General features: G+C 68.6%; 56 protein-coding genes. 43 read left to right on the top strand and 13 right to left on the bottom strand.

Annotated elements, in window-relative coordinates:
• Positions 1–13 precede the first annotated feature (13 nt).
• Together rsgA and JW876_07510 are read left to right on the top strand one after the other, a co-directional pair.
• On the top strand, positions 14–943 hold the full coding sequence (rsgA, locus tag JW876_07515) for a ribosome small subunit-dependent GTPase A (GenBank protein ID MBN1885352.1): 930 nt from the start codon (positions 14–16) through the stop codon (positions 941–943).
• 137 nt (positions 944–1,080) lie between these two features.
• A complete protein-coding gene (locus JW876_07510) occupies positions 1,081–2,178 on the top strand; it encodes a glycosyltransferase family 9 protein (GenBank protein ID MBN1885351.1) in 1,098 nt (365 codons plus the stop codon).
• On the opposite strand, the gene JW876_07505 is transcribed toward JW876_07510, so the two are convergent.
• Genes JW876_07505 through JW876_07495 form a run of 3 tightly spaced genes read right to left on the bottom strand, consistent with a single transcriptional unit; the run spans position 2,175 to position 5,585 of the window.
• Complete coding sequence (locus JW876_07505) at positions 2,175–3,947, bottom strand: serine/threonine protein kinase (protein ID MBN1885350.1); 1,773 nt, start codon at positions 3,945–3,947, stop codon at positions 2,175–2,177. The genes JW876_07510 and JW876_07505 overlap by 4 nt on opposite strands.
• Positions 3,944–4,672, bottom strand: a complete 729-nt coding sequence (locus JW876_07500) for a metallophosphoesterase family protein (GenBank protein ID MBN1885349.1) — start codon at positions 4,670–4,672, stop codon at positions 3,944–3,946. The genes JW876_07505 and JW876_07500 overlap by 4 nt, the downstream gene beginning before the upstream one ends.
• A gap of 4 nt (positions 4,673–4,676) precedes the next feature.
• Complete coding sequence (locus JW876_07495; protein MBN1885348.1) at positions 4,677–5,585, bottom strand: FHA domain-containing protein; 909 nt, start codon at positions 5,583–5,585, stop codon at positions 4,677–4,679.
• A gap of 730 nt (positions 5,586–6,315) precedes the next feature.
• Here JW876_07495 and JW876_07490 point away from each other — a divergent pair.
• The gene (locus JW876_07490; protein ID MBN1885347.1) at positions 6,316–6,522 is read left to right on the top strand and encodes a cold shock domain-containing protein; all 207 of its coding nucleotides are present in this window, start codon (positions 6,316–6,318) and stop codon (positions 6,520–6,522) included.
• Between the two features lie 100 nt (positions 6,523–6,622).
• Here the strand turns inward: JW876_07490 and JW876_07485 are convergent, their stop codons facing one another.
• Both JW876_07485 and JW876_07480 read right to left on the bottom strand, forming a co-directional pair.
• Entirely contained in the window at positions 6,623–7,933 is a 1,311-nt protein-coding gene (locus tag JW876_07485; GenBank protein MBN1885346.1) for a tetratricopeptide repeat protein, read from the bottom strand.
• Entirely contained in the window at positions 7,930–11,781 is a 3,852-nt protein-coding gene (locus JW876_07480) for a tetratricopeptide repeat protein (protein MBN1885345.1), read from the bottom strand. Before JW876_07480 ends, JW876_07485 begins: the two co-directional genes overlap by 4 nt.
• A gap of 243 nt (positions 11,782–12,024) precedes the next feature.
• Here JW876_07480 and JW876_07475 point away from each other — a divergent pair, with 243 nt between their 5' ends.
• The 12 genes from JW876_07475 to JW876_07420 all read left to right on the top strand — a co-directional run bounded on the left by JW876_07475 (position 12,025) and on the right by JW876_07420 (position 22,433).
• Positions 12,025–12,411 (top strand): 6-carboxytetrahydropterin synthase, encoded by a 387-nt coding sequence (locus tag JW876_07475; GenBank protein MBN1885344.1) that lies wholly within the window; start codon positions 12,025–12,027, stop codon positions 12,409–12,411.
• Positions 12,398–13,105, top strand: coding sequence for a 7-cyano-7-deazaguanine synthase QueC (queC, locus tag JW876_07470; protein ID MBN1885343.1), 708 nt, complete (start codon positions 12,398–12,400; stop codon positions 13,103–13,105). The genes JW876_07475 and queC overlap by 14 nt, the downstream gene beginning before the upstream one ends.
• Positions 13,102–13,683 (top strand): DUF366 family protein, encoded by a 582-nt coding sequence (locus JW876_07465; protein ID MBN1885342.1) that lies wholly within the window; start codon positions 13,102–13,104, stop codon positions 13,681–13,683. The genes queC and JW876_07465 overlap by 4 nt, the downstream gene beginning before the upstream one ends.
• A 61-nt stretch (positions 13,684–13,744) precedes the next feature.
• Positions 13,745–14,488: a 7-carboxy-7-deazaguanine synthase QueE gene (locus tag JW876_07460; protein MBN1885341.1), complete on the top strand. Its 744-nt coding sequence runs from the start codon at positions 13,745–13,747 to the stop codon at positions 14,486–14,488.
• A 585-nt stretch (positions 14,489–15,073) separates the two neighbouring features.
• Positions 15,074–15,352, top strand: coding sequence for an integration host factor subunit beta (locus JW876_07455; GenBank protein ID MBN1885340.1), 279 nt, complete (start codon positions 15,074–15,076; stop codon positions 15,350–15,352).
• Between the two features lie 100 nt (positions 15,353–15,452).
• Positions 15,453–16,490, top strand: a complete 1,038-nt coding sequence (gene ltaE / locus JW876_07450; GenBank protein ID MBN1885339.1) for a low-specificity L-threonine aldolase — start codon at positions 15,453–15,455, stop codon at positions 16,488–16,490.
• 37 nt (positions 16,491–16,527) lie between these two features.
• A complete protein-coding gene (gene rsmI, locus JW876_07445; GenBank protein ID MBN1885338.1) occupies positions 16,528–17,226 on the top strand; it encodes a 16S rRNA (cytidine(1402)-2'-O)-methyltransferase in 699 nt (232 codons plus the stop codon).
• Positions 17,227–17,286: 60 nt separating this feature from the next.
• Positions 17,287–17,889, top strand: a complete 603-nt coding sequence (locus JW876_07440; protein MBN1885337.1) for a CDP-alcohol phosphatidyltransferase family protein — start codon at positions 17,287–17,289, stop codon at positions 17,887–17,889.
• Between the two features lie 91 nt (positions 17,890–17,980).
• Entirely contained in the window at positions 17,981–19,360 is a 1,380-nt protein-coding gene (locus JW876_07435) for an MATE family efflux transporter (GenBank protein MBN1885336.1), read from the top strand.
• A gap of 9 nt (positions 19,361–19,369) precedes the next feature.
• Positions 19,370–20,020: a dTMP kinase gene (locus tag JW876_07430; protein ID MBN1885335.1), complete on the top strand. Its 651-nt coding sequence runs from the start codon at positions 19,370–19,372 to the stop codon at positions 20,018–20,020.
• Positions 20,021–20,169: 149 nt separating this feature from the next.
• Positions 20,170–21,762, top strand: coding sequence for a S41 family peptidase (locus JW876_07425; GenBank protein MBN1885334.1), 1,593 nt, complete (start codon positions 20,170–20,172; stop codon positions 21,760–21,762).
• Positions 21,759–22,433, top strand: a complete 675-nt coding sequence (locus JW876_07420) for an HAD-IB family phosphatase (protein ID MBN1885333.1) — start codon at positions 21,759–21,761, stop codon at positions 22,431–22,433. Before JW876_07425 ends, JW876_07420 begins: the two co-directional genes overlap by 4 nt.
• 7 nt (positions 22,434–22,440) lie before the next feature.
• On the opposite strand, the gene JW876_07415 is transcribed toward JW876_07420, so the two are convergent.
• Together JW876_07415 and JW876_07410 are read right to left on the bottom strand one after the other, a co-directional pair.
• Positions 22,441–22,836: a hypothetical protein gene (locus JW876_07415; protein ID MBN1885332.1), complete on the bottom strand. Its 396-nt coding sequence runs from the start codon at positions 22,834–22,836 to the stop codon at positions 22,441–22,443.
• Positions 22,823–23,680 (bottom strand): alpha/beta fold hydrolase, encoded by an 858-nt coding sequence (locus JW876_07410; protein ID MBN1885331.1) that lies wholly within the window; start codon positions 23,678–23,680, stop codon positions 22,823–22,825. The genes JW876_07415 and JW876_07410 overlap by 14 nt, the downstream gene beginning before the upstream one ends.
• Before the next feature lie 151 nt (positions 23,681–23,831).
• Here JW876_07410 and JW876_07405 point away from each other — a divergent pair, with 151 nt between their 5' ends.
• The 11 genes from JW876_07405 (at position 23,832) to JW876_07355 (ending at position 32,103) form a co-directional block, all read left to right on the top strand.
• Complete coding sequence (locus JW876_07405; protein ID MBN1885330.1) at positions 23,832–24,662, top strand: hypothetical protein; 831 nt, start codon at positions 23,832–23,834, stop codon at positions 24,660–24,662.
• A 32-nt stretch (positions 24,663–24,694) separates the two neighbouring features.
• Positions 24,695–25,693, top strand: coding sequence for a tRNA dihydrouridine synthase DusB (dusB, locus tag JW876_07400; GenBank protein MBN1885329.1), 999 nt, complete (start codon positions 24,695–24,697; stop codon positions 25,691–25,693).
• A complete protein-coding gene (gene larB / locus JW876_07395) occupies positions 25,675–26,454 on the top strand; it encodes a nickel pincer cofactor biosynthesis protein LarB (protein MBN1885328.1) in 780 nt (259 codons plus the stop codon). The genes dusB and larB overlap by 19 nt, the downstream gene beginning before the upstream one ends.
• Complete coding sequence (larC, locus tag JW876_07390; GenBank protein ID MBN1885327.1) at positions 26,451–27,758, top strand: nickel pincer cofactor biosynthesis protein LarC; 1,308 nt, start codon at positions 26,451–26,453, stop codon at positions 27,756–27,758. Before larB ends, larC begins: the two co-directional genes overlap by 4 nt.
• A complete protein-coding gene (locus tag JW876_07385; protein MBN1885326.1) occupies positions 27,755–28,501 on the top strand; it encodes a tetratricopeptide repeat protein in 747 nt (248 codons plus the stop codon). The genes larC and JW876_07385 overlap by 4 nt, the downstream gene beginning before the upstream one ends.
• A gap of 17 nt (positions 28,502–28,518) precedes the next feature.
• Positions 28,519–28,935, top strand: a complete 417-nt coding sequence (locus JW876_07380) for a nuclear transport factor 2 family protein (protein ID MBN1885325.1) — start codon at positions 28,519–28,521, stop codon at positions 28,933–28,935.
• A gap of 19 nt (positions 28,936–28,954) precedes the next feature.
• Positions 28,955–29,458: a tRNA (N6-threonylcarbamoyladenosine(37)-N6)-methyltransferase TrmO gene (gene tsaA / locus JW876_07375; protein MBN1885324.1), complete on the top strand. Its 504-nt coding sequence runs from the start codon at positions 28,955–28,957 to the stop codon at positions 29,456–29,458.
• On the top strand, positions 29,455–30,057 hold the full coding sequence (locus tag JW876_07370; GenBank protein ID MBN1885323.1) for a DUF2179 domain-containing protein: 603 nt from the start codon (positions 29,455–29,457) through the stop codon (positions 30,055–30,057). The genes tsaA and JW876_07370 overlap by 4 nt, the downstream gene beginning before the upstream one ends.
• Positions 30,058–30,138: 81 nt before the next feature.
• Positions 30,139–30,759 (top strand): DUF4203 domain-containing protein, encoded by a 621-nt coding sequence (locus tag JW876_07365; GenBank protein ID MBN1885322.1) that lies wholly within the window; start codon positions 30,139–30,141, stop codon positions 30,757–30,759.
• Entirely contained in the window at positions 30,756–31,403 is a 648-nt protein-coding gene (locus JW876_07360) for a thioredoxin family protein (GenBank protein MBN1885321.1), read from the top strand. The genes JW876_07365 and JW876_07360 overlap by 4 nt, the downstream gene beginning before the upstream one ends.
• 22 nt (positions 31,404–31,425) lie before the next feature.
• Positions 31,426–32,103 (top strand): DUF554 domain-containing protein, encoded by a 678-nt coding sequence (locus JW876_07355; GenBank protein MBN1885320.1) that lies wholly within the window; start codon positions 31,426–31,428, stop codon positions 32,101–32,103.
• A 104-nt stretch (positions 32,104–32,207) separates the two neighbouring features.
• Here the strand turns inward: JW876_07355 and trpB are convergent, their stop codons facing one another.
• Entirely contained in the window at positions 32,208–33,428 is a 1,221-nt protein-coding gene (gene trpB / locus JW876_07350) for a tryptophan synthase subunit beta (GenBank protein ID MBN1885319.1), read from the bottom strand.
• Positions 33,388–33,702, bottom strand: a complete 315-nt coding sequence (locus JW876_07345) for a transcriptional regulator (GenBank protein MBN1885318.1) — start codon at positions 33,700–33,702, stop codon at positions 33,388–33,390. Before JW876_07345 ends, trpB begins: the two co-directional genes overlap by 41 nt.
• A gap of 317 nt (positions 33,703–34,019) precedes the next feature.
• Here JW876_07345 and JW876_07340 point away from each other — a divergent pair, with 317 nt between their 5' ends.
• The 7 genes from JW876_07340 (at position 34,020) to JW876_07310 (ending at position 42,098) form a co-directional block, all read left to right on the top strand.
• Complete coding sequence (locus JW876_07340; protein ID MBN1885317.1) at positions 34,020–34,922, top strand: hypothetical protein; 903 nt, start codon at positions 34,020–34,022, stop codon at positions 34,920–34,922.
• A gap of 36 nt (positions 34,923–34,958) precedes the next feature.
• Positions 34,959–36,476, top strand: a complete 1,518-nt coding sequence (locus tag JW876_07335) for an SDR family oxidoreductase (protein ID MBN1885316.1) — start codon at positions 34,959–34,961, stop codon at positions 36,474–36,476.
• Positions 36,477–36,621: 145 nt separating this feature from the next.
• Entirely contained in the window at positions 36,622–37,215 is a 594-nt protein-coding gene (locus tag JW876_07330; GenBank protein ID MBN1885315.1) for a DNA-3-methyladenine glycosylase I, read from the top strand.
• Between the two features lie 51 nt (positions 37,216–37,266).
• Positions 37,267–38,325: a magnesium/cobalt transporter CorA gene (corA, locus tag JW876_07325; GenBank protein MBN1885314.1), complete on the top strand. Its 1,059-nt coding sequence runs from the start codon at positions 37,267–37,269 to the stop codon at positions 38,323–38,325.
• Positions 38,326–38,401: 76 nt separating this feature from the next.
• Positions 38,402–39,586, top strand: a complete 1,185-nt coding sequence (locus JW876_07320; protein MBN1885313.1) for a class I SAM-dependent RNA methyltransferase — start codon at positions 38,402–38,404, stop codon at positions 39,584–39,586.
• A 65-nt stretch (positions 39,587–39,651) separates the two neighbouring features.
• Positions 39,652–41,253, top strand: coding sequence for a M3 family oligoendopeptidase (locus JW876_07315; GenBank protein MBN1885312.1), 1,602 nt, complete (start codon positions 39,652–39,654; stop codon positions 41,251–41,253).
• On the top strand, positions 41,250–42,098 hold the full coding sequence (locus JW876_07310) for an EamA family transporter (protein ID MBN1885311.1): 849 nt from the start codon (positions 41,250–41,252) through the stop codon (positions 42,096–42,098). The genes JW876_07315 and JW876_07310 overlap by 4 nt, the downstream gene beginning before the upstream one ends.
• A gap of 98 nt (positions 42,099–42,196) precedes the next feature.
• Here the strand turns inward: JW876_07310 and JW876_07305 are convergent, their stop codons facing one another.
• Complete coding sequence (locus JW876_07305) at positions 42,197–43,054, bottom strand: hypothetical protein (protein ID MBN1885310.1); 858 nt, start codon at positions 43,052–43,054, stop codon at positions 42,197–42,199.
• Between the two features lie 326 nt (positions 43,055–43,380).
• Between JW876_07305 and JW876_07300 the strand changes: the two genes are divergently transcribed.
• From JW876_07300 to JW876_07290, 3 genes are all read left to right on the top strand, one after another.
• Positions 43,381–44,031, top strand: coding sequence for a T9SS type A sorting domain-containing protein (locus JW876_07300; protein ID MBN1885309.1), 651 nt, complete (start codon positions 43,381–43,383; stop codon positions 44,029–44,031).
• 104 nt (positions 44,032–44,135) lie between these two features.
• Positions 44,136–44,819: a fatty acid desaturase gene (locus tag JW876_07295; GenBank protein MBN1885308.1), complete on the top strand. Its 684-nt coding sequence runs from the start codon at positions 44,136–44,138 to the stop codon at positions 44,817–44,819.
• Positions 44,820–44,917: 98 nt separating this feature from the next.
• Positions 44,918–45,838 (top strand): right-handed parallel beta-helix repeat-containing protein, encoded by a 921-nt coding sequence (locus JW876_07290; GenBank protein ID MBN1885307.1) that lies wholly within the window; start codon positions 44,918–44,920, stop codon positions 45,836–45,838.
• A 177-nt stretch (positions 45,839–46,015) separates the two neighbouring features.
• Here JW876_07290 and JW876_07285 read toward each other — a convergent pair whose 3' ends face one another.
• The 3 genes from JW876_07285 to JW876_07275 form a co-directional block, all read right to left on the bottom strand.
• Positions 46,016–46,768 (bottom strand): hypothetical protein, encoded by a 753-nt coding sequence (locus JW876_07285; GenBank protein MBN1885306.1) that lies wholly within the window; start codon positions 46,766–46,768, stop codon positions 46,016–46,018.
• Between the two features lie 913 nt (positions 46,769–47,681).
• Positions 47,682–48,341, bottom strand: a complete 660-nt coding sequence (locus JW876_07280; protein ID MBN1885305.1) for a methyltransferase domain-containing protein — start codon at positions 48,339–48,341, stop codon at positions 47,682–47,684.
• Positions 48,334–49,116: a hypothetical protein gene (locus JW876_07275; GenBank protein MBN1885304.1), complete on the bottom strand. Its 783-nt coding sequence runs from the start codon at positions 49,114–49,116 to the stop codon at positions 48,334–48,336. Before JW876_07275 ends, JW876_07280 begins: the two co-directional genes overlap by 8 nt.
• A gap of 637 nt (positions 49,117–49,753) precedes the next feature.
• On the opposite strand from JW876_07275, the gene pyrR reads away from it, so the two are divergent.
• The 7 genes from pyrR to pyrF all read left to right on the top strand — a co-directional run.
• Entirely contained in the window at positions 49,754–50,611 is an 858-nt protein-coding gene (gene pyrR / locus JW876_07270) for a bifunctional pyr operon transcriptional regulator/uracil phosphoribosyltransferase PyrR (GenBank protein MBN1885303.1), read from the top strand.
• Between the two features lie 37 nt (positions 50,612–50,648).
• Positions 50,649–51,599, top strand: a complete 951-nt coding sequence (locus tag JW876_07265) for an aspartate carbamoyltransferase catalytic subunit (GenBank protein MBN1885302.1) — start codon at positions 50,649–50,651, stop codon at positions 51,597–51,599.
• 21 nt (positions 51,600–51,620) lie between these two features.
• Complete coding sequence (locus tag JW876_07260) at positions 51,621–52,928, top strand: dihydroorotase (GenBank protein ID MBN1885301.1); 1,308 nt, start codon at positions 51,621–51,623, stop codon at positions 52,926–52,928.
• A gap of 64 nt (positions 52,929–52,992) precedes the next feature.
• Complete coding sequence (locus JW876_07255) at positions 52,993–54,765, top strand: tetratricopeptide repeat protein (GenBank protein ID MBN1885300.1); 1,773 nt, start codon at positions 52,993–52,995, stop codon at positions 54,763–54,765.
• Complete coding sequence (locus JW876_07250; protein MBN1885299.1) at positions 54,762–55,568, top strand: hypothetical protein; 807 nt, start codon at positions 54,762–54,764, stop codon at positions 55,566–55,568. The genes JW876_07255 and JW876_07250 overlap by 4 nt, the downstream gene beginning before the upstream one ends.
• On the top strand, positions 55,565–56,455 hold the full coding sequence (locus tag JW876_07245) for a dihydroorotate dehydrogenase (protein MBN1885298.1): 891 nt from the start codon (positions 55,565–55,567) through the stop codon (positions 56,453–56,455). The genes JW876_07250 and JW876_07245 overlap by 4 nt, the downstream gene beginning before the upstream one ends.
• 69 nt (positions 56,456–56,524) lie before the next feature.
• Positions 56,525–56,967, top strand: a 443-nt coding sequence (gene pyrF, locus JW876_07240) for an orotidine-5'-phosphate decarboxylase (GenBank protein MBN1885297.1), incomplete at its 3' end; no start/stop codon positions are given.

Genomic DNA, 56,967 nt, shown 5'->3' with positions numbered 1-56,967 from the left:
TCGGGGAGGGCGCGTGGCGGACGAAGAAGAGGGTCTCGTCGTCAGGATTCAGGGCGCCGATTACGTCGTCGAGACGGGAATCGGCGAACTGCGGTGCTCGCCGCGGGGGCGTTTCCGCCTCGCCGACGACCCCGAGGAGAGCCTGCCCGTCGTCGGCGATCGCGTCCGCGTCCGCCGCGAGGCGGACGGCGAACGGGCGACCGGCGGTCTCGTCGTCTCGATCGAGCCGCGTCGCACGCGGTTCGTGCGCATGGATCCGGCGAAGCGGCGCCGCTACCGTCTGATCGGGGCGAATCTCGACCGTGTGCTCGTGGTGACGGCGGCGCGCGATCCCGCGTTCAACAGCAGGCTCCTCGACCGGATGCTCGTCGCCGCCGCATGCGGCGGGATGGAGCCGGTCATCGTCGTGAACAAGATCGATCTCGCCCCCGCCGGCGACGGGCCGCCGCCCGCCGTCTACGCGGAAATGGGATACGCCGTCGTTCGCTGCTCGGCCGTCACGGGGGAGGGGATCGAGGAGGTGCGGGCCGTCGTCGAGGAGGGGATCTCGATCCTCGCCGGTCCCTCGGGAAGCGGGAAGACGTCGATCGTCGCGGCGCTCGAGCCGGGGCTGGAGCTGCGCATCGGGGACGTGAGCGACCGGACGGGGAAGGGACGGCACACCACCACCCACTTCGAGCTGCACCGCCTCTCCGGGGGCGGATGGCTCGGCGACTCGCCCGGCATCCGCGAATTCGGCATCTGGGGCGTCTCGCAACAGACGCTCGACGAATACTTCCGTGATTTCGAGATCCATCGCGACTCGTGCCGGTTCTCCCCCTGCACGCACAGCCACGAACCGGGCTGCGCCGTCAAGGAGGCGGTCGCGTCGAAGACGATCGCCGCGGAGCGGTACGACAGCTATCTGCGGATCCTCGAGACGCTGCCGGAACGTCTCGCCTGACGAAGAGGAGGGCGGCCGGGGAGGCCGCCCTGAGGTAAGGAGGGACTAACGGTGGGTTGCATGATCCGCTCTCAGTTGTTGGTACGCCGAAACGGCCGAAGAGTTTCATTTTTTTTCCATGTTCCCGGGCGGTGCGGGTGAACACCAGGAAACTGGAGAAGCGTGGCAAGATCGCTCTCGCACGCCTGCTCGCCCCCTTCGCCGGCGCGAGGCCGGTGCCCGCATCGGCGATCGATCAGCTCGACGTGCGCCGGCTGCTCCTCATCCGGCAGCACAACCAGATGGGCGACATGCTCCTCGCCGGCCCCGTCTTCCGCGGCCTGCGCCGACGGTTTCCCGGCGCGCGGATCTCCCTCCTCGCTGCGCCGATCAACACCGACGTCATGCTGAACAACCCCTGGGTCGACGAGGTGTTCGTCTACGCGAAGAAGGCCGGTCACCGCAATCCATTCGCGCTCGCCGGGTTCGTCCGCGAGCTCCGGCGCCGGCAATTCGACGTGGCGATCGTCCTCGGGTCGGTCTCCTTCTCGGTCACGAGCATGCTTCTCGCCGCGGCGAGCGGGGCGCGCGTGCGGATCGGCGTGACGAGCGCCCCCTTCGGGCACGATCTCTCCTCGCGCTACTACAATGTCGAGCTGCCCGTCGCCCCGGAAAACGAGCCCATGCACGAGAGCGAGCGCAATCTCTTCTCCCTCCGGGCGATCGGCGTCGACGAGACGGATCTCTCCCCGCTGCTCGTGCCGACGGCGGCGGAGGAGGCGTCCGCGGCCGCGTTCGTCGGGGAACGGCTCGGCGATTCCCCCTTCGTCGTGATCCACCCGGGCGCGGGAAAGCGGCGGAACATCTGGCCGCCCGAGCGGTTCGCCGCGGTCGCGACCCGCCTGGGCGAGACGCGCGGCCTCGGCGTGGTTGCCGTGAGCGGACCGGTGGACGCGCCGGTCCTCGCGCGGCTCCTCGCGGCGGGGATCGCGCCTGCGGCGACGGTGGAACGGCCGCCGGTGGGCTTTCTCGGCGCATTGATGCGCCGCGCGGCCCTCGTGCTGTGCAACGACACCGGCGTGATGCACGTCGCCGGGGCGGTGGGGGCGCGATGCGTGGCGGTGTTCGGGCCGACCGACCCGTCGCGGTGGAAGCCGGCCGTCGACTCGGTCGTGGCGGTGCGCGGTCCGGACGGCACGGTGGACAGCGTGACCGTGGGGATGGTGGTTGACGCGGTGGAGAAGATCCTCGGCTAGTTTCTCGCCGGCACGAGCTGGATGCGCAGCTGCATCGTCTCGTCGGGGGCAACGAAGACGCCCTGAGACCACGTGCCGAATCCCGCCTTCTTCAACTCGACCTTGTGCGCGCCGGCGGGGAGGACGAGGAATCCGGCGAGGGGCGTCGTCCCCTCGAGGACGTCGTCCACGTAGACCTGCACGCCGGGAAGGGTCGAGAGGGCGATTCGCCCCGTGATTTGCTCGAGGTCGATCCGGCGACGCGACAGCTCGCCGCGCGTCACGAGGATCCTTTCCCGGTACTCGCGGAATCCCTCGGTCCGGCAGACGAGCTCGTGCTCGCCGGCGGGGATCTCGACCGGTCCGACGCCTCGTCCCCGCGCGATGATCTCCCCGTCGACGATGATCGCGGCCGCCTCGTCGAGGACGATCTCGAGAAGCCCAGCGGCCGGCGCCTGCTCCGCCGCGGGCTCCGCGGGGGGCTCGTTCGCCGCCGGCTCCGCCTCCAACTCCTCCGCCGGGGGCGGGCCGTCGATCTTCCCGGAAAGACCGGCGTCCGGCTTCTCGACGTTCTTGCCGGCCGCCGGCGCCGCGGGCCGCGCGGTCGTCGTGTCGGGCGTGTCGGCGCCGCCGCCGGTCGTGTCGCCGGGCGGCGGATCGGCCGGAATGAACGCCGTGCCCGCCGACGGGAAGGCCTCCGGTCCGGCGATGAGGAGGTTCGGCGCCGCCTCGCCGGGATCGGGGGCCCGGAGGGCCGCGACGCGCTCGCGCAGCGTCGCCAGCCGCCCGGGATCGCTCCACAGGAGGTAGGCGCCGGCGAGGGCGAGGCAGGCGGCAATGGCCGCCGGCGCGAACCGCCCGCGTTTCCGGCGGGGACGTTTCTTCGGTCGGGCCGGGCGGATACGGTCGGACTGGGGCTCGCGCCACCCCGTCACGAGCCGGCGAAGCCGGTCACGCGAGCCGACGAGCTGTTCGGGGCCGAGTGCCGTCTCGATCGCGCGCGCCATCTCGAGGGCCGTCCGGTAGCGCCGGCCCGGTTCCCGCTCGAGGGCCTTCATGACGACCTCCTCGGCGGCAGAACCGATCGCCGCGACGATCCCCGAGGGACGGCGGGGCGTTTCGCCCGTGATGTTCGAGATGACGGCGGCGTAGTTCTCCGCGAGGAACGGCTGCACGCCGGTCATCATCTCGTAGAGGACGGTGCCCAGCGAGAAGATGTCGCTGCGGCCGTCGATGTTGTCGCCGATCGCCTGTTCGGGCGACATGTACAGCGGCGTGCCGAGCATCGTGGAGGCGACGGTCTGGCGGATCTGCGCCTGGTGGAGCTTCGCCAGCCCGAAGTCGGTGATCTTGACGGCGCCGTCGTTCGATACCATGATGTTGGCCGGCTTGACGTCGCGGTGGATGATGCCGCGCTGGTGCGCGTGGTCGAGGCCGAGACAGATCTCGCGGGCCAGGAGCAGCGCGAGATCGGGATCGATCGGGCCGTGCCGCTCGATGATCTCGCCGAGGTTCCGCCCCTCGATGAAATCCATCACGATGTAGTATTCGCCGTGGGTCGATCCGAAATCGATGATCCGGACGATGTTCTCGTGGTCGAGGCTCGCCGCCGCCTTCGCCTCCATCTCGAACCGGTGCGTGAACTGCGCGTCGCCGGTGAGATGCGGGTGGAGCCGCTTGACCACGACCGGGCGGTCGAGGGAGGTCTGGATGGCCTTGTAGATGACGGCCGTCCCGCCCGAGGCGATCGTGCCGAGGATACGATAGTTCCGCTGCTCGTTGCCGTTCATCGCGCCGCCGCCAGTCTCGAGGCCAGTGATTCCGGCAGCCCCGACGTCCGGATCCGGTTCTGCGCCGATCCGACGTCGTAGGCGACCCGGCGGATCGAGATCCGCCCCTTCTTCGTGTCGACCAGCGCGAAACAGGCCGCCGCGTTCCCGTCGCGGGGCTGTCCGACGCTGCCGACGTTCACCAGGTACCGCGCGCCCGGCTTCGCCTGGACGACGTTGTTGCCGACGACGGCGCATTCGCCGTCCGGCCGCCGGGCGATGATGCCGGGGACGTGCGTGTGCCCGACGAATACGAATCGTTCGGCCGAGGCGTCGAGCGCCTCCCGCGCCTGCCCGACGGTGCTGATGTAGGGCCAGTCGAGCGGGGCGACGGGTGAGGCGTGCGCGAAGAGACACCGGTCGTGCCGCCGGATCGGATCGAACCGCTCGATCGCCGCGCGGTGGGGAGGATCGAGACGCCGCGTCGTCCAGCCGATCGCCTCGCGGGCCGTGAGCGAGAAGGACTCGACGCTCTGGATGCCGACGGCGGCGAGATCGTGGTTGCCGGCGACGCGGATGTCGGCCGTCTCGTCGACGATCTCGACGCAGCGCGCCGGGTCGGCCCCGTAGCCGACCACGTCGCCGAGCGAGACGACGATGTCGGGGCGCAGCGAGTCGATCTCCTCGACGATGCGCTCGAGGGCCTGGACGTTGCCGTGGATGTCGGAGAAGACCAGGTATCGCATCCCGTCACCTCTTGAAGACGAATTCGTCGGCGCCGATCGAGATCAGGTCCTCCTCGTCGAGGACCTTGTTGTCGGTCTCCTCGCCGTTGACGCTGACTTTCCGCCGCGACGAGAGGCGGTTCAGCACCCAGTCGCCCCCGTTGCGCGTGATCTCCGCCGCCAGGCGCGGCGACAGCAGGCCGCCCACCCGGATGTCCGCGTCGGCGCTTTTCCCGATGACCAGCCGGTCCTTGCCGAGCACGTGCTCCTCGTGCGTGTCGCGCCGGTAGAGCCGGGGCGCCGGGGCGTCGAGGGGAAAGCTCACCGAGAACTCGCCGCGGGACCGTTCCGCCGGGCGGTCGTGGAAACAGGGCACGATCATCGTCCGGTCGAGTTCCTCGAGCGGGTTCTCCTCGCCCGTCGACCTCTGGAAGAGGATGTCGTACTTCCCGATCCGGATGACGTCGCCGTCGGCGACCGGCGCGCGCTCGATGGGCTCGCCGTTCAGCGAGGTGCCGTTCCGGCTTCCGAGATCGCAGACGACGTAGCCGCTCCGCGTGGAGCGGATGACGGCATGCCTGCGCGACACGCCGAGGTTGTCGATGACGATGTCGTTCTCCGGCAGCCGGCCGATCGAGATCTCCCGCCCGGTGACCGTGTAGGTCTTGAGCGGACGGTTCTTCAGGCGGACGACGAGACGCGGCGGCTGGAGGAGGAAGAGGGAGGAGACGGATCCCTCGTATCCCTCGGGCACCGGGCGGGCGTCCTCTGCGTGGGTGACCACGAGATCGTTGAAGAGCCGTATCTCGAGCGGACGGTGGGTCGAGAGCGTGTAGACGCGGACGAGGAAATCCTCGCGCGGATTCCCCTCGCGCAACCTGGCGTCGACGCGGTCGACGAAGCACGAGCCGCCGCCCCGGCCGTAGCGGTACATCACGAGCGTCCCCGGCCGCGACGCGGTGAGCAGGGCGCCGGCGCTTTCGGCCTCGGCGCGGTCGAGGAGCTCCTCGAGATCGACGAGCGAGGAGCTGACCTTGAGTTCGGGGCTCTTCTGCAGGTAGACGAGGAGCGAGTGGTAGAGGAGAAGGCTCGTCCCGTAGACGACGATGCGCGGGAACTGCGTCCGGCGGAGCGTCGTGAAGAAATCCCGGATCGTGATTCCCGCGAAGCGGTCCCCTCCGTTCGCGCCGGTCCAGTAGATCTGGCCCTCGCGGAGGAAGGCGAGCAGCTGCGTCTCGGCGCTGAAGACCTCGACAACGAGCGGCGTCGTCGCGCTCGTCTCGAGGAAACGGCGGAGCACGGCGTCGAAGGCGGCGGGATCGAAGTCCCGCGGCTCGAGCAGCACGCGGTCATATGATATCTGCAGCCGTTGCATCGAATTCCGTTTCCCGGTCGGATGGTGACACCCGGGCATTCGCAAAAACGGTGCCAACCCGCGCGATTCCGGCTGCATCTGTAACTTGTCTGTTTTCAATGGCATTTCTGTTGATTTTCCCGGGGCGACGTGATACAATCGGTAATCGGCCCTGAAAGTGGTAAGATTCCGGCGTCCTTTCCGGTGTCCGCGTCTTCCGTTTTTCCAGCGGCCACAGCGGTGGGGATGGGTACGGTCTCGCGGCCGCGCGATCCCTGTTGTATCGTACCGTTCCGATAGGAGGTCACACGTGGGGGCGACCGGTCAGGTCAAGTGGTTCAACGAGAACAAGGGTTACGGCTTCATCAAGCAGGAAGCCGACGGGCAGGACATCTTCGTGCACTATTCGGACATCCAGGGGGAAGGGTTCCGCACCCTGAGCGAGGGCGACAACGTGGAGTTCGAGGTCGAGCAGGGGGAAAAGGGACTCCATGCGCGGAAGGTGAAACGGGTCTAGCGAACGCGACACATATCGCTGTGACGGACACGGGGGAAGCGACGCTCGCGCTTCCCCCGTTCCGTATGCGGCGTGGACCGGTCGCGGCCGCGCGACGTGTTCAGTCGCGCCTCGATTCGGCGTGGAAACGCTTCAGGTTGCGTTTCGCCTTCTCGTTGGACGGGTCGATCTCGACGGCCTTCGCCCACGCGTCGATCGCCTCGTCGAGCCGGTCGAGCTTGTAGAGAGCGTTCCCGAGATTCGTGTAGGCCGAGCTGTTGTCCCTGCTCCGCCCGATCGCCTCGTTGTACATCTCGATCGCCTCGGTGTAGGAGCCGAGGCGGTAGAAGACGTACCCGAGGTTGTTGTAGGTCGCGGCGAGGTCGGGATTCAGCTCGAGGGCCTTCCGGAAGGCCTCGGTCGCCTTCTCCTCGTCGCCCATCTCGGTGTAGGTGAGGCCGAGGTTGTTGTGGGCCTCGGTGAAGCCGGCATCGATTTCGAGCGCCGCCTCGAAAAGCTCGAGGGCTTTCTCGTACTGGCCGTTGTGGTAGGCCATCACGCCGGCGTTGTTGAGGCGCTTGGCCTCGGCCGCCTGGCGGCGCTGCTCCTCCTCGAGGAGCGTCTTCCGCTGGTTCTCGACCATCTCGACGATCTCGCCGTGGTTTTCCGAGAGATCGCGGACGATCCGCTCGTTGTCGCCGAGACCCTTCTCCAGCGCGTCGAGATTCTTGTCGAGCACGCCCTTCCATTCGGAGACCTCGCGGCGGAAGCTCTCCATCTTGTCGTCGCTGGACTCGATCCGCCCCTCGAGCTCCTCGGTCTTCTCGGCGAGCGTGTCGGTGATGCTCTCGATGATCAGCTTGTTGTCCTCGGCGATCGTGCCGATGAGGTCGCCGACGGCGCCGAGCCGGCGTTCGATATCGCCGCTCAGCTCCTCGCGCATCTCCTTCCAGCGCTCCTCCATCTCCTTGAAGAGGCCGATGATGTCGCCGGTGCTCGTCTTCTGGAATTCGTACGCCTTGTCGATGTCCGCGCGGACCTCCTCGATCCCGGCACGCACCTCGTTGTCGTTCGTTTCGCCGGCGACGGCCTCCATCATCGCCTCAAAGCGGCAGGCGCCGTTCTCGTCGTCGTGGAAGCGGCACATCGCGCCGAGGCAGGCCACCTCGCCGCGGAAGGACTTGGCGATGAACCGCACCGGGGTGTCGTTCGTTCCGTCGGCCGTCTCTTCCTCGTCGACGGCCGGCTCTTCCCCGGCGTCGTCGATATCGGTGTCGGGGTTGAGGAAGATGTCATCCTCCGCGGCCTCCTCCCCGTCGGCGATGGTCTCGGGCGCCGCCTCGAGATCCCCGGCGTCCGCCTCGCGGACGAGCAGTTCGCGCGCGGACTCCTCGAGTATGGAGGCCTGCGTGATCAACGGACAGATTCTCATGACCGATCCTCGCTTTCCGCCGCGACGGGTTCGAGCGCACCCGTCTTTTCAAGTACTGCCGCATCATCCGTCATCTCTATCGTCTTCGCGTAGTTCCTGCCGGCCCGCTCGACGGCGTCGAGCCAGTCGCCGCGCAGGGCGGCGATCCTGCCGAAGGCCGAGGCGGCCCGCAGCCAGTCGCCGATCCGTTCGCTCGCCGCTCCCTCGATGTAGAGGAGCTCGGCGTCGATGTCGTCGCCGCGCCGCTCCCGCCTGTCCGCCGCGCCGACAGCGGCGAGCGCGAGAAGCGGCCGGTCCAGGGAGAGGTACGCGCGCGCGAGGATCGCGGCGCGGACGCCTCCCTCGAGAGAAGCCGCCGCGGCGATCTCCATCGCCGCCTCCGCTTCGCCGCAATCGACGGCGAGGCGCGCGAGGCGCGCCGATTCGTCGGCGGACAGTTCGGCGAGTCGGCCGACGCAGCCGTCGATCTCCCGGCGGCGCCGGGCGGTCGAGGACCGCTCGATGCGTTTGAGCACACCGGCACGGTCGGGCGCGTTCCCGAGGACCGCGCGGAAGATGTCGGCGGCGCGTTCGCCGCGGCCGGCCGCCTCGAGCATCTCGGCGAGCTCGATCTCGATTTCGAGGGCGTTTTCCTTTCCGAGAATGTCGATCCCGCGGCGCATGAAGGCCTCGGCCTCGTCGATCTTCCCGGCTCTGGCGAGGAGCTGTCCGCCGAACGGGAAGTGGGCGGGCTCGGGCGCCGCGTCGACGAGCGCCTCGAGCCGCCGGAAGATCTCCTTCGCCTCGCAGCCCCGCGCGGCGCCGGGGGCGGAGAGGAGGGCGAAGGCCGGTTCGTGGCGCCCGCCGGCGATGAGGGCGTCGGCGCGCAGCAGGCGCCGTTCGCCGTCGATCGTCTCCGGCCACGAGGCCGCGTCGAGACCGGCGAGGACGCGTTCCCAGCATCCGGTGTCGATGTCGAGGGCGCGCCTGAATGCCTTGATCGCCCCGCCGTGGTCGCCGCGGCGGGCGAGAAGCCGTCCCCACGGCACGATGAAGCGCGGGTCGCCGCCGAGCGCGTCGAGGAACGGAGCGACCGCTTCCCCGATCGCCTCGGGCGGTTCGTTCTCGAGCTCGAGCAGGCGCAACGCCGGCGCCAGCGATCCCTCGACGTCGCCGCCGCGCAGGCGGATCGTCGCGAGCAGCCGGTTGGCCGCGATATGATCGGGCATGACGCCGAGCAGCTCGTCGAGGATCCCGGCCGCGGGGCGGTCGAGATCGCCGCCGTCGCCGGCGAGACGCTCGAGGATCGCCACGGCCTCGTCGGGGCGTTTCTCGATCACGCGGTTTCTCGCGAAGAGAAGCGCGAGCCGGGTGTCGTCCGGCGCGCGGCCGGTCGCCGCGGCGAGATCGGCGCCGAGGGCGGCCATCTCGCCGGCCGGCCCGTTCTGCGCCGCCGCGAAGAGCCTGCGCGCGTCGTCGCTCCTCCCGTCGTTCAGCGCGATCGTGCCGAGGAGCCGCGAGAGCGTCCACGGTTCGACGCTCCGCGGGAGCGCCGCTTCGAGACGCTCGCGGATCGTCGTCCGGAAGGCGCCCGAAACGGCGAGGCATCGTTCGAAGGAGCCGACGGCCTGTTTCTCGTCGCCCATCCGCAGCAGGCAGTCGCCGAGGAGGAAGGACGCCTCCGCGTTCTCCGGCTCGCGCTCGATGACGCGCCCAAGCTCCGTCTCGACCGCCCGCAGGTCGGCGTCGGGGGCCGTCAAGGCCAGCGCGATGCAGCGGAGGCCGTCCCTGCTGTCGCCGTCGCCGCTCGAGAGGCGCGCGCCGTAGATGTGGAGCGCCGCCGCGTCCGGTTCGGGAAGCGAGGCGACCGCGCGGCGGAGCGTCTCGCGCGCGAGATCGTCGTGCCCCATCCGTACGGCCGCGGCGAGCATCTCTTCCCAGAGGCCGCGTTCGGTCGGATTCGCCTCGACCAGGGCGTTGAAACGGTCGAGGACGTCGCGGATCTGTCCGGGATCGAGCTCGAGCGTCCGGCACAGGTGGCGCGCCGCCTGGACCGGCCTGTCGTCGTCGAGATGCAGGTGGTAGAGGGCGAGGTGCAGGGTCGGGTTGCCGTCGAAGCGGGCGAGCGCCTCCTCGTAGATGGCGAGGAGATCGAAGCGGAAGGCCGCGCTCCGAAGCATGATGCCGTCGAATTCGAGGACGGCCCGCTCGACCGCGCCGCTCTCGAGGTGCGCACGCGCCTGGAGGATGCGCAGGGGAAGCGCGAGATCCAGGTCGCCGAGCCCGTCGACGAGGGAAACCGCGCCGGGCCAGCGTCCGGGCCCGTCGGCCGCCGCGGCGATCGCTTCGGCGAGGGCCTCCTGGTCGCCGCCCGCCCGGATGTACTCGCGCACCCAGGGAAGCGCCTCGTCAGGCGTGCCGCCGCGGATCGCGGCCTGGACCGCGGCCGAGACGGTGTCGATGTTGACGCCGCAGTGCGTCAGGATCGCCCCGGTGATCTTCATCAGGTCGTCGTTGTCCGCCGATCCCCGCTCCTCCATCTCGCGGGCGATCCGTTCGGCTTCCGCCGCGTCGCCGCGCATCGCGCAGAGTTCCGCCTCGAGAAGACGCAGCGCCGGATCGTCTGACGACGCGGTCGCCTCGTCGACCATGCCGCCGAGCGCGTCGAGCTGCGAGCGGTCCAGCTCGAAAGAGCGCCGCACGGCCGCGGTGGCCGCCTCCCAGGCTCCGTCATGGAGATGGATGCGGGCGATGAGCCGCTGCGCCGGGCCGGTGAGAAGGATCTCCTCGCGTTCCCCGATCCACCGGAGGATTGCCTCGCCGCACGACCGGTCGCGCAGGTAGCAGCGCTCGAACGCGTCGACGATCCCGGCGACCAGGCCGATGCGCGCGGCCGTTTCGGCGAAGAGCATGACGACGGCGATCGTCGCGTCGAAACGGGCCGCGAGCAGCTCGAGCCGCCGGGCGGCCGTCTCGGCGCGGCCGACCCGGCCGGTGAGAAGCCGGTGGATCTCCCCGTCCGGCGGCGCATCGTCGGCGGCCTCGACGAAGCGCCGGATCGTCTCCACGCCCGCCGCCGTCTCGCCGAGACGCACGAGCGTCTCGCCAAGGAGCAGATCGTGCGCGGGAGAGGGCGAGGGATGCCCCTCCAGCACCTTCCGGAGCCGGTCGAGCGGCGGATCGTCGAGCTCGAGGCACTGGAAGAACCGGGTTTCGGCCTTTTCGGGATGCTCGAGGATGATCGAGGCGAGGCCGATGTGGAATTTCGTTTCCGCGTCGTCTGGGATCTCGCGTTCGAGATCGACGAGGATCTCCCCGACGGCGTGCGCGATCTCGGGCGCCTTCGGCAGGACGCTCCCCAGGGCGGCCGCCGCCTCGGCGTGGCGGCCGGTCTCGAGGAGACAGAGTCCCAGGAGGAGCGCGGCGTCCGTCGAGCCGGGAGACCGGCCCTGGCCGTTCTCCTCGAGCGAGCGTTTTCTCGTCCGGGCCCGTTTCGCCAGGTCGTCGGGCAGCGGGGCGGGGGCGCGGCGCAGCAGGTCGCGCACCGCGTCGATCTCGCGACCGCGGACGAGCACCTCGAGGAGGAACCACGCGAGCGCGGGATTCCAGGTGTGCAGGCAGGTTTCGCGCGTGAGATCGAGCAGGTTGCCCTTCTCCCGCGGATGGTGGCGCATCACCGACTTGAGCAGGCGGGTCGCCTCGTTGAAATCCTCCGTCTCGAAACAGAGCTGCACCGCCTCGACGGCGAGATCGTAGTCGTCGGGCCATTTCCTGAGCCCCTCGACCGCCCGCTGGCGGGCCCGCGCGAGGTCGCCCTTCTCGCGGTCCTGGTAGACCTTGCGAAGCACCTTCTCCTGAGTTTCGAACACGTCGTCTCCCCGATTCCCGATGTCGATTGTCGAATGATCGCCCGGTTGAGCACGCGGACACCGGAAAACGAGCGAAATGCATACCATACGGGCGATCATTTTCGGCGAGCCTTTAACCGTTGCATTTCCGGGCACTTGGATGTACAGTGGCCCCGTCCGGACGCGCCGGTGTCACGGCGCCGGTTGCATTATGCATAACTCGCGTGCGACGGCGGGTTTACCGGAAAAGGGGGATGGAGGGCCATGGGCGCGCGCTATACCGTCTCGACGGAGATCGGGTTCTCCGCCTCGCATTCCCTCTCGCACCACGAAGGGGACTGCCGGCGGCTGCACGGCCACAACTGGATCGTGCGCGTCAGCTACGAGTTCGAGCGTCTCGACGACGCCGGCCTCACCGTCGATTTCCTCGTACTCCGCAGGCAACTCGAGGCGGCGATCCTGCCGCGGTTCGACCACCGCCACCTCAACGACATGCCTCCCTTCGAGGGCGTCGATCCGACCTCCGAGCGGATCGCCGCGGAGATTTACCGGGTCCTGAACGAGGAGGCCGTCTTCGATCGCGGCCGTCTCGTCGAGGTCGAACTGTGGGAGACCCCGGTCGACATGGTGCGATACCGTGAAGAGGGCTGAGCGGGGCAATCGGGGCGCGCTCGCGCTCGTCTCGGGCGGTCTCGACTCGACCGTCTCGCTCGCCCTCGCCGTGGAGCGCGGGATCGCGGCGGCCGTCCTCTTCTTCGACTACGGCCAGAAGGCGCGTCGCGCCGAACTGTCGGCCGCGCGGCGCCTCGCCGCGCACTACGCACTCCCCTTCGAGCTGATCGACCTGCCATGGCTCGGGCGACTCTCCGCCTCGGCGCTCGTCGAGGGGGGCGCGCCCCTGCCCCATCCCGCCGCGCCGGACCTCGACGACCCGATGAGCGGGGCGTCGCGGGCCGTCTGGGTCGAGAACCGGAACGGGATCATGCTGAACGCCGCCGCCGCGGTCGCCGCGGCCCGCGGCCTCGAAACGATCATCGTCGGATTCAACCGCGAGGAGGCGGCGGCCTTCCCCGACAACGGCCCCGCCTTTCTCGACGCGGTCAACGCCTCCCTCGCGCTGGGGGTCCGGTGCAACCTAACCGTGGCGAGCCCGACGATCGCGATGGACAAGGGGGAGATCGTTTGCGAGGGGGTGCGGCTCGGCGTGCCCTGGGAGATCGTCTGGAGCTGCTACGACGGGGAGGACGAGATGTGCGGCGTTTGCGAATCCTGCCGCCGGCTCCTGCGCGCCGTCGAGGGGACGCCGGCGGCCGGCCGCGTCCGTTTCCGGAAGGAGTCGCGATGAAGAACACAACCTGGCGACTCGTCGAGACGGCCGTGCTCGACGAGGGCATCGACTACGACGGCACGCAGTTGCGCAGCCACTTCGTGCGCGCCCGCGGCGGGATCGCCGGCGACGGTGTCGTCGCCTTCTTCGGCGCCTGCGAGGTGTCCGGCGAGCAACTCGTCGATCTCGAGGACCGCGAGGCGGGCGACCGGATCGTCGCGAAACGGATGCTCCACTTCATCGGCGAGCACTTCGGCGCTCCACTGCGCGAGGTCGACTGGCGACTGCTTCTCTTCGCTCAGATCCTGCGGGACCGGATCGAGGAGCTCGCCCCGGGTGTCCGGCTCCGGCGGGATGGGGACGACCTCTTCCTCGGGGAGCGCAAGCTCACCGTCGCGATCGCCACGGCAACGCCGACGTCCTGCGTGTTCCACCTCGGGGTGAACGTCGATCCGGCGGGCGCGCCGGTGTCGGCCGTCGGACTGGCCGAACTGGGCGTCGACCCGCCGGCGCTCGCCCGTCTCGTCCTGGGTCGCTACGCCGCCGAGTGCGAGCGGGTGGAGGCGGCCATGCGCAAGGTCAGGGGAACGTCGTGACGCGCGCGCCGTTTCGCGCGACGAGCGACGGCCGGTGGCCGCGCGCGGAAGGGCGGCGGCCGTGACGACGCCCGCGACGGCATACGTGGCCGAGCTCTTCCGTTCGGTGCAGGGCGAGGGCCCGTGGGTGGGGGCGCTCCAGGTGTTTTTGCGTCTGGCGGGCTGCCGACGGCGGTGCCCCTACTGCGACACGAACCGGTTCCGCCATCGGCCGGACGCCGCGATCATCCGCGGGCCGCGGGGCGAGAAGCGTTTCCCGAATCCCGTCGCCATGCAGCGGGTGCGTCTCGCCGTCGACGAGCTCGTCGCGGCGACACCCGGGCTCCACTCGCTCAGCGTCACCGGCGGCGAGCCGCTCGAGCAGCCCGATTTCCTCGTTCCCTTCCTCGAGGATTTCCGGGAGACGGGCGTGCCGGTCTATCTCGAGACGAACGGGCTCGAGGAGGAGGCGGCGCGTTGCGCGGCGCCCCTCGTCGACATCGTCTCTCTCGACATCAAGCTTCCCGGCCTCTCGGGCGAGTTCGGCGCCTTCGAGACGTACGAGCGCGTCCTGCCGCTCTTCCGCGGGCGCGGACTCTTCTGCAAGATCGTGGTAACGGCGGGGTTCGACGCGGCGGAGTTCATCGAGGCGGTCTGCCTCGTCGCGCGTGCGGGGGAGGAGATCCCCGTCATCGTGCAGCCCGCTTCACCGCCCGGCACGTCGCCCGACGCGGAGACGCTGATGCGCTCGGTTCTCGCCGCCGGCCGGTATTGCCGGCAGGTGCGTCTCATCCCCCAGTGCCACAAGCTCCTCGATCTGCCGTAGCGGTCGCCGGAGCGCTCCGGGGGTATATGCGGAACGGAACGCGCAGGACGCGTTCCGTTCTGGAGGGGGCAAAGAAAAGCGCAGCGAGATGATGCGATGCAGGGTCGGGTTCGTGAAGGCGGCGACCACCTCGCTGCACCACGACACAACAGCAAGGGGTGTACCATGTCGGGGGCGCTCCGTGCCGGAAATACCGAAACGCCGCGCCCGGCGCGGTGTTTTGCATGATCGCCAGGTCCGGGGCCTCTTCCCCGGGATTCCTCATGATTCCTCGTCGCGCCCTCGCCTGATCCGGGCCGATACCCCCGAAACAGGCGGGTTTGCAACGTTCGAGACGCGTTCCGCAATCAGCCGCCGAGGCGCGTGGGGGTATCCGCTCACAACCCGCGTGCCCCGCCGGGGCGTTCGACCGCGGTTTCCGCGACGCCCCGTCGCGACGCCCCGCCGCGGCCCCGGAGGGACCCGCGAAAAGGAGGAGAAAATTCCCTTGACAGTCCTCGGGCCGTTCCGTTAGTAACTTGTTATAACCGGTACAGTTCGCGGGACAGGAATTGTGATCCTGCTGATATTAAGGAGGAAGGTCCGATGACAAAGGCCGAGATCGTCGAGAACATCGCCAGCAGGACAGGGTTGACGAAAAAGGAAGTCGCGGAGGCGGTCGACAAGTTCCTCGCCTGCATCTCCAACGGGCTGGCCGAGGGCAAGCATTACGAGATCCGCGGCTTCGGGACGTTCAAGGTGAAGGAGCGCAAGGCCCGGATGGCGCGCAACCCGCGCACCGGCGAACCCGTTCCCGTGCCCGACCGCAAGGTCCCCGTCTTCAAGGTCTCCAGGGAGCTCAAGGAGCTCGTGGCCCAGTCGTAGACGGCTCTTCCGCCGTACACTTGCACACGTCGTTGCAGGATATCCGTTTGTCCGGACGCCGGCCCGGCAGTCTTTTCCGTTCCACGAAAGGCGACGTCTCATGCCCGCACCGATCGTCGATCTGAGAAGCGACACCGTCACCCGCCCCGGCCCCGGTATGCGCGAGGCGATCTCCTCCGCCGTCGTCGGCGACGACGTCCTCGGGGACGATCCCACGGTCCGCAGGCTCGAGGCGCACATGACCGCCCTCTTCGGGATGGAGGCGGCCGTCTACGTGCCGAGCGGCACGATGGCGAACCTGCTCGCGCTCCTCGCGCAGACGCGCCCCGGCGACGAGATCGTCGTCGACCGCAACTGCCACATCTTCAACTACGAAGCGGGGGGCGCCGCGACGATCGGCGGTCTCCAGATCTACACGACCGACGGCGCGGGCGGGCGGCTGCCCCTCGACGAGCTTCCCGGCGCGGTGCGCCCGGACAACATACACCACCCGCGGACCTCGCTCGTCGCGATCGAGAACACGCACAACCGGGCGGGCGGGACGGTCTATCCCCTCGACGAGGTCGAGGCGGTCTCGACCTTCGCGCGCGAGCGCGGCCTCCGGCTCCATCTCGACGGGGCGCGCCTGGCGAACGCCGTCGTGGCGACGGGAATCCCCTTCGAAACGTGGACCTCGCTCGTCGACTCGGTCAATTTCTGCTTCTCCAAGGGGCTCGGGGCGCCGGTCGGCTCCGTTCTCTGCGCCGACGCCGCGACGATCAGCTCGGCGCGGCGGTGGCGGAAACGCCTCGGCGGCGGCATGCGGCAGGCGGGCATCCTGGCCGCGGCCTGCCTGCTTGCGATGGAGCGCAACGTCGAGCGGCTCGCCGAGGACCACGAGCGGGCGAAACGGATCGGGGAGATCGTCGAGAAGAGCCCGCTGGCGCAGCTGCGCAACCCGGTGGAAACGAACATGGTGATTCTCGAATCGATCGACGGTTCCCTCGATGTCGCGGCGCTGCGTGCCGAGCTCGAGCGGGCGGGCATCCTCGCGCTCGACATCGGGCACGGCGCGATGCGGATGGTCACGCATCTCGACATCGATGACGGGGGGATCGCGCGCGTCGAGGAGGTGCTGCCGCCGCTGCTCGGCCTCTAGCCCCGCCGGGCAGGGCCCGCTGCGCCGGTCGTCCGCCATGAAGACCTACTCCTTCTATCTCGTCGCCACTCCCATCGGCAACCTCGACGATCTGTCCGCCCGGGCCGTCGAGACACTCCGGTTCGTCGATCTCGTGCTCGCCGAGGACACGCGGATGGCGCGCCGCCTGCTCTCGAGGCACGGCGTCGGAACGCCGACGAGCGCCTACCACGACCACAACAAGGAGAGGGTCACTCCCGGGATCGTCGCCCGGCTCGCCGCGGGCGAGCGGATGGCCCTCGTCTCCGACGCCGGCACGCCGACCGTCTCCGACCCCGGCTTCTACCTCGTGCGGGCCCTGATCGAGGCCGGGATCGATTTCACGGCGATTCCCGGTGCGAGCGCGGCGCTCGACGCCCTCGTCCTCTCGGGGCTTCCGCCCGACCGGTTCACCTTCCGCGGATACCTGCCACGGAAATCGGGCCGGCTCGAGCAAACGATCGCCGAGGCCCGGGACGATCCGGGCACGACGATCTTCTTCGAGAGCCCCCACCGGCTCCTCGCCACGCTCGAGGTCATGGACCGCGTGCTCGGAGACCGGCCCGTCGCCGTGGCCCGGGAATTGACCAAGCTCCACGAGGAGGTGGCGCGCGGGACGGCGGCCGAACTGCTCGCGCGGTTCCGCCTTTCGGGGGTCCGCGGCGAGATCACGCTGGTCGTCGCGGGGGCGGGCCGACGCCGCCGCGGAACGGCTTGACAGGGAATGCGACGGGATTCATAATACGTTACCGTTTCACGAAAGAACAGGAAGGTAGACGTGGCGACGAAATCCGAGATCAGGGACCGCTTGCGGGGATTGCTCGATCCCGTCGTGGCGACGCTTTCGTATTTCAACGCGACGCCGACGGGCGTCACGCTGTTCGGCATCGCCTTGAGCCTCGTCGGCGCCGTGGTCGTCGCCCGGGGCTCGCTCAGGTGGGGAGCGGTCATCCTGATCGTCTCCGGCCTCTGCGACACGGTGGACGGCTCGCTTGCCCGGCGGATGGGCACCTCCTCCACCTTCGGCGCCTTCATCGATTCCACCGGCGACCGTCTCACCGAGATGGCCTACTTCGGCGCGCTCATCTTTTATTTCATGGGGGAGGGCGCGGGCGCGCATCTCATCGTCTTCTTCCTGCTCGTCGCGCTGGCGGGCTCGTTCCTGACGAGCTACACGCGGGCCCGGGCCGAGGGCCTCGGCCTCGAGTGCACGGTGGGGCTTCTCGAGCGGCCCGAGCGGGTGGCGATCCTCCTCGGCGGCCTGCTTTTCGGGCGTACGCTGCTGGTGGTCGTCGTGGTCTTCCTCGCGATATCGACCGTGTACACCTCCGTCCAGCGCGTCATGCACGTCAGGCGCCTGACGATCGACAGGAACTCCTGAGCGCGTCCGGCGGTCCCTGCCCGCCGCGCCCGGGAGGGGCGAAGGCGGAGACCGGCCGGTCGTCCGCCGTCGCGGGTCGGGCCCGCATGACATGAAGAACAGGAACAGCCTCGTTTCCATTCTCAAGACCTCCGTGCCGATCGTGGTCGACCTGGCCGCGCAGATCGTCATGTGGACGATCGAGATAACCTTCATGGGCCGGATCGGCGCCGGCGTGATGATGCGTTGCTACCCGGGAGCGGGCGCCCGCGCGGTCGACGCCGTCACCGCCGTCGGCTCGATCGTCAACATCATCCTCTGGACCTTCACGGTCCTTTTGATCTTCATCTTCGGCGCGTCGATCGTCATCAACCGGCTGGTCGGCGAGGGGCGGCGTGAGGACGCGAACCACTTCCTCGGGCAGTCGCTCTTCACCACCGCCATCGTCGCGATCGGCATCGCCGCGCTCTGGGGCTTCCTCTCGCCCTTCATCTTCCGGACGCTGCTGGGGACGACCCCCGCCGTGACGGCGGTCGCCGCCGACTACCTGCGGACGATCGCCTGGTTCGCCCCCTTCATCATCATGAACCTCGTCGCCATCGGGATCGTGCGGGGAGCGGGGGACACGCACCTGTCGATGATCGTCTCCCTGCTCGTCAACGGGATCCATCTCGTCCTCGCCTTCGTGCTGATCTTCGGCATCGGGCCCCTGCCGGCGCTCGGCCCCCGTGGGTCGGCGATCGCCGCGGGGATCGGGCACACGGCCGGGTGCGTCTTCACCTACAGCGTCATCCTCCGGGGGCGGAGCCTTTTGACCTTCCGATGGAAGGATTTCCGCTACGCGCGGCGGAAGAGCATCTTCCACATCCTGCGCACGGGCACGCCGATCACCCTCGAGCAGCTCGCCTGGATGACCGGCATCATCGTCGTCATGGGATACACCAACCGTCTCGGCGCGGTGGAGGCGAGCGCGCACCAGATCATCCTCACCTTCCAGCGGCTCTTCTCGATCCTCTACCAGGCGTTCGCCATCGGCGCCCTCACGCTCGTCGGGCGGTGCTACGGGGCGAACGACCACGACCACGCGAGGCACACGACGCGCACGTTCTTCTGGCTCGTCGGCGGCGTCGTCCTCTTCATCGCCGCGGTGATCTTCCTCCGCGCCCGCTACTTCATCCTGCTCTTCACGAGCGACCCGGAGGTCGTCGAGCTCGGCGCGCGGGTGCTGCAGATCGCCGCCTTCGTGCAGATACCGAAGGCCCTGTCCTTCATCTACTCCTACAGCCTCCGCGGCGTCGGCGAGAACCGCTACCCGATGTACCTCGCCTTCGCGGGGGTCCTCTTCTTCGAGATGGTGCTCGGGTTCAACCTGGCCTTCACCGCCGGACTGTCGCTCATGGGCGTCTGGATCGCCGCCGGCGCTGACGAGATCTTCAAGGTGAGCCTCGCCTTCCGCCGGTTCCAGCGGCGCATCGGCGAGCTCACCGCCTGAGAGGTCGCCATGGAAGCGAGATTCGTCACCTTCGAGGGGGTCGAGGGCTCCGGGAAATCGACGGTCGCCCGCCTCGTCCTCGAGCGGTTGGGCCGGGCCGGCGTCGAGGCGATCCTCACGCGCGAGCCGGGGGGCAATCCCGTCTCCGAGGCGATCCGCCGCGTCCTGCTCGATCCGGGCAACGAGGAGATCTCGCCGCAGACCGAGCTTCTGCTCTACATCGCCGCGCGCGCGCAGATCGTCGACGAGGTGATCCGGCCGTCGCTCGCGGCGGGCAGGTGGGTGCTCTGCGACCGGTTCATGGACGCCTCGGTCGCCTACCAGGGATGGGCGCGCGGCATCGGCGAGGAGCGTGTCGCCGAGCTCAACGCCTTCGCGGTCGGCGCAACGGTTCCCTCGGTCACCTACCTGTTCGATCTTCCCGTGGAGGAGGGGTTCCGGCGCGGGCCGGAGCGCCGCGAGGCGGCGGGGGAAGGAGCCCCCGACCGGCTCGAGCGGGAAAGCCGCTTTTTCCACGAGCGGGTCCGCGAGGGATACCTGCGGATCGCCTCGCGCGAGCCGGGGCGCGTCGTCGTCGTCGACGCCGCGGCGCCCCTACACGAGGTCGTCGGCCGCGTCCTGGGGAACCTTCGGGAGCGTTTCGGCGTACACGTCGAGTAGGGGGAAGGGGGGATTCCCTTTGGCGCCCCCCTCGCCCGACCGCTATATTGGCATTGTCGGCTGAACGTCCCTTGTGCCGGGTCGACCGGCACGATTCATGATAACGCCCGAGCGGGGGCGGGGCGCACACCGGTCCGGAGGTCCGAATCGTGAAGTTCAACAAGAGAGTCGTCATTCTGGTCGCCCTGCTGGTCCTCGTGGCGGCCGGCTCCTTCTACGTCTGGGCCGAGGAGCGCGACAAGGCCGCGCAGGAAGCCGTGTTCGAGGATCTCGAGCGTTTCAGCGAGGTCCTGCAGAGCATCCTCGACCTCTACGTCGAGGAGATGGACTCCGAGGAGATGATCGACGCCGCGATCGACGGGATGATGCGCGAGCTCGATCCCCATTCGGTCTACCTCGACAAGCACCAGTACGAGAACCTGATGATCGACACGCGCGGCGAGTTCGGCGGCCTGGGCATCACGATCGTCGTCCGCGACGAGTACCCGACGGTCATCTCGCCGATCGAGGGCACCCCGGCCTGGCGCGTCGGCATCCAGGGGGGCGACCGCATCGTCGGGATCGAGGGGGAGACGACCCGCGGCTGGACCTCCGAGGACGCGGTGGAGAAGCTCCGCGGGAGCCCCGGCACGCAGGTGCGCATCGCCGTCTCGCGCGAGGGCCTCGACGAGAATCTCGATTTCACGATCACGCGCGAGATCATCCGCGTGCCGAGCATCTCCTATTACCAGATGCTCGACGACCGGGTCGGATACATCCGCATCGCGCGGTTTGCCGAGAAGACGGCGCGCGATCTCCACGGGATCCTCCTCGGGTTCGAGGAGCAGGGGCTCGACGGGCTCATCCTCGACCTGCGCTCGAATCCCGGCGGGCTGCTCAACGCGGCGCGCGACGTCTCCGACCTCTTCCTCGGCAAGGACAAGCTGATCGTCTACACGGAAAGCCGCATCCCGAGCCACAACCAGAAGTTCTACTCGAACGGCAAGAACACGCACAGCGGCTACCCGGTCGTCGTGCTCGTGAACGGCGCGAGCGCCTCCGCCTCGGAGATCGTCGCCGGGGCGCTGCAGGACTGGGACAAGGCCGTCATCGTCGGGCAGACGACATTCGGCAAGGGCTCCGTCCAGACGGTCATCCGGATCGGCGAGGATTCGGCGCTCAAGCTGACCACCCAGAAGTACTACACGCCGAGCCACCGGTGCATCCACAACGACCGCAACGATCGCGACGAGGAGGCGGCGGAGGCGAAGCCGGACTCGACGGAGACGACCGAGCGCGAGAAGTACTACACCAACGGCGGACGCGTGGTGTACGGCGGCGGCGGGATCACCCCCGACTGGGAGATCGATCTCCCCGAGTTCACCGATCTCCAGCTCAAGCTCGAGCGGAACAACTCCTTCTTCTCCTTCGCGGTCCATTACACGGTCGACCACGAGGTCGACGAGAGCTTCGTCGTCGACACGGCGGTCCTCGACCTCTTCCGGGCCTTCCTCGACGAGAAGAAGGTGGAGATCGACGAGGCCGCGTGGAACGAGGAGGAGAACCTCGATTACGTGAAGCTCGCCGTCAAGCGCGAGATCTTCCGCAAGGAGCTCGGCACGAAGGGCGCCTACATCGCGACCCTTCCCGAGGACCAGGAGATCCTCAGCGTCCTCGAGATGTTCCGCGCCGCTCCGACGCTCGATCGCATGTTCGCCTACGTGGAGGAGCAGCAGAAGCTCGCGAAGTCGGAGGAGCAGTGAACCGCAAGGTCGCCATCGCCTGCGATTTCGACGGCACCATCGCCAGTCGGGACGTCGGCCACTGCTTCTTCGAGCGGTACGTGCCCGACGCGGCGGCGCGCGACGAGTTGCTCGAGCGCTGGATGATGGGGCTCGTGTCCTCCCGAGAATGCCTCGACAGCGAGATCGCCTGGGTGCAAGCCGACGCCGGCGATCTCGACCGCTTCGCCGACGGCGAGGCCCTCGATCCCTTCTTCGGCGATTTCGTCGATTTCTGCAACCGCCGCCGGTACGAGTTCGTCGTGTTGAGCGACGGGCTCGACCGCTACATCGACCGGATGCTGATGAACGCCGCCCTCGGTTATCTCCATGTCCGCTCGAACCACCTCGTCGTCGACGACGGCCGCCTCGCGGGGATCGAGTATCCCTGGTACGACCGCCTCGACTGCACGATGTGCGCGAACTGCAAGCGGTTTCACGTGGAGCAACTCTCGGGGAAGGGGTTCTTCGTCGTCTACGTGGGCAACGGCTACAGCGATCGCTGCCCCGCGGCCTTCGCCGACCTCGTTCTGGCGAAGGGGGAACTCCTCGAACACTGCGAGCAGGAGGGGATCGCGTCGGTGCCCTGGCGGAACTTCCGCGACGTCGAGCGGGAGCTGACCAACCGTCTCGTCCTCGCCGGCGACGACTGATTCCGGCCTATCCGCCGTCCTGCTCCTGCGCGGCCCGCCGCTCGCGCTCCTCGTTGAAGGCATCGGTGTACAACCGGCTCACGTCCCCGATGAAATCGAAGATCTCCATCCGGGTCACCTCGTCTTGCGCGTTCAGCGAACGCATCCGGTCCGTCACGTCGGTGAGGTCGTTCCGCGTGACGTACCCGCCTTCCCAGGCGCTCCAGAACTTGTCGAGCGTGTAGCGGAGCTCCTCGGTGTAGCGGTCCCGGTAGTCGGGAGGGATCCGTTCGACGAGCCGCTCGCCTTCGGCGAGGTAGATCTTCCGCGCGACGTCCCCGCGGTTCGCGAACAGAATGACGATGAGAACGACGATCGCCGCCGCGACGACGGCGACGAGAACGATGCGTCTACCGGGATTCACGATCGCTCCTTTCGGTGTCGGCGAGATGGCGCGACAGCCAGTTGCGCGTGAGGCCGGCGGCGGTCTCGAGCGGCGCCGGCGGGCGGTCCATCGGGTGCGTCGTGCCGAACGCGTGCCCGCAGCCGGGGACGACCTCGAGCTCGATCGTACTCCCGACGCGGCCGTCGAGCAAGGCCTTCGTCTCCCGGAGGGTCACCGTGGCGTCCTGTTCGCCGTGGACGAGCAGCTGCGGCGCCTCGAGACGCGCGGCCCGTTCGGCGAGCGGGGGCTCGAGCCAGTGCCGGGCGATATCCTCGTAGTAGGCGTAGGAGAGGGAGAGGGGTTCGTCGGCGCGCGGGTCGCGGAAGACCAGGCGGCCCTCCTCCTTCCACAGGCGCTTGCGGCGTTCGGTGTAGCGGTCGAGCGTGGAGGGGGTCGCCCAGGTGACGAGGGCGCGGACCTCCGGGTGGTCGGCTGCGGCGATCATCGCCACGGCGCCGCCGCGGCTGTGGCCCACGAGCCCCGCGGCGCCGGGTCGGACCGGCACGGAAAGACCCCCGTCCCGCGCGAACCCGAGGATCCGGTGGAGGTCCTCGACCTCGTCCGAGACGGTGTTGCGGGCGAATTCGTCGGGGCGCAGGATGCGGCCGGTCTCCTCGTCGACCCCGCAGAGGCCGAAGCTCGGCGTGACCACGTGGAATCCCGCGTCGGCGATCCGCTCGGAGAGCCAGGGAAAGAAGCCCCAGCGCTTGTAGCCGAGAAAGCCGTGGAGGACCACGACCACCGGCCGGGGCTCGTTCGGCCGCCGGGTGCGCAGGTCGGCCCGCAGTGGGCGTTTGCCCTCGATCGTCATCTCCCGAAGCATTACGCCGGGTCGTCCTTCCGTCGTTCAGGCCGCGGCTTGCCGGGCACACCGGTTAATCTACGATGCCGGGACGGCCGAGTCAACCGGACGGGCGGCTTGCATCGGCGGTCCCGCTCGCGTATCATGTGCGAAACGCAACCGGAGGTCGTCAGTGAAACGCCGTATCATCGTCTCGATCGTCATCACGCTCGTCATGGTCTTTCTCGCCCGCTACCTCTCGGCGAACCGCCCGCGCGATCTCGCCGGATCGGCGGCGGACGTGACGATCCGCCACACCACCGTCGTCGACCAGGAGGGGCCGGGAGAGCCCGAGCTCGTGCTCGACGTGGCCGGGGAGCCCTCCGCCCCGCCGCTCGTCCTCTATCGCCCGCGCGGCGCGGAGCGCATCGACGGAATCAGGATGACCGCGGCCGGAAACGGACGGTACGTCGCCCGCCTCCCGGCCCTGCCCCGCGGAAAGCGCATGGAGTACGCCTTCGTCGTCGGGACGCCCGACGGCGAGGAGATACGCATGCCCGCCGGCGGGGGATTCCTCTCGATCAAGTACGAGGGGATCTACTCGACGACCGTTCTCGTGCTGCACATGATCTTCATGTTCGCCGCCTTCTTCACCATGGCGATGTGCCTGCTCGGCGCCCTCGCCGTCCTGCGCGGCACCGAGGGGAAGAACTTCACCGTGGTGATGAGCCGGTGGGTGATGTTTTTCACCTTCGTCGGGGGATGGCCGCTCGGCATGATCCTCAACCAGCAGGCGTACGGCGTTGCCTGGGAGGGATTCCCCTTCGGTTGGGACGTGACGGACAACAAGACGCAGATCATGCTCGTCTGCTGGATACTGACGATCCTGCTCGCCCGCGGGAGCTTCTTCGGCCGGGGCGAGCGGAGCGACCCGGTCTCCCCGCGCGTGTTCGCCGCGGCGGTGGTCGCCGCCTTCGTCATCAGCATGGGCCTCTTCCTCGTGCCGCACAGCCTGTCGCTGTGACCGCGGACCGGCGTCCGCCGACGGAGCGTGCCATGGGCAACCTGTTTCGCGACATGCTCGCCGCGAAGGGCGCGCCGCTCGCCGGCGTCGCGCCGATGGCCGGCTTCACCGACGCTCCCTACCGGCTGCTCTGCGCGGAGTACGGCGCCGATTTCGCCGTCACGGAGATGGTGAGCGCCGACGGGCTCGTGCGCGACGGAAAGAAGACGAGATCGATCATGAAGCGGCTCCCGGGCGAGGCGCCGCTCGGCATACAGCTCTTCGGGGCCATTCCGGCGGTGCTCGCCGAGGCGGCGGCGATCGCCGCCGCCGAGGAGCCCGCCTTCATCGATCTCAATTTCGGCTGCCCGGTGAAGAAGGTCGTGAGAAAGAACGGCGGCGTGGCCGTGATGCGCGACCTCTGCCTCCTCGAGGACATCGTGGCGGCGGTCGTCGCGGCGGTCGAGATCCCCGTCACGGTGAAGATCCGCTCCGGTTGGAGCAGCCGGGAGAAGAACTATCTCGAGGCGGGGGAGGCCGCGGCGGACGCCGGGGCCGCCGCCGTGATCCTCCATCCGCGTTTCCGGACGCAGGGATTCTCCGGCGAGGCCGATCCCGCGCATCTCGCCCGCCTGCGCGAGGCGCTCGCGGTGCCGGTCATCGCGAGCGGGGACGTCCGCTCGCCGGCGGATTTCACGAAAACGGTGGAGGAGACGGGGTGCCGCATCGTCTTGATCGGGCGCGGCACCTACGGGCGCCCATGGATCTTCCGGCAGATCGCGGACGCGATCGCCGGGCGGGAGAGCGCGCCGGTGCCGCCCGACGAGGCGATCAATGTGCTGGAGCGGCACCTGCGTTCTGCGGTAGCATGGAAGGGCGAGCGGCTCGCCGTGCTCGAGATGCGAAAGCTCTTCCGCTGGTACGTGCGCGACCTGCGCGGGATGCGGGACTTCCGGAGCCGGTTGTCCGGCACCGTGACGCTCGGCGAGACGCTCGAGGTGATCGCCGAGATGAGAGAGGAGATCGAGAAGGAATGGACGAATCCCGCCTGAAACAGCTCCTCGAGAGCCTCGCCGCCGGCGAGACGACCGTCGGTGAGGCGATCGAACGGCTCCGGGTCCTGCCCTTCGAGGACATGGAGTTCGCCAAGATCGACCACCACCGCTCGTTGCGCCGCGGCTTTCCCGAGACCGTCTTCTGCGAGGGGAAGACGGCGCCGCAGATCGTCGAGATCGCCCGCAGGGTGGTCGGACAGGGGACGAACCTCCTCGCCACGCGCTGCAGCGCCTCGCTCTTCGCCGACATCGCCGGCGAGCTGCCCGACGCCGTCTACCACGAGGAGGGCCGGCTCTTCTTCATCGGGCGCCCGGCTGCGCGGCCGCTCGGCGAGGTGGCCGTCGTCTCCGGCGGGACGAGCGACCGCCCGGTGGCCGAGGAGGCGGCCCTGACGGCCGGGTATCTCGGCTGCGCCGTCGACCGGATACACGACGTCGGCGTGGCCGGCATCCACCGGCTCTTCTCGCACATCGACCGTATCCGCGCCGCGGACGTGATCGTCGTCGTCGCCGGGATGGAGGGGGCGCTGGCGAGCGTCGTGGCCGGCGTGGCCGATTCCCCCATCGTCGCCGTGCCGACGAGCGTGGGCTACGGCGCGAGCTTCGGGGGGCTCTCGGCGCTCCTCACGATGCTGAACAGCTGCGCGGGGGGCGTGACGGTCGTCAATATCGACAACGGGTACGGCGCCGGCTACGCCGCCGCCGTCATCTGCCGCACGGCGGGCCGGGCCCGCGCGGGGAAAGGAAAGACGCGGTGAAGAGGGACGGGAACACGCGCGCGGACATGGGCGCGCTCGTCGTCGATCCGACCGGCGGGCTGAGCGGGGACATGTTCCTCGGCTGTTTGTTCGCCCTGGGGGCCGATCCGAAGCTCGTGGCACGCGACGTCGCGACGCTGCCGGGGCTCGAGCCCTTCCGCATCGTCTTCGGCCGGATCAAGCGCGGCGGGATCGTCATGCACCGGGCGCGCGTCGAGTACGAGCCGTCGCGCCATGCGCGCACGCTCCGCGAGATCCTGGAGATGATCGACGGTTCGCCGCTCGACCGGCGCGTCCGCGATCTCGCCTCCGGGGCCTTCCTGCTCCTCGGCGAGGCCGAGGGCAGGATCCACGGCCGGCCACTCGAGGAGGTCCACTTCCACGAGGTCGGCGCCGTCGATTCGATCGTCGACATCGTCGGGAGCATGGCGGCCCTGGCGCATCTCGGCTTCCCGCCCATCTGGCACCGGCCCTTCCGTGTCGGCACGGGCACGGTCCGGATCGCGCACGGCGAGCTGCCCCTGCCGGCGCCGGCCACCCTCGAGCTCCTCGCCGGGAGGACGGTGCACTTCGTCGACCGGCCCGGGGAGATCGTCACCCCCACCGGGGCCGTGCTGATGAAGACGATCGCCCGCGAGATCGGCGAAGACCGCCCCGTCGTGCCGCGCAGGATCGTCTCGGCCGCCGGCACGCGGGAGACCGGCGAAACGCCGGGGATGCTGCGCGTCATCGAGACGGCGGAGGCCGGGCCGGAGCGGACGGTCGCCGTGGTATCGACGACGATCGACGACATGAACCCCGAGATCTACGGCTGGCTCCGCGAGGCCCTCGCCGGCGCCGGGGCGCTCGACGTCTGCCTGGCTCCGGTGATGATGAAGAAGGACCGCCCCGGCGTGCTCGTGACGGTCATCTGCGAGGAGAGCGCACGCGACCGCGTCGTCGAGCTCCTCTTCCGCGAGACGACGACCCTCGGCGTGCGGGTCTCCCGCGAGGAGCGGGTCGAGCTGGAGCGCTGGGGGGGAACAATAGAGACGCCCTTCGGCGACATCGCCGTCAAGTACGCGCGGCTCCCCGGCGGCGGCGTCAGGTGCGCCCCGGAATACGACGCCTGCCGCGAGGCGGCCGGACGGTCCGGCGCCGCGCTCCTCGACGTCTACCGCCAAGCCTGCGGCGTGGCGAAAGCGGCAACCCCGGCGGGTAAAGCCCGCCGGACGGCAGGCGGCGGCGCACGGCGCGCCGCGCCGCCCGCAGCGAAGCGCGCGAACGCCGGCCGTGCGCGTGGAAAGGAAACGAAACGGCGATGAGGCCGATCGCGATCGCCCTGGCGTCGGCGCTCCTCGCCGCGTCGTGCGCGGGCCCCCGCTCTCCCGGGACGGCCGGCGAATACGAACGCGTCGTCACCCACGAGGTGGCGCCGGGGGAGAACTGGCGCGCCATCGCCGAGTCCTTCTACGGCGATCCGTCGCGCGCCGACGGGCTGGCCGGCTTCAACGGCCAGGATCCGCGCGCGGCGCCGGAGCCGGGGAGCGGCGTCCGCGTCCCCTTCACCGGCGGCGATCTGCGCCGCCTCGACAGGCGGAAGGGCGCGGCGACGGTCTACAACGAGGGGCTCGCCCTCGCGGACTGCGGCGATTACGCCGGCGCGGTCGAGCGCTTCCGGAAGGCGCTGTCGCTCGACGACTCCTTCGCGGACGCCTCGTACAATCTCGCCGTCACCTACGGGCGGCTCGGCCTCCACGGCGAGGCGGCCGGCATACTCTCGGACCTCGTCCGGCGAAGGCCGGCGGAGGCCCGGTACCGGTTCGCTCTCGGCAACGCGCGGTTCCACGACGGGAACCTCGCCGGGGCGCGCGAGGCGTTTCTCGCGGCGATCGAGAGGGATCCGGGGCATCGGCAGGCGCTCTACGCGCTCGCCGTCGCCTGCGAGAAGCTCGGCCGGAACGACGAGGCCGCGCGGCATCTCGAGGAGTATCTCCGCCTCGACGACGAGGGGGAATGGGCAGCCGAGGCGCGCGAGCGCCTCGACCGACTGAAAGGCCGGCGCTGAGGCGCGGAAGGGACACGATGGACGGCGACGGACTGCGGCGGACGCTCGGGGAGTGGATGGCGGCGTGGAACGAGCGCGACATCGACCGCGTGGCCGCCCTGCTCGACGAGGCGGTCGTCTACGAGCACTGGTCAGGCCTTCGCGTGGAGGGCCGCGAGCGGCTCCGGGCGATGTGGCGCGACTGGTTCGCCGCGGACGAGACGATTTGCTTCGATCTCGAGGACCTCTTCGTGGGCGACGGGGGCGCGCGGGCCGTGCTGCGGTGGACGCTGCACAGCCGGTCCCTCGAGGAGGGGGAGGCCGGCGCCGCCGAGACGCGGCGCGGCGTCGACGTGCTGCGGCTCGAGGGCGGGCTGATCGTGGAGAAGATCACCTATTCGAAGACGACGATCGGGATCGACGGGCGCCGCCGGACGCTGCGGCCCCGTTCCTGACGCGAGACGGGAGACGGCGATGAACCGGATCGAGATGCAACCGATCGGGATCATCCGCTCCCCCTTCGCCGAGCCTGCCGGCACGCCCATCCAGCGCACGGCCGGGGCGGAGGGGACGGTGGAGATCTATCCGCCCTTCGCCGCGGGGCTGCGCGACATCGAGGGATTCTCGCACCTGATCCTCGTCTTCTGCTTCCACCTGGCCCGGCCGGCGGCGATGCTCCAGACGCCCTTCCTCGACGACGTCGAGCGGGGGGTCTTCGCCATCAGGAGCCCGAGCCGTCCGAACCCGATCGGCCTCTCCGTCGTCGAGCTCCTCGCCGTCGAGGGGGCGCGGCTCCGGGTGCGCGGCGTGGACATGGTCGACGGCACGCCGCTGCTCGACATCAAGCCCTACATCCCCGAGATCGACTCGGTCCCCGGCGCCCGCCGCGGATGGCTCGAGGGAAAGACTTCGCGGTTCCGCCGGGTGCGCGACGACGGGCGCTTCGCCGACCCGCAGGGGAAAGGCGGGCGGGAATGATCGAACCGGCCGTTCTCGAGAGCGATCTCTTCCGGTGGCTGCTCATCCCGGCGATGATCTTCGTCGCGCGCATCGTCGACGTCTCGATCGGGACGCTGCGGATCGTCTTCGTCTCCCGGGGCCGGAAGTACATCGCGCCGCTCCTCGGGTTCTTCGAGGTGATCGTGTGGCTGCTCGCGATCGGGCAGATCATGCGCAACCTCTCCAACTGGGTCTGCTACGTGGCCTACGGGGGCGGTTTCGCCGCGGGCACCTACGTGGGGCTGCTGCTCGAGGAGAAGCTCGCCATGGGCACGATCATCATGCGCATCATCACGAGGCGCGACGCGAGCCGGCTGATCGCGGCGCTGCGCGGCGCGCACTTCGGCGTGACCGCCGTTCCCGCCGAGGGGATGCTCGGGCCGGTCAGCATCGTCTACTCGGTCGTCCGCCGCACCGATCTCACGCGCGTCGCCCGGATCATCGAGGAGCACAACCCGCAGGCCTTCTACACGATCGAGGATACGAAGGTCGTCCGGGAGGGGCATTTCCCCCTGAAGGGATTCGTCGGGCCGCAGCGGTTCGAACACCTGTTCCGGCGGGGCAGGAAGGGAAAATAGGTTCGGCCGGGTTCGCGGCCGCCCGGGGAGAGCGGTACGGCGGCCGGCATGCGAGTTGAATCACGAAAGGGAGGATGACTCATGGCCATATCGGTGCCGTTCGCGGTCGCCGCGGCGATCTCGGTCGTCGTCGGGCTCGTGATGTGTTTCAGGGGCTACCGCGCGTTCCGGGCGATACTCGGCATCGTCGGCTTCGCCGCCGGCGCGTGGCTCGCCGCCGCCCTCGTCATGCGGACCGCCGCCGGCGGGGGGCTCGCCGTCTTCTTCGCGGCGCTCGTCGGCGGGCTCGTCGGCGCCGCGCTGGTCACGGCTCTTTACCCCGTGGGCGTCTTCCTCCTCGGCGCGATGGCCGGCTGGCTCGTCGGCTCGCTCGTCGCCGGCGGGACGGGGCTCGCGCTCCTGCTGCCGATCGTGGCCGCCATTCTCGGCGGCCTGCTCGCGTTCGCGTTCCAGCGGCTCGTCATCGTCGTGGCGACGGCGATCGCCGGCTCGTGGCACGTCATCGCCGGTGCGCTCTGCCTCGCGGGGCGGCCGATCGATCCATTCTCCGTCTACACGATGCCGGGACGGTTCGCCCGGTTCCACGGGAGCGACGCGACGATCCTCGTCGTGATCTGGGCCCTTCTCGCCGCCGCGGGGATCGCCGCCCAGTACCGGACGCACGGAGCGCGTTTCGGGCGCGGAAAGGGGACGGAGCGATGACGATGTTCGACGACGACGTGAAGAAGCAGCTCGCCGGCATCCTGGCGAAGATGGAGCACGATGTGCGCATCGTCATGTTCACGCAGGAGATCGAGTGCGAAAGCTGCACGGAGATGCGCCGCTTCGCCGGGACGATCGCCGGTCTCTCCGCCAAGCTCTCCTTCGAGACGAAGGATTTCCTCGCCGATCGCGAGGCGGCCGACGCGCTGGGCATCGACAAGATCCCCGCCCTCACCCTTCTCGACGGTGCGGGAGGGCCGACCGGCGTCACCTTCTACGGCGTGCCCGCCGGCTACGAGGTCAACTCGTGGATCAGCGCGATCCTCGCCGTCTCGGGCGTCAGGGAGACGCTCCCGGCCGACGTCATGAAGCGGATTGCGGCGATCGACCGGGACGTGCATCTCCAGGTCTTCATCGGGCTCTCCTGCCCGTACTGCCCCGCGGCGGTCGTCGCGGCGCACCGGATCGCCCTGGAGAACCCCCGCGTCCGGGCCGACATGGTCGAGGCGTCCACCTTCCCGCATCTCGCCGTGAAGTACGGCGTGAGCGGCGTGCCGAAGACGATCATCAACGAGACGGCCGACCTGGTCGGAGCGCATCCGATCGAGCACCTGCTCGACGGGATCGAGGCGCTTCCCGACTGACGCGCCGAACGGGGGAGGCATGATGCTCGGAACGATCGTCAACGTCGCCGCGGTTCTCGCCGGGGGCGCCGCGGGGCTGCTCCTCCGCCGGGCCTTCCCGCCGCGGATCACCGGCGCCGCCTTCCAGGCGATCGGCCTCTTCACCCTCTTTCTCGGCGTCGCCATGGCGCTCAGGACGTCGAGCTACATCGTGCTCGTCTTCAGCGCGCTCATCGGCGGCATCGCGGGGGAGCTCCTGCGCCTCGAGGACCGGATCGAGCGGGTGGCCGACCGGTTCAAGTCGCGCCTCCACATCGGCGCCGACCGCTTCGCCGAGGGGCTCGTCACCGCCTTTCTCCTTTTCTGCATGGGATCGATGACGATCCTCGGCGCGATCGAGGAGGGGCTCGGGGGGCGCCCCGACCTCCTTTTGACGAAGTCGCTGATGGACGGGTTCTCCGCCGCGGCCCTCGCGGCGGCGATGGGGGTGGGCGTGCTCTTCTCGGCTTTGCCGCTCCTCGTCTACCAGGGCGGGATCACCCTCGCGGCCGCCGCCTTCGGAAGGCTCGTGGCGGACCCGGTCGTCGGCGAACTGACCGCGATGGGCGGCCTCGTCCTGCTCGGCATGGGGCTGAACATCCTCGGCGTAACGAAGATCCGCGTGATGAACCTCCTGCCGGGGCTCCTCGTGGCCGCCGTGCTCGCCGCGATCTTCCTGTAGGCGGCCTCCGCGGCGCCCCCGGACGGCCCGGCCCCGCTGCCGGCGGCCGGCCCGGCCCCGCGGCCGGCGGCCGCGAAGCCGGAGGCGCCGGTCCTTTCCCATGCTCAATCGATCCCGTAGGTCTCCCCGAACCGCTCGGCCACGTAGTCGATGTCCTTGTCGCCCCGCCCGGAGAGGTTGACGAGGATCGTCCGCTCGCGGCCGAGGAGCGAGGCGAGGCGGACGGCGAAGGCCACGGCATGCGCGCTCTCGAGGGCCGGGATGATCCCCTCCGTACGGGAGAGGAGGAAGAAGGCGTCGAGGGCCTCCCGGTCGTTCGCCGTCACGTACCGGACGCGCCCGGTGTCCTTGAGCAGGCAGTGCTCGGGGCCCACGCCCGGGTAGTCGAGCCCCGAGGCGATCGAATAGACCGGCGCCGGTTCGCCCGACTCGTTTTGGAGGAGGTAGCAGCGGAAGCCGTGGATCGTGCCCGGCGAGCCGAACGTGAGCGTGGCCGCGTGATCGCCCGGGCGGAACGAGCGGCCGGCGGGTTCGACGCCGTAGATCTTGACCGACGGCTCGTCGAGGAAGGCGGTGAAGAGCCCGATCGCGTTCGAGCCGCCCCCGACGCAGGCGACGAGGTTGTCGGGGAGCCCCCCGGCGAGCTCGGCGAACTGGCCGCGCGCCTCGTCGCCGACGATCCGCTGGAAGTCGCGGACCATCGTCGGGAAGGGATGGGGGCCGACGACCGATCCGATCGCGTAGAACTGCGTCACCGGATCCTCGAGGTAGGCCTCGAAGGCGGCGTCGACCGCCTCCTTGAGCGTCGACGCGCCGCGGTCGACCGGGACGACCCGCGCGCCGAGGATCTTCATCCGCACGACGTTCGGGTGCTCCTTCTCCATGTCGACGCGGCCCATGTAGATCGCGCAGTCGAGGCCGACGAGGGCGGCCGCCGTGGCGAGGGCGACCCCGTGCTGCCCGGCGCCGGTCTCGGCGATGAGCGTGCGCTTGCCCATCCGGCGCGCCAGCATCGCCTCGCCGAGGCAGTGGTTGATCTTGTGCGCCCCGGTGTGGTTGAGATCCTCGCGCTTGAGGAAGATCCGGGCGCCCCCGATGCGCCGCGAGAGGTTCCGCGCCTCGAAGACGGGGCTCGGCCTGCCGACGTAGTGACGGTAGAGCCGGGCGAGCTCCTCGCCGAAGGAGGGATCGACACGCGCCTCCTCCCAGGCGGCGGCGATCTCCTTGAGGATGTCCTGGAGCGCGGGGGGCACGAGCTGGCCCCCGTACGGGCCGAAGCGGCCCTCACGGTCGGGAAGGTTTCCTGCGATGCGTCCGTCGTTCATCATTCACCCCTTGTGTCTTCTCCAGCAGTTTCCTGCTGATGGCGTTTTTCTTCCTGAGCACGCGCGAGCCGCGCGTGATCTTGCAGAGGCTCACGCCGAGCTCGCCGGCGATCCGCCGCTGCGGCGTCTTCCGGTGCAGCAGACGCATCAGGCGCCATCGAAGCACGAGATCGTCGATCTCGGCCGGGGTGAATATCTCGCCGAAGAACCGCTCCATCTCGCGCGGATCGGTGATGGAGCAGAAGGCGTCGATCAATCCGTCGTCGTTGTTCATGTTTCGTCGTCGCTCGTTCGAGGTGCGTCGCCAGGCCTGCCGGCCGGCGTCATGTTTCTATGCGTAGAAACATTATAGCGTTTCCCGCCCCCTTGCGCAACGGAAATCCGCCGGCGGCCGGAGGCCGGCCGGCACGCCCGGCGGAGGCCGGCCGGCACGCCCGGCGGGAAATTGCCTGGCATCCGGCGGGAAGCCGGCCGGCGCGTCCGGGGGCAGGCGGCTCGACGCCGCGTCCGTTTGAAACCCGCTTTTCCGGTTCACCGCGGCCCGCCGGGCCTGTATACTCCGGGCAGCGGCCTTCTGAAAGGAACGACACCATGAAACGATTCTGCATCGCTCTCGCTCTCGCGGCTGCGCTCGCGGCCGGGTGCGACGACGAGACGGCCACGACCTCCGATCCCGGCGGCGGGGGCGGCGGCGGGGGCGGCGGCGACACCACCGGGGCGATCATCGTCGACCACGCCTGCATCGATCTCGACCGGATCCCCTCGTGGGCGATCGACGCGGCGAAGGAGCAGCTCCGCATCGCCTACGAGCACACCTCGCACGGCAGCCAGATCACGAGCGGCATGAGCGGGCTGGTCGGCTTCGCCGGCGACGACTACCGGTACTCGTCGACGGGCGGGGAGGGGATCCTCGCCCTGCGGACGGACGTCTCGACGTCGGCCTACGACCTCGGAAGCCCGAACTTCACGGCGTGGGAAGGGGCGACGCGCGAGTTCCTCGCCGCGCACCCGGAGATCAACGTCGTGATGTGGGCATGGTGCGGGCAGGTGAGCGACGCCTCCGTCGCCGACATCGAGCTCTACCTCTCCCTCATGAGCGGGCTCGAGGCCGACTATCCCGGCGTGCGGTTCGTCTACATGACGGGCCATCTCGACGGCACGGGGCTGGACGGCAACCTGCACCTCAGGAACGAGCAGATCCGCGATTACTGCCGGACGAACGAGCGGGCGCTCTACGACTTCGCCGACATCGAGACGTACGATCCGGACGGCGTCTGGTACGGCGACCGGATCCCGACCGACGAGTGCGAGTACGACTCCGACGGCGACGGCGAGCGGGACGCCAACTGGGGCCTCGAGTGGCAGGCGGCGCACACGGAGGGCGTGGACTGGTACGTCTGCGACGCGGACCACACTCAGCCGGTGAACGCCAACATGAAGGCCTATGCAGCCTGGTGGCTCTTCGCCCGCCTGGCCGGATGGGACGGGGAATGAGCGGCGGGCCGGCGGCCGGTCCCGGAGGACGGCGCGATGAACGACGTTGAGTGCGGCGGGGAAGCGGAACGCCTCGGCGACGACCTCTTCTGCGCCGACCTGCCGTCGACGCCGTGCCCGGAGATCGGCGCGGTCCTCGTGACCGGCGCCACCGGGTACATCGGCGGCCGGCTCGTTCCCGAGCTCCTCGCCCGCGGCTACCGCGTGCGCGCGATGGTCCGCGGCCGGTCGCCCGAGTGCCGCGAGAACTGGCCGGCGGTTGAGATCCTCGAGGCCGACGCCCTCGACGAGGCGGCCCTCCGGCGCGCCATGGACGGCGTGGACACGGCCTACTATCTCATCCATTCGCTTCTCCTCGGGCGCAAGCGCTTCCACGACGCCGACATCCGCGCGGCGGAGAATTTCCGCACCGCCGCCGCAGCGGCGGGCGTCAGGCGGATCATATACCTCGGCGGGCTCGGCGACGTCCGCGCGCGTCTCTCCAATCACCTGCGGTCGCGGATCGAGGTGGCCGACCGGCTCGTGCTCGGACCGGTGCCCGTCACCCGGCTCCGCGCCGCCGTCGTCATCGGCTCGGGGAGCGCCTCCTACGAGATCGTCAAGAACATCGTCTCGAAGCTGCCCGTGATCCCCGTGCCGCGCTTCGGCCTCACCCGCTGCCAGCCGATCGGCGTGCGCGACGTCGTCAAGTACCTCGTCGGCTGCCTCGAGACGGAGGCCACCACGGGGCGCGAGTTCGACATCGGCGGGCTGGACGTCCTCACCTACCGCCGCATGGCCGAGATCCTCGCCCGGCTGCTCGGCCGGCGGCGCCTCTTCGTGCGCGTCCCGGGAGACACCATCCGTTTCTACGCCTTCGCCGCGAGTTTCCTCACGCCGGTGCCCGCCGCCATGACACGCGCCCTGATGGAGGGGCTCCGCAACGACGTCGTCGTGCAGGAGGACTCGATCCGGAAGATCCTCCCCTTCAGGCCGCTCTCCTATCGCGAGGCGATCGTCCGCGCGATGACGAGGGAGGAGCAGGACCGGATACACACGCGCTGGACGCACGCCTACCCGCCGGCCCACGAGCTGGCCCTCAAGCTCCACGAGCTTCCCGGCGGGGCGCGGTACACCGCCGAGTACGCCATCCTCTCGGACAGGGAGCCCGCGTCGCTCTTCCGCTCGATCTGCCGGATCGGCGGGAAGGAGGGGTGGTTCGCCGGCAACTGGATGTGGCGCCTCCGCGGCTGGGCGGACACGGTGCTCGGCGGCGTCGGCGCCGCGCGCGGCCGGCGCAGCCGCACGCATCTCCAGGTGAACGACGTGATCGACTTCTGGCGGATCGAGGACCTCGTGCCGGGCCGCCGGCTTTTGCTCAGGGCCGAGATGAAGCTCCCCGGCCGGGCGTGGCTCGCCTTCGGCATCCGCGGGGCGGGGGATCGCCACCGCCTCAGCGTGACGGCGTACTACGACACGAACAGTCTCTTCGGCCGGCTGTACTGGTACGCCTTCCTCCCCTTCCACCACTACATCTTCACGGGGCTGATCAGGCAGATCGAGAAGCGGAGTTGACGCGCGGCGCCCGTTGGCGGAAGATGGAGGGCGATGCCGCCGGAACGGGCGGCGGGCGGGCGCCGGGCGGTGCGGGTGCGCTTGCGGGGCGGGCTTTGGGCGAAACGGTCCATGGCGCCGGAGCGGGCGCCGGGAAAGGATTGAAATGACGGCGAAGAAGCGGACGGACGACGGCGACGGACGGCCACGCTGCGAGTGGTGCCTGTCGCATCCGCTCCTCGTCGCCTACCACGACGCCGACTGGGGCGTGCCGGCCCGCGACGACCGGCTCCTCTTCGAGCATCTCTCGCTCGGCGGCGCCCAGGCGGGGCTGAGCTGGCTCACGATACTCAAGCGGCGCGAGGGCTACCGCGCGCTCTTCGCCGGCTTCGACCCGGCGGCGGTGGCGCGATTCACCGAAAAGCGCATCGAGCGCCTCCTCGGCGACGAGCGGATCATCCGCAACCGGGCCAAGGTCCGATCGGTGGTGAACAACGCGGCTCGCGTGCTCGAGACGCGGCAGGAGTTCGGCTCCTTCGCCCGCTACGCGTGGTCATTCGTCGGGGGCGAGCCGAAGCGGAACCGCTGGCGGCGCGAGGCCGAGATCCCGGCTCTCTCCCCCGAGGCGGAGGAGATGAGCGGCGACCTGAAGAAACGGGGGTTTTCCTTCGTCGGACCGACGATCGTCTACGCCTTCATGCAGGCGGCCGGGCTGGTGAACGACCACCTCGTCGGCTGCTACCGGTACGACGAACTGTAGCGGCGCATCGCCGCGCCCCCGGCGGCGGATCAACCGGAGAGAGGAGGAGGGATGGCACGGCTCGTCAGGAAACGGCCGCGGAAGGCGGGGCTGCCGCCGGGGACGATCGTCCCCCACGAGGCCCGCGAGGAGAAGCCGCGGATCACGATCATCGACTACGACGCCGAGCATCTCGAGGAACGCGAGGTGGAGCGGGTCGAGGAATGCTTCCCCTTCAGGGAGACCCCGTCCGTCACCTGGGTCAACATCGACGGGGTGCACGACGTCGAACTCCTCACGAAGCTCGGCGACCGCTTCGGCATCCACCCGCTCGTCCTCGAGGATCTCGCCAGCACCGGCCAGCGGCCGAAGCTGGAGGTCTTCGACAACCTGCTCTTCATCGTCCTCCGGATGCTCTCGGTGGACGGGGGCGGCGAGCTCGACGGCGAGCAGGTGAGCCTCCTCGTCGGCGAGAATTTCATCATCTCGTTCCAGGAGCGTCCCGGGGACGTCTTCGAGCCGGTCCGCGATCGGCTGCGCACCTCGCGCGGACGCATCCGGCGGGTGGGGCCCGACTACCTCGCCTACGCGCTCATCGACATCATCGTCGACAACTACTTCACGATCCTCGAGGTGGCCGGCGACCGGATCGAGGACCTCGACGAGGCGATGGTCGAGGAGCCGTCGATGCACGAACTGGCGACGATCCGGACCCTGAAGAAGGAGATGATCTTCCTCCGCAAGTCGATCTGGCCGCTGCGCGAGGTGGTGAGCGGCCTCGAGCGGAGCGAGTCGCCACTCGTCCACGAATCCACCGTCGTCTACCTTCGCGACGTCTACGACCACACCGTGCAGGTGATCGACACCGTCGAATCCCTCCGGGACATGACCGCCGGGCTCCTCGACCTCTACCTCTCCAGCGTGAGCAACCGGATGAACGAGGTGATGAAGGTCCTCACGATCATCGCGACGATCTTCATCCCCCTCACCTTCATCGCGGGGATCTACGGGATGAACTTCGAGCGGATGCCGGAGCTGAAGCTGGCGTGGGGCTACCCGGCCGCGCTCGGCGCGATGCTCGTCGTCGGCGTCGTCATGATCGTCTATTTCCGGCGCAGGCACTGGCTCTAGGGGCTGGGGGGCGCCGGCGGAAGGCCGCCGGCCGCGCCGGACGGGAAGGAGAAGGGGCGGCCCAGCCGCCGGGATCATGCCGGAGAGCGAATTCGCGATCACGGTCAAGACCCTCTCGGGGCTCGAGACGGTCCTCGCCGGCGAGCTCGCCGCGCTCGGCGCGTCGGCGATCGAGCCGGGCAACCGCGTCGTCGCCTGCCGGGGCGGCCGGGACCTCCTCTACCGGGCCAACCTGTGGCTGCGCACCGCAACGCGCGTCCTCGTGCCGGTGGCGCGGTTCAACACCCGCACGGAGAAGAGCCTCTACCGCCTCGTGCGTGAGATCCCCTGGGAAACGCATCTCGGCGTCGACGACACCCTCGCCGTGGACTCGGTCGTCTCATCGCCGCATTTCCACCACTCGGGCTGGGTGGCCCTCAAGGTCAAGGACGCCGTCGTCGACCGCTTCCGCGACATCGCCGGGCGGCGGCCGTCGGTGGACACGGCCGCGCCGACCCTGCGGATCAACGTGCACATCGCCGACCGCGACTGCGTCGTCTCGCTGGACTCCTCGGGGCGCGCCCTCGGCAGGCGCGGCTACCGTCTCGAGCGCACCGAGGCGCCCCTCTCGGAGAACCTCGCCGCGGGGATGATCCTCCTCACGGGCTGGCGCGGCGAGCGCGCCTTCGTGGACCCGATGTGCGGCTCGGGGACGATCCCGATCGAGGCGGCGATGATCGCCCGGCATATCGCCCCGGGGCTCCTGCGGCCCGATTTCGGCTTCCTCCGGTGGCCCGACCTCGACGAGCCGCTCTGGCAGCGGATCCTGGGCGAGGCGAAGACGGCCGTCCGGCCCCTCGGCGTCGCCGTTGGGGGCGGGGACGTCGATCCTGAGGCCGCCCGGCTCGCGCGCCAGAACGCCCGCCGCGCCTTTCTCCTCGACGACGTCCCGATCGAGACGCGGGCCTTCGAGGATGCCGGGCCGCCGGCGGCGGAGGGGGTCATCGTGACCAACCCGCCCTACGGCGAGCGGCTCGAGGAGGAGGGGATCGAGGAACTCTACCGGTCGCTCGGCGATACGCTCAAGCGGCGGTGGGCCGGGTGGGAGGCGTGGGTGCTCTCGGCCAACATCGACGCGCTCAAGCGGATCGGCCTGCGGCCCGAGCGGCGGATCGCGCTCAGGAACGGTTCCCTGCGGTGCAGCTTCCGGCGGTACACCCTCTACGAGGGAAGCCGGAAACGCCCGGCGGGGGATTGCCCCGGACCGCGAAACGATGTATAAGTAGTTGTTCCGTTCACGGCCGGCGGAAAGCCGCCGGCCGTGAAAACACGCACGAAGGGATCGCAGTGACCGATTTCGCCCGGTTCGTCGAAACGCACGTCGAGCGGATAGCGCCGCTCGACCGCGAGGCGGCGCTCGCCTACTGGGAGGCCTCCCTCTCCGGCAGTGACGAGCATTTCCGCCGGTTCTCCCGGCTGCAGAAACGGATCGAGGAGATCTACGCCGATACCGGGGCGTTCGCCGTGGTCCGGCGCGCATGGGAGGAGGACGGGATCGAGGATCCGCTCCTGAAGCGCTCGGCCGGCGTGCTCTACCGCCGGTATCTCGGCAACCAGGTCGACCCGGCCCTCCTCGGCCGCATCGTCGAGCTGGCCTCGGAGGTGGAGGGCGCCTTCGGCACCTTCCGCACGGAGGAAAACGGCAAAACGCTCACGATGAACGACGTCCACGATATCCTTCGTACCTCCGGCGACCAGGAGCGCCGCCGCCGGGTGTGGGAGGCGAACAAGCGCGTCGGACGCGTCGTCGCCGACCGGTTGCTCGAGCTCGTCCGCCTCAGGAACGAGTCGGCGCGCGCCGCGGGCTTCGGCGACTACCACGCCATGTCCCTCGAGCTGGCCGAGCAGGACGGCGACGAGCTGCTCGCGCTCTTCGACGATCTCGACCGGCTCACCGCCGGGCCCTTCGCCGCCATCAAGGAGGAGATCGACGGCCATCTCGCCGCCCGCTTCGGCGTGCCGGCCGGCGAGCTCCGCCCCTGGCACTACGAGGACCCCTTCTTCCAGGAGGCCGTCTCGGTGGGCGACGTCGATCTCGACGCGTTCTACCGGGGGACGGACCCGGTCGTCCTCGCGCGGGACTTCTACGCGGGGCTCGGCATGGACGTAGAGCCAATCCTCCGGGCGAGCGATCTCTACGAGCGCGAGGGGAAGAACCCGCACGCCTTCTGCACCGACATCGACCGCCGCGGCGACGTGCGGATCCTCGCCAACATGAAGGACAACGCCTACTGGATGGAGACGATCCTCCACGAGCTCGGCCACGGCGTCTACGACCTGGGGATCGACGGCGAGCTGCCCTGGCTTTTGCGCACCTACCCGCACCTGGCCACGACCGAGGCGGCGGCGATGTTCTTCGGCCGGCTCGCGCAGGATCCCGCGTGGATGCGTGCCGCGCTCGGCCTCGGAGACGCCGAGACGGAGCGGATCGGCCTCGCCGTCTCCCGGAGCCTCCGCGCGAAGCAGCTCGTCTTCGCCCGCTGGTGCCAGGTGATGTTCCGCTTCGAGCGCGAGCTCTACCGGGATCCGGGCGGCGACCTCAACGCCCTGTGGTGGGATCTCGTCGAGCGCCACCAGCTCGTCCGCCGCCCCGACGGGCGCGACGAGCCGGACTGGGCGACGAAGATCCACATCGTCTCGAGTCCCGTCTACTACCACAACTACATGCTCGGCGAGATGATCGCCTCGCTCTTCGCCAGCCACGTCCGCCGGCGTTTCGGCGTCGACGGCGCGGGGCTCCATGGCAGGCGGGACGTCGGCGACTGGTTCAACGAGGTCGTCTTCCGCCCGGGGAACAGCCACCGCTGGGACCGCCACGTGGAGCTCGCCACGGGGGAGGCCCTCACCGCGGCCGCCTTCGCGGACCAGTTCGTCGGGGAGGCGCCGTGATCTGGCTGCTGCCCGCGGCGGGGTGCTCGATCCTCATCGCCGTCATCCTCAAGATCAACGAGACCCGCGGGGGGGACCGCGTGGTGCTGGCGGCGGCGAACTACATCGTCGCGTCGCTCTTGTCCCTGGCTTTGCTGCTTCCCGGGGGAGGGGTGCCCCGGCCGCCGGCGGGGATCCTTGCCCTCGGCGCCGTGGCGGGGGTCGATTACGTCCTCGGCTTCCTGCTCCTCATGACGGGGATCGCCCGGGGACCGCTCGCCGTGCCCGTGACGGTGATGCGCCTCTCGGTGGCCGTGCCGATCGTCGTGTCGATCCTCGTATGGAGCGAGCAGCCGGGGCCGCTGCAGTGGGCGGGGATCGCACTCGGCGCCGCCGCGATCCTCCTCTTCGGCGCGGGGATCCGCGACGGGGGGGAGGCGCACGGCAGGCGCGGCTACCGGCTTCTCATCGTCTCGCTCTTCCTCGTGATGGGGATCGGGGACGTGCTCCTCAAGGCCTTCCGCGAGACGGGGACGGGGGTCGACCGGCTTGTCTTCACGTTCATCCTCTTCACGGTGGCCTGCCTGTTCGCGTGGGGGATCGTGGGGGCGAGGGGGCTCAGGGTCGAGCGCCGGACGGTGCTGCTGGGGTTCCTGCTGGGGGTGCCGAACCTCTACAGCACGATCTTCATGCTGCGGGCCCTGCGGGATGTGCCCGCCTCGATCGCGTTCCCGTTCACCAACCTCGCCGTCATCCTCGGGTCCACCGTGCTGGGCCTCGTCGTGTGGCGCGAGAAGCTCTCGCGCCTCGCCGTCGCCGGGCTGGCCGTGGCGGCGCTGGCGCTCGTGCTCCTGCCGCTGGGGTGAGGGGGGCGGTGGGGCCTCGGGCGGATGCCGCTGCCGCACCTTCCCCGGACGCCCGTGTTCGCTGACCGCCCGGGATGCGTTCCGGTCTGCTCTCCGCCTCATCGATCCGCATTCCGCCTCTGCCATCTCCGAAGCAGGGTCTGAATCTTCCACTCGTCGTCGCCGCCGCCGTACTTGCGGTCCGGCGGTCTGCCTTCCGCGAACTGGAAATCCCGCGGCGGGTCCCAGTGTATCGAGGCGATCATGCTGCAGGGACAGTCGGCGCCCGGATCGATGCGGTAATAATACGTGTCGTACTCGACGGCGATCGTGCCGTTCGTATAGGTGCCTGTCTCCCGGTAATTCGTATTGTGCATGTACAAGACCCTCTCGACCGGGGGATCCTCGAGGCAATGCCGGTAGTACCTGTCGGAATGTCCGATGACTCCGACTCCGCCTTTCGTGACGGTCCTGGACCACAGGTTGTCGTGGCTCGGCTTGCACGCGAGATGCCAGCGATCCGGATCGCCGGTGAAGTAGCCGTGCTTGTATGACATGTCGCATACGTCTTCACGGCCGGGAAAGATCATGACGCTGACGAGCACGCTGTCCTCGACCGCGCAGGAATCGGACAGATCCGCAAAGACGGAAGGCAGGTCGGCCTCGATGTATTCGTAATAGTCGCCGTCGTTCGCCACGGGGAAGCCCGTGAGCACGTCGAACGGGAACTCGATGGTCTCTCCCTCCCGGCGGGGACAGTCGATGCTGTCTCGACAGATGGCGCGGATGATGCGAAGGAACGCGTCCGCCCTGGCGCAATCGGCCACGGCCTCGGAGCGCATGCTGTCCGACACCGCGTGCAGGCGTTCCCTGAAATCGTTCCGTTCGCGATCGGAGTCGCCGCAACCCTGGGGCAGGATCGACAGCAGGCAGGCTGCTGCGACGACGATGGCCGGCGGGATATTCCACTTCATCATGGGAAAGCTCTCCGTGTTCGTTACGGGCCGTTCCGAAATGCCGATCCGGTTCGCTCGCGGTCGATCGGCGACGCCACACTATACCACAGGCGAGTCGCCATTCCGTGCGCTGTTGATATGGATGCACAGATGCATTATATTTTCAGTGGTGGTCGGATCCGCTTCGACCGCTTCCCGCGGGAACTGCCCGGCATCCCCCACCGTTCGCATTCGCCGGCCCTGACGGATCGACGAGCGCGTCCGTCTCCTGATTCGCACGCAAGCGCTCGGGCAAGGAGGTGACCGATGCAACGACTGCGTGATGTTGCGGTCGGCATGCTTGCCGAATGTTTCTGTCCGGATGCTGTGCGAGCGGGCTGAACGAGAGCCGGATCGCACAGGAACCTCGCGCACGAGAACCCGCCAAACAACCGAGGGAGTACCGGTATCGCGTTCTCCGCGACGAAGGCTCGATCCGCATCGAGTGGGTCATCGCCGCGCCCGAGTCGGGGGCCGTCTTCTCCGTGCAGCGGCTGTCCTCGTACGGGAGGAAATTCGTCGAGCTCGACGAGGTGCAAGCCGGCGCGGGCGAGATCGACTTCCGGTTCTGCGACTCGGTCTGCTGCCCGGGGATGACCTACCGCTATCGCGTCGAATGCCGGGGCGCGACCGGCAGTGCGCGGGTCCTCTTCGAGACGGGGGCGTACGAGGCGCCCGGGTGCTCGACGGCGCTCTGCCGGAACTGCCCGAACCCGTTCACGGGCGCCACAGTGCTGCGGTTCTCGCTTGCGGAGCGGGGAAGGGTGGCCGTGGCGGTCTATGACGCCCGGGGCCGGCGGGTCTGCGTCCTCGTCGACGCCGTCATGGCGCGCGGCCCGCACAACCTGGCCTGGGACGGCCGGGACGACACGGGCCGAGCGGTTGCCGCCGGCGTCTACTTCTGTCGCCTGCGGGCAGGCGAGGCGACCCGCTCGGGGAAGCTGGTCGTCATGCGGTGACCGCGTCGTCCCCCGGAGCGCCTTGACAGGGCTTCCGCCGAGCGGGATACTTTTAGCGGGACTCGCGCACAGACGACACACCGGTCCGAACGAGGGGAGATGACGTGTGCCCGAAGACACCGGACCTCCGCCGGGCGGTGCCCGCCGCCGTCTTCCTGGGCCGCATCCTCATCTTCTTCCACGACTGCGTCCATTCGTCCTTCTTCGCTTCCCGGAGGGCGAATGCCATCCTCGGACGCATCTGCGGGATTCTGACCTTCACGCCGTACGAGGACTGGCGCAGGGCGCACGGCATCCATCACGCAACGGTCGGGGACCTGGATCGCCGCGGTGTCGGGGACTTCTGGCTGCTCACCGTCATCGCCATTCTCGCCATCATCGTCGCGGCGAGTTTGACCATCGGGTTCCGCACGTACGTGTTGATCCATCTGCCCGTCATTCTCATCTGCGGCGCCATGGCGATGTGGATGTTCTACGTGCAGCACCAGTTCGACAGTGTTCTCTGGTCCCGCCACGACGAACGGGATCCGATCCGTATCGCGCTGGAGGGCAGCCCGTACTACCGGTTGCCCGGGATTCTCCAGTGGATGACGGGAAACATCGGCTATCATCACATCCACCACATCCGGCCGGGCATCCCCGATTACAACCTGCAGCGATGCTACGACGAGACGCCGGCGATGCAGGCCGTGAAGCCCCTCACCATCCGGGAGAGCCTGCGGTCGCCATTCCTTTATCTCTGGGACGAGGGCCGGCAGCGGATCGTCGGCTTTCGATCGAGACGCTAGGTGCCGGGCGGGCGGAGCCGTCTCGCGTTGCCGAACCCGCGAAACGAACATACAATATGTGCGGAAGTACACGGGATCGACGCAGAAGAGGCACACGCATGCATGGGCGTATCGCCGTTACGACAATCGTTGCATCGATCCTGATCGTATGCGCGCCGGGGAATGCCCCGGCGCGGAGCTGGCTTGTCCGTCCCGACGGGTCGGGGGATGCGCCGACGATCCAGGCGGCGATCGACGGCGCCGCTCCGGGGGACACGATCCTGCTCGCTCCCGGCGTTTACGACCAGCCCACCATCAACTGCCGGCGGGACAGTCTCGCGATCGTCGGCGTCGCCGGCGCGGCAGAGACCATGCTCCGGAACGGCATGTCTCCGCCCCCCATCCTCGAGGTGGGGGAGTGGTTCCGCACGAAGCGCCGGTTCTCCATCGCCGGCGTCACCTTCGCGGACAGCCCTGCGCTGGCTCTCTGCGTGCGGTTTTTCCAGGACGTGACGATCGAGGACTGCATCTTCACCGGGAACGGGCTCTTCGCGCTGTTCGTCGAGACATCGGCGGGGGTCATCATCCGCGACAACCTCTTCTACGCGGGAGCCGGCGGCATCTGCGTCGACGGCGCGGCGGAGATAACGGGCAACACGATCGCCTTCAACGGCGGGACCGGCCTGGACGGCGGCGCGTCCGCGGCGAGATGCAACCTGATCGTCGGCAACGGTGTCGGCGTCGTCTCGGCCGCGCCGGATTCGACCTTCCGGTGCAACGACGTGTACGGGAACGGCACGGACTACCTCGTGGGCGACGATCCGACCGGTCTCCGCGGCAACATCTCGGCATTTCCGGCGTTCTGCGCCGCCGATCCGTCCGGAACGGGGAATTTCCTGCTGCAGAGCTGCTCGCCCTGCGCCCCGGGCAACCACCCGGCCGGCGTCGCGTGCGGGCTCATCGGCGCCCGCCCGGTGGGGTGCGGGCCGACGGCGGTCTCGCGCGCCTCCTGGGGCGCGATCAAGTCCCCGCCGCGCTGAAACGGGCACGTCATCATGAAAAGGGAGCACAACACATGCGCTCACGAACCATGACATACATCCTGGCCGCGGGGCTCCTGGCCTTCCTGGCCGTCGGCGGCCTGGTCTCCTGCTCGGACGACGCGAGCCCGATGGGACGCGTCCGAGCGGTCCATGTTGTAGCTCTCCACGCGTATGTTAGCCCATGTTTTCTACAGCATCAATCAGCGCCACATGATCCTCATACGGCAATTCCGTGCTGAAGAAGAAGATGCGGTCACTGTAATCCTCAAAGCTCTGCACGTTGATCCTTACCTTGTGGTTTGTCATCTTGTAGTACTTGGTGGGTATGAAGACATGGAACACCAGTTCGCTCGGTACAACAAATATGTCCTCCTGTCCCTTGTACAGTCTTTCATAGTAGTCGTCGGTTATGGATATGATCCCGTGAGTCCCCTTTGCCAGTGTCCCGGACAACGGTGACACGATTGCCTTGGAGTCAAAACGCCTCCACGACCGCAGGATCTCCTGCATCTGGTCGGAAAACACGCCGTCAAGAGTTGTAGACAGTTGAACTCTGGTAACGGTTTTGTACTCAACATATTCGATACCGCTGAAAAGATCAGATTCCTTCAACCCATAGAGGGTTTCAAGAAGTGAGATAAGTACGGCAATGGCGTCCTTCGTCTCTCCGCCCAGAAGGTCAATTGAAAGACGATTCTGGGAGGAGTACAGAGTCGTGGCCCTCACCTTGACGTCGGGGCGGTCTCTCAAATGGCCAGCCTTGGCCACGAAGTCTCCATCCTTGTCAAGATCTGCCTCCTGAAACCGGAAAGCGTCCTTTGATTTTTCGACCTTTGAATCCAACGGCTTCTGCAATCGTATAGAAAACTCCTGCTTTACGTGAACGATAACCTGACAAAGATTATATGGTGCAAGTATGGTTGCCATGGTGTCTACCTCGCTTTGTTTCTGGTGTTCAGTTTGGACAGAATATCCTTCACGCTTGGATCTGACATAACTCCTCCTTCTAATTTGCCATCCGTTTCTCTTTTATTGTCGAGTTCACTTGATGTTTCTTGGTCTAATACCGTCGAGATTAGCTCAGGTCTTTCAATACGCAATCGTTTCTCAATGGCAGCGACAGTGCGTTTGCATCGGAGAATTGTTTGAGCTTGGGCATTCTTACTCTGTCTGTGCGTTCGACCCAGTGCCCACGCAGTGAGCAGAAGTCCCGTGCACAGAGCAAGAGACACATAGGCGACGTTTGAGCTTGGGGATGCAGAGAAATGGTAGAAAATGTTCGAGATTAATAGACTCCCACAGAACCCGATTATGCCCCACTTCCCGTTGGCGTTTGATTCTCGGACTGGGTGAATCGCGTCAATATCTTCCTTCAACCGATCCCATTGGTCTTGGTCAACCGGGACGATGTCTGGATTGACAAAACCTTGGACTCGTCGTGTTTGCTTCTCCATATCCGTCTCCGTGTTCATGTGGGCTAACGGCGCTGCGGATCGGCGGTGGGCGGGAGCGTGAGCACCGCTAACGCGGACGCCCATCCGTCGCAGCCGCACGATGGCTGGCGCGAAGCGCCGGACAGCGTGCGGATGGAAATCCGCAGCGCCGATGGCGCGGAAACGCGCGCAACCAATCCAACTCTCACGATCAACCCTTACCTGACTTCAAAGCCCCGTGTCGCACGTCTGGCCGGCGCGTCTTGTCCGCGCCATCGCTCGTGAATCAGCCGCGAGCGAAGGGTGGCGCGGGGTGTGCTGGCGTCGCGAAGCGACGCCCCCCTTGCAGTCACCGTGACACCCGAGATCGTCGGCTGCATTCACCAGTTAGGCCCCACGGCCGTGCATCACGCACGGCGCATCACGAGTCCGATCTGGCGGTAGTTCGACAGGTCGTCCACAAGATCGAAATCCCGGCGCATGATCCACTTGGCGAGCGCAGACGAGTCCCCGAAGTTCCGATAGAACGTGTGGACACCGTGATGAGCGAACACATGACCGTCCTTGAACTCATTGTCGTGAGTGCAGCGACGCAGGATGCTGCTGTCGTTGCGCGGCACCACCAGGACAAAAAGGCCGTCGGGTCCGAGGTGCCTGTGCGTAGCATCTAGGAGAGCTCTCCTGGTCCCGGGCGGCACTACGTCAAACACTGCGACGCAGAAGACAGCGTGGACTCGGAGAGACTTCGCTTTGGCGAAGGCGCCGAACTCAATGACAGAGAGCTTCTCACCCTTGCGCTTCCGGAGGCCGTCGACGAACATCGGTATCGTGCTCGTCGCACTGCCCAGCTTGTGCGTCGCCGAGAGCTGATGAGCTGTGTCAACCAAGGTGATGTCTCGATAGCACTCACGTAGGTGGACCAAGTGCCTCAACTTGCCGCATCCAAGGTCAACGACGCGCGCGCACTCTGGGGAGTAATCCGACATCCGGCTGAGCAGCTTGATGAACATCGGATTGGGCTGAGCGTTGATTCGCTGGGCGCTGTAGTCAGATCTAATCTCAGGCATCTGCGAGTTCCTCTCCATGCTTAACGAGGAAACCACTGAGCGCCTCCTCGAACTCCGCTTTGCAGGTCGAATGAACGGCGTTGATCTCCGCCTGGGTTGCACGAGTCAAAGGACTTCGGAGACCCCTGCCAATCATCCTGCTGACCGCGAAGGCGACGACTGACAAGCCCCAGACCCAGAGCACGGATCCCGTGATGCCGGTGTCTGTGAAGATGATGACGAGGAGCCAGTAGATGGCGCTCGCGAGGATGAGCAAGAGCGTGGCTACCTCCGCCAGTTGGAACAGCCAGTACTTGGTGACTCGCTCGTAGAACCGCACGACGAGGTTCGTACTGATCTTGGTGTGGCGATCTCCCACGAACTGGTAGAAGTGAAGCCACATGAAGTCCTTTGCATCGCTCCGCGCGAGTTCTATGGTGCGCTCTGGCACTCGGCCGGAGTAGGGGGCGAGAAGGGCAGGCATGATGAACTCGGAGTCGTAGTGCCGCCGCCAGCGCACGATATAGTGGTCGTACAAGTGATCGTGGATCTCGAGCAGGTGAACAAGCACGACCGACATGATTCCGCCGACTGCCACCGCGGCAGCGAACTTGCCGAGAATGCGTACCCACTCGACAGTCCCAGGAACAAGCATGGCAATGAAGTACCTATGCTCTGGGGTGAGCACGTACTGCCACGAAACGAAGACGCACACCGCCCAGAAGGGGACTGACCAATTCGCCAGATTCGTTCGTACATCCTGGTAGTGATCAAACTTGGGCTTCAAAGCTGCCAAGAGTGTCTCCTTTCCATGTCGCCGTGGGGCCTAACGGCGCTGCGGATCGGCGGTGGGCGGGAGCGTGAGCACCGCTCACGCGGACGCCCATCCGTCGCAGCCGCACGATGGCTGGCGCGAAGCGCCGGACAGCGTGCGGCTGGACATCCGCAGCGCCGATGGTGCGGCGCGAAGCGTCCGCGCCATCGTATAGTATACAGAACTGTGTATGCAGATTAGCAGCCCCACAGGTGCCGGATAAATATATCACAACTCCAGGGGAATATGGGTAACGTATTTTAAATCAGGCGCAAAATAATAGCGTAAACGATCATTAACAGTATTAGACTGCGAGCGGGCACCGTCTAATTACATTATCACCAAGAACTTGAATTCTCTGAATCCCCGCCGCCGATCCGGGCGTCATCGATATTTTCCGGTTTTCGGGCCACCGGCCGGGCCCGACCAGGCCCCCACCAAGAATTCGGTTGCATCCCCCAGCGCCCTCGTGTAGTATCCCCCTCGAACGAGCCTTTTAATCTGGTCCGGGAGGCCAGAAAAGGATCGATCGGGCGTCAACGCGCGCGAGCCCTCCTCGACCTCCCCGACCGGGAGGATTTTTTTTGCCCGCCCGCACCGAGGAGGTGCCTCGTTGAAGATCCTTCGCAAAGCGGTGGTGATGGACGAGATGCAGATCCGTCGCACCATCATGCGCATCGCCCACGAGATCGTCGAGCGCAACCGGGGGGTCGACGGCCTGATCGTCGTCGGCATCCGCAAGCGCGGCGTGCCGCTCGCAGAGCGGATCGCCGCGGCGATCCGCGAGTTCGAGGGCACCGACCTGCCCGTCGGCGCGCTCGACATCACCCTCTACAGAGACGACCTGCAGATGATCGACCGGAACCCCGTCGTCGGCCACACCGAGATCGGCGTCGATCTCGACGGCCGGACGGTCGTCCTCGTCGACGACGTCCTCTTCACCGGCCGCACCGTCCGCGCGGCCCTCACCGAGCTCATCGACTTCGGCCGCCCCGAGGCGATCCAGCTCGCCGTCCTCGTCGACCGGGGGCACCGCGAGTTCCCGATCCGTGCGGACTTCGTCGGGAAGAACGTGCCCACCTCGCAGAACGAGACGGTCGAGGTCCTCCTCTACGACACCGACGGCGAGGAGCAGGTCGTCCTGAGCGACGTGATCCTCGACGAGCCCGGCGACGAGCGGGGAATCGAGTTCGACGGCGAGCCGGCGCCGGACGAGACCGGCCCGGCGCGGAAGGCCGCGAAGAAGCCGGCGGGCAGGGCGGCCGCGAAGCGGAAGGCCGCCCCGAAGAAGGCCGCGGCGAAGCGGACGCCGGCGAAGAAGGCGGCGAAGGCGAAGCCGTCGACCGCGAAGAAGCGGCCGAAGACGAAGACGAAGGCCAAGGCCAGGACGAAATCGAGGACGAAAACGAAGTCCAGGACGAAAACGGACCGCAAGGCCGCGGCGCCGAAGCGTGCGCCGCGCAAGTCGAAGGGATAGACACGATCTCCGCGACGGAGAAAGGGGGTAGGACGGCGTGCAGTTCAAACGCAAGGACCTGCTGGGGCTGGAATACCTGACCGCGGAGGAGATCAATCTCATCCTCGAGACGGCCGGTTCCTTCAAGGAAGTACTGGACCGGAAGGTCAAGAAGGTGCCCGCCCTCAGGGGGGTCACCGTGGCGAACGTCTTCTACGAGCCGAGCACCAGGACCCGGATGAGCTTCGAGCTCGCCGAGAAGCGCCTCAGCGCCGACGTGATCAACTTCTCGAAGGCGACCTCCTCGGTGGCGAAGGGGGAGACCCTCCGCGACACCGTCGAGAACATCCAGGCGATGAAGGTGGACATCGTGGTCATGCGGCACGGCTCCTCGGGGGCGCACAGGTTCATGTCGGAGTTCCTCGACGCCTCGATCGTGAACGCCGGCGACGGCCAGCACGAGCATCCCACGCAGGCGCTCCTCGACATGCTGACCCTGCGCCAGCGCTGGGGGACCTTCACCGGCAAGAAGGTGACGATCATCGGCGACATCATGCACAGCCGCGTCGCCCGCTCGAACATCTGGGGGCTCACGAAGCTCGGCGCGCAGGTGACCCTCTGCGGCCCGCCGACGATGATGCCCGTCGATATCGAGAAGCTCGGCGAGGGGGGCGTCTCGGTCGAGTACGACCTCCGCAAGGCGGTGGCCGAGGCCGACGCCATCAACATCCTGCGGATCCAGCTCGAGCGCCAGGACGCCAGGCTCCTGCCGAGCTCGCGCGAGTATTTCGAGGTCTTCGGGGTCGGGCCCGAGGCGCTGCGCGCCGCGCCGGAGCACTGCCTCGTGATGCACCCGGGGCCGATGAACCGCGGCGTCGAGATCAGCCAGGAGATCGCCGACGGCGACCGCGCCGTCATCCTGGAGCAGGTCACCAACGGCGTGGCAGCGCGGATGGCCGTGCTGTTCCTCATCGCCGGCGGCAAGATCGAGGAAGACGACATCCAGTAAGAGAGGAGCGGGGGAGAACACATGATCAGCTGGAAAGACAAGAAGGAATTCTGGATCGCGGGAGCGCGGATCGCCGACCCCGCCGCGAAGAAGATCAGGTCCGGCTGCCTGCTCGTCCGCAAGGGCGCGATCGCCGAGATCGCCTGGCAGAAGGAGGTCGACACCGACCTGCCCGTGCTGGACGCCGCGGGGATGCTGCTCGCGCCGGGCTTCGTCGACGTCCACGCCCACCTGCGCGAGCCGGGGCACGAGGAGAAGGAGACGGTCGCCACCGGCACGGCGGCCGCGGCCGCCGGCGGCTACACGGCCGTCTGCTGCATGGCCAACACCGACCCGGTCGTCGACGACCCGAGCGTCGTCGAGTACATCCGTTGCCGCGCCGCCGAGGCGGACAACTGCCGCGTCTACCCGATCGCCGCCCTCACGAAGGGGCTCGGCGGGGAGGTCATCTCCGAGTACCGCCTGCTCAGGGACGCCGGGGCGGTCGCCCTCAGCGACGACGGCAGGTGGGTGGAGAACAGCCGCACGATGCGCACGGCGCTCGAGTACGCCGGGATGTTCGACCTGCCCGTCGTCTCGCACTGCGAGGATCACCGCCTCACGGCGAACGCGCAGATGCACGAGGGGTTCCAGTCGACGCGGCTGGGGCTCAAGGGGTGGCCGGCCGCCGCCGAGGAGATCGCCGTCGACCGCGACGTCCGCCTCGCCGAGCTCACTGGCTCCCGCCTCCACCTCGCCCACCTCTCGACGGCCGGCTCCGTCAAGATCCTCAAGGCCGCGAAGCGCGCGGGGGTCCGGGTCACGGCCGAGGTCACGCCGCACCATCTCACGATGGACGATTCGATGCTGGAGACCTACGACCGCAACCTCAAGGTCAACCCGCCCCTGCGCGGAGGGACGGACATCGCCGCCCTGCGAGCGGCCTTGCGGGACGGGACGATCGACTGCATCGCCACCGACCACGCCCCGCACACGGAGATCGACAAGCAGGTGGAGTTCAACTACGCACCGCCGGGGATGATCGGCCTGCAGACGGCCTTCGCCCTGCTCCACACCGAGCTCGTCCTCACCGGCGAGCTCGAGCTCGTCGACCTCGTCCGTCTCCTCACCCTCGGGCCGGCCGAGACGCTCGGTTTGCCGGGCGGACGCCTCCAGGCGGGCGATCCGGCCGACCTCGTCCTCATCGACACCGACGAGGAGTGGGTTTTCGAGAAGGAGGCGATCCTGTCGCTCTCGCGCAACACGCCCCTCGTCGGGCGGCGTTTTACCGGGCGCGTCCAGGGCATTTTCCTTGAGGGGAACTGGCGAAGCGTTATACTTGACGGGTGAGGGGGCGCGCCGCGCGTCCCCGCCGCCCCGAACCGACCCCGGGAACCGGAGGGTGGAGGCAGCCGTGAAGACCGGATACCGCAGGGCGGGCCTTGTCGCCGTCGTCGTCGCCGCGGCCCTCGCCGCGTCGTGCGCCTACTTCAACACGCTCTACAACGCGCGCCGCATCTACGGCGAGGCGGAGGAGCAGCGCATCCGGGCGGACGGCGACGAGCGGGCCGCGCGCGACAAGTACGAACAGGTCGTCACGAAATGCGCCTCGCTCGTCGCGAACTATCCCGACAGCCGGTGGGTCGACGACGCCCTCTTCCTCATGGGGCAGGCCCTCATCCGGCAGGGGGATCTCAACAAGGGGATCCGCAAGTTCCAGGAGATCCAGGCGAACTACCCCGGGAGCAACTACGCGCCCCGTTCCTCATACTGGCTCGCCTACGCCTACTACCGGAAGCGCGACTACAGCCAGGCCACCTCGCTCGTCGAACGGTTCCTCGAGGAGCATCCGAAGAGCGATCTCCGGTACGATGCGATGTTCCTCGCAGGCGACATCTACCTGGCGACCGAGAACGTGGAGGCCGCGCTCTCCTACTATGCCCGCGTCGCCGAGGAATCGAACGACCGCGACCGCGTGCAGGAGGCGGTCGTCAAGAGCGCCGAGCTGTACTACTCGCGGGGGGAATGGGAAGAGGCGGCCGCGGGCTACGAGAAGGTGCTGCGGGGCGGGATGAGCCCCGAGCGGCGGCGCGAGATATCGATCCTCCTCGGCGACTGCTACACGCGGATCGGGAGATGCGACGAGGCGATGGCGATCTTCGACCGGCTGCTCGTCGAGGTCGCGACGACGCGCGACCAGCCGCCGCTCATCCTCGGGCGCGCGGCGAGCTTCGTCTGCATGGATTCGCTCGAGAGCGCGCGGGAGACGTACGAGGACATCGCGAAGCGGTTCCCGAAGTCCACCTATTCGGCCGAGGCCTTCTATCGGCTGGGCGTCATCTTCGAGGAGAAGATGGACTCGCTCTCGCTCGCGCAGGAGGCCTTCTCGAAGGTGAGCGTCGAGTACGCCAACTCCGATTTCGCGCCGTTCGCCCTCCAGAAGGCGACCAGCCTGAAGCGCCTGATCGAGCTCGAGGAGTCCCGCGGCGGGGAGACGACCGTCGAGCAGCGCGCGGAGCGGCGGTTCCTCGCCGCGGAGATCCAACTCACGCGCCTCGAGAAGGTCAAGGAGGCGATCGTCGACTACCAGGCCGTCGTCGACAGCTTCCCCGGCTCGAGCTTCGCCCCGCGCTCCGCCTTCGCGATCGCGTGGATACACGAGAAGAAGATGAAGGACGTGGCCGAGGCGGCGCGCCTCTACCGCGGGATCGCCAGGCGGTTCCCGCGTTCGCCGCAGGCGCGCGGGGCGGTCGACCGGCTCGGCGATCTGGGGATGGCGTCGCTCAGGGACAGCCTCGCCGCCTTCGTCGACTCGGTGGCCGCAACGGCCCCGCCCGTGGACACGACCGCCGTCGATTCGGCCGTCGTCGCGCCGCCGGTCGTGGCCGACACCGCGACGATCGCGCCGCCGCCGGCCGCGCCCGATACGTCGACCGCGGTCGTTCCGCCGACGCCCGCTGCGCCCGACACCACGCGCATCGCGCCGATCGTCGTCCCGGATTCGACGGCCGCGGCGCCTGACACGTCCGCCGCCCCGCCGGACACCGCGCGGGCCGCCGCGCCCCCGCCGCCGCCGGCGGACACCACGGCCGCCCGCCCCCCCGATCCCGACGCTATCCGCCGCGCGACGACCTATCCGTCCGCGCCCGACACGTCCGCGGCCGGCCGGAAGGGTGAGGGATCGTGACGGGCCGGGGCCGCTTCACCGCGCACGTTCTCCGCAGGAAGGCGCTGTCGCAGGCGACGACGATGCTCGTCACCGAACGTCCCGCCGGATTCCCCGAGGCCGAGCCGGGGACCTTCGTCTCCTTCCTGGCGGGGGAGGGGGCCTCGTCGATCCTTCGCCGCCCCTTCGGGATCATGGACCTCTCGGCCGATGCGATCACCTTCGTCGTCAAGGTCGTCGGCGCGGGCTCGAGGTGGCTCGCGGGGCGCGCCGCGGGCGACGCGGTCGATTTCGTCGGCCCCCTCGGCGGACGGCTCTTCGCGCCCCCGCCCGCGGGACGCGCCGTCTTCGTCGCCGGCGGGACGGGGCTCGCCCCGATGATCTTCGCCGCCAGGAGCTGGCGGCGCCGCGGCCTGCTCGAACGCGGCGTCCTCCTCTTCGGCGCGAGCTGCGAGGAGGAGCTGATGCGCGGCGCGCTCGAGGACGAGTTCGACGAGACGCACTTCGCCACGATCGACGGCTCCGCCGGCTTCGAGGGGGACGTCGTCTCGCTTTTCGCGAGCCTGCTCGACGACGGCAGCCTCGCCGCCGGAGGCATGCTCTATTCCTGCGGGCCGTCGGGGATGGTCCGGGCGCTGTGCGAGCGCGCCGGGACGGCGTTCGAGGGGCACGAGACCTCGCTCGAGACGGTCATGGCCTGCGGCGTGGGCGCCTGCCGCGGCTGCACCGCCCCGCTCAGGGGAACAGACCGCTTCGCCGCTGTCTGCTCGGACGGCCCCGTCTTCGACGCCGACGGGATCGACTGGGAGGGGTGGGATCGATGACGACGCGCCTGATCGGCCTCCGGATCGGCCCGGCCTCCTTCGAGAACCCCGTGATGCTCGCCTCGGGGCCGGCCGGCTACGGGGAGGAGTACGCCGGACTCGTCGACATCGCCGCGGTCGGCGCCGTCGTAACGAAGACCGTCTCGCTCCATCCGCGGCCGGGCAATCCCGGCCCGCGGCTCCAGGAGACGCCGGCCGGGCTCCTCAACAGTGTCGGGCTCGAGAACGTCGGGGCGGAGGTTTTCTTCGACCGCAAGCTTTCCGCGCTCCTCGCGGCGGGGGGAAGGGCGGTCGTCAGCCTCGCCGGGGAGGACTGGGAGGAGTACCTGCCGCTCCTCGACCGGACGGCGGCGGCGACGGGTTTCGACGCCGTCGAGCTCAACCTCTCCTGCCCGAACGTCTCGCGCGGCGGGATGGCGGTCGGCGTCGATCCGGCGCTCGTCGAGCGCTACGTGGCGGCGGCCCGCGAGCGGCTGCCGGGGCGCGCGGTCTTCGCCAAGCTCACGCCGAACGCGGGGGATCTCGCCCCGCTCGCGCGGGCGGCGGAGGCGGGAGGCGCGCACGCGGTCACGGCGATCAACACCGTCCTCGGGCTCGACGTCGACACGGCGCGCCGGCGGTTCGTCTTCGACCGCGTCACGGCGGGGCTCTCCGGGCCGGCGATCCTGCCCGTCGCTTTGTGCGCGGTCTGGCAGGCGGCCCGGGCCGTGTCGATCCCCGTCATCGGCGCCGGCGGGATCGCCTCGGTCGACGACGCGCTGAAGTTCTTCATGGCCGGGGCCGCCGCGGTGCAGGTGGGCACCGGCATCTTCGCCGACCCGGACCTCCCCGCGCGCATCGTCGGGGCGCTCCGGGCAAACGGCGTGCCGGCGGCCATCGACGGCTGATCCGGGATCGCGGGCGCCGGCGACCGGCGGCGCCTCCCCGGCGACATATAATAAGGAAGGGAAAACGGGATGGACACACAGGCGCGCACGCCGGAGATCATCGCGGCGCTCGACGTGGAGGATCGCGGGGAGGGGCTCCGACTCGTCGAGGCCCTGTCGGGCACGATCTCCTTCTTCAAGCTGGGCAGCCGGCTCTTCACCGCCGAGGGGCCGGGAATGGCGCGGGAGATCGCCGATCGCGGCGGCCGCGTCTTCCTCGATCTCAAGTTCCACGACATCCCCGCCACGGTGGCCGGGTCGGTGCGCGCGGCGAGCGCGCTCGGCGTGCGGATGATGACAATCCACGCCTCGGGCGGCCTCGAGATGATGCGCGCTGCGGCCGAGGCGGCCGCCGAGGGGGCCGCGGCGGCGGGGACGGAGCCTCCCCTCGTCGTCGGCGTGACCGTGCTCACCTCCCTCTCCCGCGAGGACTTCGACGCGACGACGCCCCTCGCCGGCGACGTGGCCGATCT

Source organism: Candidatus Krumholzibacteriota bacterium (assembly GCA_016931295.1).
Lineage (GTDB): Bacteria > Krumholzibacteriota > Krumholzibacteriia > Krumholzibacteriales > Krumholzibacteriaceae > JAFGEZ01.
Note: the sequence above shows the minus strand (reverse complement) of the source record. Positions and strands in the feature narration are given on the sequence as shown.

Coding starts and splice junctions, on each gene's coding strand:
- JW876_07505 (MBN1885350.1), bottom strand. CDS start 3,947: ATGAACGGCAACGAGCAGCGGAACTATCGTATCCTCGGCACGATCGCC.
- JW876_07500 (MBN1885349.1), bottom strand. CDS start 4,672: ATGCGATACCTGGTCTTCTCCGACATCCACGGCAACGTCCAGGCCCTC.
- JW876_07495 (MBN1885348.1), bottom strand. CDS start 5,585: ATGTACCGCTACGGCCGGGGCGGCGGCTCGTGCTTCGTCGACCGCGTC.
- JW876_07485 (MBN1885346.1), bottom strand. CDS start 7,933: ATGAGAATCTGTCCGTTGATCACGCAGGCCTCCATACTCGAGGAGTCC.
- JW876_07475 (MBN1885344.1), top strand. CDS start 12,025: ATGGGCGCGCGCTATACCGTCTCGACGGAGATCGGGTTCTCCGCCTCG.
- JW876_07465 (MBN1885342.1), top strand. CDS start 13,102: ATGAAGAACACAACCTGGCGACTCGTCGAGACGGCCGTGCTCGACGAG.
- JW876_07455 (MBN1885340.1), top strand. CDS start 15,074: ATGACAAAGGCCGAGATCGTCGAGAACATCGCCAGCAGGACAGGGTTG.
- ltaE (MBN1885339.1), top strand. CDS start 15,453: ATGCCCGCACCGATCGTCGATCTGAGAAGCGACACCGTCACCCGCCCC.
- rsmI (MBN1885338.1), top strand. CDS start 16,528: ATGAAGACCTACTCCTTCTATCTCGTCGCCACTCCCATCGGCAACCTC.
- JW876_07435 (MBN1885336.1), top strand. CDS start 17,981: ATGAAGAACAGGAACAGCCTCGTTTCCATTCTCAAGACCTCCGTGCCG.
- JW876_07430 (MBN1885335.1), top strand. CDS start 19,370: ATGGAAGCGAGATTCGTCACCTTCGAGGGGGTCGAGGGCTCCGGGAAA.
- JW876_07410 (MBN1885331.1), bottom strand. CDS start 23,680: ATGCTTCGGGAGATGACGATCGAGGGCAAACGCCCACTGCGGGCCGAC.
- dusB (MBN1885329.1), top strand. CDS start 24,695: ATGGGCAACCTGTTTCGCGACATGCTCGCCGCGAAGGGCGCGCCGCTC.
- larB (MBN1885328.1), top strand. CDS start 25,675: ATGGACGAATCCCGCCTGAAACAGCTCCTCGAGAGCCTCGCCGCCGGC.
- JW876_07385 (MBN1885326.1), top strand. CDS start 27,755: ATGAGGCCGATCGCGATCGCCCTGGCGTCGGCGCTCCTCGCCGCGTCG.
- JW876_07380 (MBN1885325.1), top strand. CDS start 28,519: ATGGACGGCGACGGACTGCGGCGGACGCTCGGGGAGTGGATGGCGGCG.
- tsaA (MBN1885324.1), top strand. CDS start 28,955: ATGAACCGGATCGAGATGCAACCGATCGGGATCATCCGCTCCCCCTTC.
- JW876_07370 (MBN1885323.1), top strand. CDS start 29,455: ATGATCGAACCGGCCGTTCTCGAGAGCGATCTCTTCCGGTGGCTGCTC.
- JW876_07365 (MBN1885322.1), top strand. CDS start 30,139: ATGGCCATATCGGTGCCGTTCGCGGTCGCCGCGGCGATCTCGGTCGTC.
- JW876_07360 (MBN1885321.1), top strand. CDS start 30,756: ATGACGATGTTCGACGACGACGTGAAGAAGCAGCTCGCCGGCATCCTG.
- JW876_07355 (MBN1885320.1), top strand. CDS start 31,426: ATGCTCGGAACGATCGTCAACGTCGCCGCGGTTCTCGCCGGGGGCGCC.
- trpB (MBN1885319.1), bottom strand. CDS start 33,428: ATGAACGACGGACGCATCGCAGGAAACCTTCCCGACCGTGAGGGCCGC.
- JW876_07345 (MBN1885318.1), bottom strand. CDS start 33,702: ATGAACAACGACGACGGATTGATCGACGCCTTCTGCTCCATCACCGAT.
- JW876_07340 (MBN1885317.1), top strand. CDS start 34,020: ATGAAACGATTCTGCATCGCTCTCGCTCTCGCGGCTGCGCTCGCGGCC.
- JW876_07335 (MBN1885316.1), top strand. CDS start 34,959: ATGAACGACGTTGAGTGCGGCGGGGAAGCGGAACGCCTCGGCGACGAC.
- JW876_07330 (MBN1885315.1), top strand. CDS start 36,622: ATGACGGCGAAGAAGCGGACGGACGACGGCGACGGACGGCCACGCTGC.
- corA (MBN1885314.1), top strand. CDS start 37,267: ATGGCACGGCTCGTCAGGAAACGGCCGCGGAAGGCGGGGCTGCCGCCG.
- JW876_07320 (MBN1885313.1), top strand. CDS start 38,402: ATGCCGGAGAGCGAATTCGCGATCACGGTCAAGACCCTCTCGGGGCTC.
- JW876_07305 (MBN1885310.1), bottom strand. CDS start 43,054: ATGATGAAGTGGAATATCCCGCCGGCCATCGTCGTCGCAGCAGCCTGC.
- JW876_07300 (MBN1885309.1), top strand. CDS start 43,381: ATGTTTCTGTCCGGATGCTGTGCGAGCGGGCTGAACGAGAGCCGGATC.
- JW876_07290 (MBN1885307.1), top strand. CDS start 44,918: ATGCATGGGCGTATCGCCGTTACGACAATCGTTGCATCGATCCTGATC.
- JW876_07285 (MBN1885306.1), bottom strand. CDS start 46,768: ATGGCAACCATACTTGCACCATATAATCTTTGTCAGGTTATCGTTCAC.
- JW876_07280 (MBN1885305.1), bottom strand. CDS start 48,341: ATGCCTGAGATTAGATCTGACTACAGCGCCCAGCGAATCAACGCTCAG.
- JW876_07260 (MBN1885301.1), top strand. CDS start 51,621: ATGATCAGCTGGAAAGACAAGAAGGAATTCTGGATCGCGGGAGCGCGG.
- JW876_07245 (MBN1885298.1), top strand. CDS start 55,565: ATGACGACGCGCCTGATCGGCCTCCGGATCGGCCCGGCCTCCTTCGAG.